A 57,671-nucleotide genomic window follows, 5' to 3' on the forward strand; every position below is an offset into this window, starting at 1 on the left:
TCTAACCAAACCCTCAAAGCATTGGCCAGGTCTTTTTTACTGAAGGAGCAACTTTCTTCAGTAAAAAGCGATGATGACTCTACTCTGGATAAAACATTTTCAAGAGCTGTGCCATATTTATCCGGCAACTCGCTGTCTTTATAAAAGGTTCGAAATGCCTCAATCAAGTCAGCGGAATGACCTGTACCGTCTAACCAAGCCTGCAATAAATGTTGAACATGCTGGGGATTATGAATACTCATGATCACTTCCCCGCCGATTGGTATTCATTTGACAAGGTTGTCATCAAATCTGATACTGACATGGCACGAGCTCTCGCATATTCAGTTCCAGCCCAAAGGTTTTGATAATCCCCCTCATCATGCTTTGCAGCCCATTGCCTCATCGCAGCGGTCATGTTGTTTTGTAAAGGAAATGGTAAATAAGTTTTACCTTCCATCAATGACATGTATTTATTTTTAACACCTTGTGCAGGACGACCTGAGAAAGCCCTGGTAAAAGCGGTACCTAGTTCATGCTTGGTCAATACAAAGCGACGATGAGCAGGACTAGAGCCTGCCTCAGCAGTCACCAAGAATGCTGTGCCCAGCTGAGCAGCAGACGCACCGACCCGAATAATTCCATGAATATCAGCGCCGTTCATGATGCCACCAGCTGCTACGATGGGTATTTGAAGATGCTGAGCCAACTCTTGAACCAAATCTTTTAAGGTCAACTGTTGATCAACACCTTGTGGATCAAAGATGCCACGATGACCGCCGGCTTCAATGCCTTGGGCCACGATGAAATCAACATCCGCCGATTGAATCATCAAGGCTTCTTCTAAAGAAGTGGCTGTGACACCTACACTAATACCTAAGGAATGAGCCTTTTCAATGACCTGCTGTGGCGGCAAACCAAAATGAAAGGTCAGCACTTCTGGTTGATGAACCCAAATCGGTTCAAGCATGCTTTGTAGATCTGGAATATAAGGTGGCTTTGGAATAGCCACTGTCACACCCAATGAATCCAGTACATCTTTTAGATCACTCAATGCTTTCTGCTGTTCTGACACTGCTGGCATGACTGGTTCTTTGAACACAAAAAAATTGGCATTGATTCTGGTGTTCGGTACTTTTTTGATGAGTGCTTTGGTGTCTTTTAAATCAGCATCAATTTTTTCTGGAGTCGAATAGGCAAAACCAAAACTGCCCAAGCCACCTGCATCGGAGACAGCTGATACCAATGCAGGCGTATTAACCCCACCTGCCATCGGCGCCTGTATCACTGGAATTGTTAAGTCAGAAAACTTGAACATGTCATGCATCAATTAGTAAAGTATCACTAGCATACCTCTTCATGATGATTTTTTCAGCCAAGATGAAAAAAGGGGCTTTCCGAAGAAAGCCCCTTTTAATGTTGCTCTTAAGATAAATGTTTAAGCATCGACTGTTTTTGCCACATCACTGAAACCTTTGATTTGATCAAAGTTCATATATTTGTAGATTTCAGCTCCGCTTGCATTGAGAACACCCATGTCAGCCATGTATTCCTCTTTGGTCGGGATGCGACCCAATTTAGAGCAAATAGATGCCAACTCAGCTGAGCCCAAGTAAACAAATGTGTTTTTACCTAAACGGTTCGGGAAGTTACGTGTTGATGTTGACATCACAGTAGCACCTTCACGAACTTGTGCTTGGTTACCCATACACAATGAACAACCGGGCATTTCCATGCGCGCACCGGCACCACCTAAAACACCGTAGTGACCTTCTTCTGTTAATTGCTGTGCATCCATCTTGGTTGGAGGAGCAACCCATAATTTCACAGGAATATCACGCTTGCCTTCAAGCAACTTAGATGCCGCACGGAAGTGACCAATATTGGTCATGCAAGAACCGATGAACACTTCATCAATTTTTGCGCCAGATACTTCAGACAATGTCTTCACATCATCAGGGTCGTTCGGGCAGGCCACGATTGGCTCATGAACATCAGCCAAATCAATTTCAATCACTGCTGCGTATTCAGCATCAGCATCACCTTTGAGTAATTCTGGTTTTGCCAACCATGCTTCCATCGCCTTGATACGACGACCCAATGTGCGTGCATCAGAGTAACCATTCGCAATCATCCACTTCATCAAGGTGATGTTGCTGGTCATGTATTCAATGATCGGGTCTTTGTTCAAATGAACAGTACAACCCGCAGCTGAACGCTCAGCAGATGCGTCTGACAATTCAAATGCTTGCTCAACTTTAAGATCAGGCAAACCTTCGATTTCTAAAATACGGCCAGAGAAAATATTTTTCTTACCCTTCTTCTCAACGGTCAACAAACCTTGCTTGATCGCATACAAAGGAATTGCGTTCACCAAGTCACGCAATGTGACGCCTGGCTGCATCTTGCCTTTGAAGCGAACCAACACAGACTCAGGCATATCCAAAGGCATCACACCAGTGGCTGCAGCAAACGCTACCAAACCTGAACCCGCTGGGAATGAAATACCAATTGGGAAACGAGTGTGAGAGTCACCACCTGTCCCAACTGTGTCAGGCAATAACAAACGGTTTAACCAAGAGTGGATCACACCATCACCTGGACGCAAAGCAACACCACCACGGGTGCTGATGAAGTCAGGCAACTCATGATGCATCTTCACATCCACTGGTTTTGGATAAGCGGCTGTGTGGCAGAAAGATTGCATCACCATGTCTGATGAGAAACCTAAACATGCCAAATCTTTCAATTCGTCACGAGTCATTGGACCTGTGGTGTCTTGCGAACCCACAGTTGTCATCTTAGGCTCACAGTAAGTGCCTGGGCGAACGCCCTTGCCCTCTGGCAAACCGCAAGCGCGACCAACCATCTTCTGTGCCAATGAGAATCCTTTGCCAGAATCAGTTGGATTAGTTGGCAAGCGGAACAATGTTGAAACTGGCAAGCCCAAAGCTTCACGAGCTTTGGTCGTTAAACCACGACCAATGATCAATGGAATACGGCCACCGGCACGCACTTCATCAAATAGAACATCTGACTTGACTTTGAACTCAGCGATTACTTTGCCATCCTTGAGTGCTTTACCTTCATAAGGACGCAACTCAATCACATCGCCCATGTTCATGCTGTTAACGTCTAGCTCAATCGGCAAAGCGCCAGCATCTTCCATGGTGTTGTAGAAAATCGGAGCAATTTTAGTGCCCAAACAAACACCGCCAAAACGCTTGTTAGGCACATAAGGAATGTCTTCACCTGTGAACCACAACACTGAGTTTGTGGCTGACTTACGTGATGAGCCTGTACCAACGACGTCACCAACGTAGGCAACTAAATGACCTTTTGCTTGCAAAGCAGCCAATTGCTTGATTGGACCAATCTTGCCTGACTCTTGAGGCTCAATGCCTTCACGTGGGTTTTTCAACATCGCCAATGCATGCAATGGAATGTCTGGGCGGCTCCAAGCATCTGGTGCTGGAGACAAATCGTCTGTGTTTGTTTCGCCTGTTACTTTGAACACCGTCAAAGTCATGCTTTGTGGAACTTCAGGACGACTTGTGAACCATTCAGCATCTGCCCAGCTTTGTAAAACAGCCTTAGCATTGGCGTTGCCTTTATCAGCCTTTTCTTTGACGTCATGGAATTGATCAAACATCAATAGAGTTTTCTTCAATCCTTCAGCAGCGATGCCACCAACTGTGGCGTCATCCAACAAATCAATCAATGGAGAAATGTTGTAACCACCAAGCATCGTGCCCAACAACTTAGTCGCTGTTTCACGCGTGATCAATGGTGTTTTTTCTTTACCAAAAGCAACCGCCGCCAAGTAAGAGGCCTTGACCTTTGCTGCATCATCTACACCAGCTGGAACGCGGTGAGTGATCAACTCGACCAAAGTTGCATCCTCACCTTTTGGTGGATTCTTGAGCAACTCAATCAACTCGCCAGTCTGCTGAGCTGACAATGGCAATGGTGGAATACCTAGAGCTGCACGCTCGGCAACATGATCACGATAGGCTTTCAACATGGTGTTTCCCTCTCTTTTTAGGCAAATAACAAGCAATCTTTAAGACTTATATCTTATATAAGACTTGGGTTTCTGGCAAGAGATTGCAGTTCATATAATGACAAATTACCTGAAATTGATTGCCATGGGTGGCCTGCCCCGTTTAAAATAAAAATTATATATAAATCAATGATTTAATTAAATACCCCATGAAGAAAACAGACCTTTACAAGAACGCGGGATTGGCCGTGGCCAACCAAATCAAGAATTCAGCCCCCAAGCCCAAAGGTGGGAATAAAAAGAACTCTGAGAAAAAGCTCAACCCTCTTTTGGCCTCTTTGTTGAAAAAGCCAAAGTAAGCAATCTTGGATTGTTGGTTTATTGCTACTTTTTTTGACTTACTGAATTTTTAGTTTTTTTTAGAGGACCAGCTTGGCCTTTATTTGATCTGGCCAAGAAGCCGCTTTTTGGGTCTTAAAGTCCACCCAAACAATCGTTGCCCCAGATGTTGCTCGAACCGTTTCTGGGTCACTCGCCAAAGACATCTCGTTGAAGGTATCCAAACCTACTCGCGTGGGATTAGTGATGTAAGTTTTGATGATGAGATCTGCTGGGTACTCAACCGGTTTCATGAAGTTACAAAAGGCATTCACCACCACAACGCCCTGCTCATCTTGGGCAAAGTTCAACCCTAGACTGTCCAACCAATTGATACGAGCTTGTTCGATATAACGAAAGTACACCGCATTGTTCACATGACCAAAGGCATCCATGTCACCCCAACGAACCGTGATGATGGATTCATGAACAAATGTTTTTTCTTCAGGAATTGGAATGCGCATGTGAATAAGTCTTTAAATCAAAAATGTATTTCAAGCCGTATTTTTATCAATTTTGAACCAAGCAGCATACATTGCTGGCAAGGCTAATAAAGTCAAAGCAGTCGCCACCATCAAGCCACCCATGATCGCAATTGCCATCGGACCCCAGAACACACTGCGCGACAAAGGAATCATCGCCAAGACTGCTGCTGCCGCTGTCAAGATGATTGGTCTGTACCTAGTGACGCAGGCATGAATGATCGCTTCTCTTGCTGGCATGCCCGATGCGCGACCTTGTTCAATTTGATCAATCAAAATCACTGAGTTACGCATGATCATGCCGAGCAAAGCAATGAAACCTAGCAATGCAACGAAGCCAAATGGCTTATTGAACAAAAGCAAGGTCAATGCCACACCAGAGATGCCCAAGGGAGCCGTCAAAATAACCAAGAAGGCTCGAGAGCTGCTGCGCAACTGAATCACCAATAATGTGAAGGTGATGAATAGCATCACTGGTATACCAGCATTGATGGAATCTTGACCGCGGGAACTTTCCTCCACAGAGCCACCGATATCCACCTTGTATCCAGGGGGTAATTTAGCCATCAATGGTTTGAATTCTTTTAACAACTCTGCAGTGGCAGTCGGTCCTTGTACACCTTGAATAACGTCCGCTTGAAGCGTGATGGCGTACTCACGATTCTCACGCCAAATCGTGGCTGGCTCCCAGACCACGATCACGTTTGCAATACGGCCCAAGGGAATTGATTGACCACCGACAGTGGTCAACATGGTTTCATTGAGATCACTGATTTGATTACGCTCAGCGCGAGGTAAGCGTAAAACAATTGGCGCCAACAAATCACCCTCACGATATTGACCAATCGTGACGCCGCCAAAATGACTGGCCAATGTTTGTGCAATCACTTGAGGTGGAACACCTAACTCACGCGCCTTGGCGGCATCCACATCAATTTTGGCCACTGCTTGGTTTTCATTCCAGTTATCTTTAACACCGTAAACAAGTGGTGACTGGCGCATCACATCGATGAAGCTATTAGCCTCTGCCCTGAGCTTGATCGGATCATCACCTGTGACCCTGAATTCAACTGGGTAAGTTACCGGCGGGCCATTGGGTAAAAGTTTGACACGCAGCCTTGCTTCAGGCGCAGCATCCTCTAAGATACGAGGCAAGGCTTTATTCAATCGATCACGATGAGCAAGTTCAGCAACGATGACTGCTTGAGCCGCATTCGATCTTGGAAAAATAATATCTAAAGGTAAAAAGAAACGAGGTGCTCCATTGCCCACCCATATCGTGACAGATTGCACTCCTTGCTGCTCCAAAATTTTTGCTTCAATTTTTTTCGCAGCAGCTTCAGTGGCTTCAAAACTAGAGCCTTCTGCTAGAAATATATCGACCAATATTTCAGGTCGAGATGAATCTGGGAAAAATTGTTGCTGCACTTGACTCATACCAACAATACCGAGCACAAAGGTTGCAATCGTTGCCATGATGGCTTTTTTACGATGATCAATGCACCATGCAACGACCACTCTGAAACGTTCATAGAACGGTGTATCAAAATGCTCATGCTGCGCCCCCTCAGGGGTGGCATGAGCAGGTTTCTTTAGTAGCAAGAAGCCCAAATACGGTACAAATAAAACTGATACAAACCAAGAAATGATCAGGGCGGCTGCAGTAACCGCAAAAATGGCAAAGGTGTATTCACCCACGGCCGACTTAGCAATACCAATCGGTAAAAAACCAACCGCTGTGATCAAGGTGCCGGTCAACATCGGCATGGCAGTCAGCTCATAGGCTGCAGTCACAGCCTTCATCCGATCGTAGCCCTCTTCCATCTTACGCACCATCATTTCTACAACGATGATGGCATCATCAACTAAAAGGCCCAAAGCAATGATCAATGAGCCCAAAGAAATCTTGTGCAAACCCACACCAGCCAAATGCATCACCAAAAAGGTCACAGCCATCACCAAAGGAATACTGATTGCCACCACCAAACCAGGTCTTGGATCAATTCTCCAAGGATGTCGATGCAAACCAAGGGCCAACAAACTCACAGCCAACACAATGATCAATGCCTCAAACAAAGTCACCAAAAATTCTTTGACTGAGCCAGCCACCACATTTGGCTGATCCTGAATCAAAGACAAAGTCACACCCGCTGGCAAGTCTTTTTCAATTAGCTTGCTGGCTTTGGTCAAAGTTTTGCCTAGCTCAACAATGTCTCCGCCTTTGGCCATTGATATACCCAAAGCCACCAGCTCTTCACCCTGGAAGCGAACCTTGCTTTGAGATGGATTGATCACATCACGACGAACCTCGGCAATGTCCCCCAAACGAATCGATGCACCAGATGGAGCGCGCAAGGGCATCGCCTTGATATCTGCAACGTTCTCAAAGGGTCCACCCACACGAATCGGCATTGAAAAAGAATTAGATTCAATATTTCCACCACTTTCAATGGTGTTCTGTTGATTCAATTGCTGCGCCACCACTGCTGGTGATAATCCATACTGAGCCATCTTTTTACGAGATAACTCAACGTATACCATTTCGTCTTGCAAGCCATAGACGTTCACCTTGCCAACGTCTTTAACCTGCAATAAACGTTGTCTGATTTGAGTTGTAAAGTCTCTCACTTCACGGGTGGTGTAGCCCTTCGCAGACATGGCGTAGATAACACCGTAAGTGTCGCCAAAATCATCATCAAAATATGGGCCTTGTACGCCCATTGGCAAATATGATTTTGAATCATTCACCTTTTTACGGACGGTGTAAAAAAGATTCGGGATCTCTTTAGCCGGCGTACTGTCTTTGGCAAAAAAGATGACCATTGATTCGCCAGGATGAGAAAAACTGCGAATCTTGTCGATACTTGGCACTTCTTGCAAAGTTCGTTCAATCTTATTAGTGACTTGATCAGAGACTTGGATCGCTGTTGCACCAGGCCAAAAGGTACGGATCACCATAGCCCTGAAAGCAAACGGCGGGTCCTCATCTTGGCCTAACTGGAAATAAGCGCTAATGCCCAGCAAAACCAAGGCAATCATCAAGTAACGCGTTAGCGCACTATTCTGAATCGCCCAGCGCGATAAATTGAAACGATCAGGACTCATCACTGAGCCTTTTCAGCGATGGCGATTCTGACTTGTTGGCCTTCACTCAAGGCATGCCACCCGGTAGCAATCACAATATCACCAGCCACCAAGCCACTCACCAACTCAGCAGATTGATCATCAATCTTACCCAATACAAGTTTTACAGCGCTGATCTTGCCAGTTGATTGAGATCCTTGATCAAGCGTTAGCTTGAAGACACTCACACCATCACTGTGAATGGCGGTTGTTGGAATCTTGAGTGAAGACTTGGAAGAAGTCTTGCCACTGCTATTGTTATCATTTTTTTCAATCTTCTTACTGGCTTTATCTGCGCTGATTTTTCCGATCACATCTTGATTGCTGACCACTTGTCCAACAGTGATGTTCATCTGAGAAACTTTACCAACTTCTAAGGCTCTTAAAGTAACAAAGCCGATATTCTCAATAGATTGTTCATATTTGGCACGGGCTGATTCAATGGTTGCAACACGACGATCAAATTCAGAGGCTGAGATGAAGTTTTTGTTTTTTAAATCGGTATATCTTTTAAAGTCAGCTTCCGCTGATTGCAACTCTGCTTTTGCGGCGCGATAGCTGATCATCACGGAGGATTCAGAGGAGACACTGTTAGGGATGATGCGAGCCAATGATTGGCCTGGTAAAACTGAGTCACCTGATTTGGCAAGAACTTCCATCACTTTGCCACTGGCATCAAAGCGCAAAACACCAGGATCTTTGATGACCCCCATTTCAGTCACTGCCTCACTCGCCTGACCTAAGACCACCACCTTCACCAACCGCGGCAGAGGTTCCTGATCAGGACCTTTACCACAAGCTGAAAAAATGACAATTGATGTGATCAGAGCAAGTAATTTAAATGACTGTTGGTTCATCTTGCCATTTTAATGCAAGCACAGCCTCAGTGCCTGCCTAATTTCTTTGGCTAAATCATGTCTTTTTTCAGCCAAAATGAATTGACCAATTGATATCGTTTGAGTCCCACTCTCCAAAATCACCAAATCTTTTTTTCGGTCATACAAAGACTCAGGATCTTTGACTCTGACCCATGAGGCATTCCATTGCGTCAGGGATTTCTTGTACCCCAAATTCAACTCAATGATTAATTCAGAGTCTTGCAATGTGATTTTTTCGTAATCCCTGGCATGCCTGGCATAAATCAGCAATGCAATGCCTAAGACCGATAACTCAATCAGAGTGAAAGGCACTACCATCCATGCACCAATCCACCAAAAATAAGTGGTGATCAGGCCTGAAAAACACACCATGGATAAATAAAATATACCCACTTGCTTGGGTGTAAAAGAACAGTTACGCCTCATCAACCAAACGGTTTGAGCTTGAGGAAGTTCAGTGTTCATTTAGAGGCTTAATTTGATCAGCATCGTCATAGCAATCAAGATAGCAAAGATTGCAAAAGCTTGCTGAACCCTAGGCCCAGAGATACTCTTGACCAGCTGTCGACCAATCAGTAGTCCCAATATGGATCCCACAGAAAATGGCCAAGCCAAAGACCAGTTCATTGCACCATAAAAATTAGAAAACAGCACGCCACCCGTTGAGATGATTGTGAGAACACCTAAAGAAGTGGCCACGATTGATTTAATAGGCAGATCCGTGAATTTCCTCAAGGCAGGAACAATGATGAAACCCCCGCCCACCCCTAGCAAACCAGAGAAAAAGCCAGCAAGAGCTCCAGAGCCAAAGAGTGCTCTGGCACAAGGCAATGTCCAAGTGAGCTTCCCGATGGTTTGATCAAGTTGGCATGGTGGACCAAGCGCCTCCTCTATACCAGCCAATTCTCTTTTAGCCTGAGTCCACATATTCTTAGCGACTAACAGCAGAATCATGGCAAAAATCAAAACCAAGGGCCAGTTAGGTAATTGGTGTGCCAACCAAATTCCAATGGGTGACAAAATCAAGCCCGCACAAGCAATTAAAAGCGCGGCTTTGTACCTGAGTATTTTTGCGGAAAATCCCAGGTAAGCACCCAAGCCTGAAGACAAGGCCACCGCCATTAATCCGATGGGGGCAGCCTGAGCAACCTCTAAATGCAGGAAGAATCCTAAGAGGGGTACAGACAAAATAGCACCGCCCGCACCCGTCAAACCTAAGACCACTCCTACAAAAATGCCAAGAGCAATCCCGATGAGAGTTAACTCCAACTAATCAACCGACCTGCTGAGCCAACATGTACAAATTAGTTGATCTGGCACCTGAGCGACAAAATGCCAAAACAGGGCCAGGCATTGTCTCAAGCAAGCGAGACATTTCTTGCGCTTGCTCTAGAGTGATTTGACCACTGACCACTGGTAAGTATGCGTAATTGAGGCCAAGAGCTTTTGCAGCCATTTCAATTTCTGCATTCAAGGGTTGCTGTGGGCCAGCCTCGCCATCAGGGCGATTGTTGATGATAGATTTGTAACCTTGGCGAGCAATTTCAGAAACATCATGTGCAGTGATTTGCCCCAAAGTACCAAATTGATCCGTATGACAAGCGATTTGTAGTGGCATGCCACATCCTCCAGTGTTTGAATGTTGATTTGTGTGATTACTTCCTAAAACTGGTTCGCAAGGTGGTGGCAGCATTCTCCATTGCAAATATCTCATGGCTAAAAGAGCGCCAACAATGAAGCCTGCTAAAGCTATGAATGAACTGATGGCCAAAGTTGAAATACCGGTCAAGCCCTGACCGATTGTGCAACCAAAAGCAGTCACACCACCCACGCCCATCAAAATGCCGCCAAGCAAATGATTGCCAGTATCTTCAGCATCTCTAAAAGTTTCCCAATGGAATGTCTTGGTCACGATTGAGTAGATGAATGAGCCAACAACCAAACCAAAGACTGAAGTAATACCTAAAGTTATTTTTCTGCTTGCATCGCTGAAGAATGTCAGCCACTCAATCACGTAGGCGTAAGGCGCTACATACGTCAAGCTTTCCATGCGACCACTGTTGGTTGCCACAAAAACTTCCTCTAGGGTATTTGGATCTTCAGCCACATAACCCAAGACCCCTGAAATCCACCAAACCAACAGGACGGCAGCTCCAACGCCAAAGCCAGCCAAGAGATTATTGAAGCTCCAGAATTCTTTTTTGATCAGTGCAAACACAATCAAGGCCCCACCAATGATGAGCGCCAAACTGATCTGCAAAGTATCTTTGGCTATGCCCATCGAAGCAGCAAGCACACTTGGCAAATCCTGTTGTGTTGATAAGGTGATAAACACAGTATCAGTGGTATTGACCCTGAAAACGCCAAACACGCCTCTTAAAGTCATATAAGACGATAGTGCCAAAGTTAAAAAGACCACCAAAGACTTTAGATTGCCTGAACCAATGCGCAACAACGTTTTGCTTCCGCAGCCTGAAGCTAGGACCATGCCAAAGCCAAACATCAAAGAACCCACGATGGTGGATAACCAGGTCAAGCGTGAACCGGTATAGATCGATTTACTGGTGTCAATCATGCCCACTGCAGTCATAACACCCACACCAATGATGGCCACACCAATGGCTAAAAGCCATTGACGCATGCGAGTCCACTCACCCATGATCGCAATATCAGTGATGGCACCCATGGTGCAAAACCGTGTTTTCTGTAAAACGATGCCCAAAAGGACAGTCACCACAAACGTGGCCCAAAGAACGGTGCTAGCAATGGAATTTAAGTTAATTTCAGGCATAAATAGAGGTTTTACCTTTTAGCCTGACATTTTATGGCATTTTTGGCGATTAGCCCTTGGCTTGATCTTTTTGTCGAGACTTTTAAGTACTTTTGAAATTACTTCTAATAATGAAGCAAGACAGCACACCACAAAGGTATGCTGTCTTGCTTGTGATTAGTTATGCAGCGAAACCAGGGTTACCTTTGGCGCCCTCAATGATTGGCATATTGAGTTGCTTGGCTTTAACTGTCTTAATATCGCGGAGGTATTTAGCCACCACATCCCAAATTGGCTCACCACCAGCAGCTTTTGCTTCTTCTGCTACTGGAGCCCAACCCGCGACTTTGTAAGTCTTATTAGGATCAATTAATTTGCCATTGAGCGTCATGTTGCTGATGCGCTTATTGGCCTCGCCCATTGGATTGATGGTGTACTGCAAGCCGCCCACACGCACCATGTCACCACCTTGTTGGTAGTAAGGATCTGGATTGAACAAGTTGTCCGCAATATCTTCAAGAATAGTCTTGATCATGTCGCCCTTCATCATGGTCACAGTGGTCCATGGATAAGTGATCGCGGTTTGATCAAGCACGTGTTCCATGGTGATTGCTTGACCTGGTAACAATGATGTGCCCCAGCGGAAACCTGGTGAGAATGCAATCTCAGCATTTTTCACGGCCATCAAACCATCCAGAATCAATTGATCGAAACTACCGTTAAAGTTACCACGGCGGTACAAAGTACCTTCAGTCACCGCAAGCTTCTCACCCAACTTGGTTTCGTAAGGGGTGCGAATCTTATCAATCAATTTGTTCATCGCTGTATCAGCAGGAATCATGTCTGAAAATACTGGCAATAATTTGTAACGGAAATCAGCAATCTTGCCACCGTTCACTTTGAAATCTAGAACGCCCAAGTATTTACCGTTTGAACCAGCATTCGTCACCAACGTAACACCGCCTGAGTTTTTCACCTTAACAGGTGTTGGTACGCCATCATGCGTGTGACCACCCATGATTGCATCGATACCAGTCACACGGCTGGCCATCTTCAAATCCACGTCCATACCGTTGTGAGACAAAACGATCACAACTTTTGCACCCTTGGCACGAACTTCATTGACCATCTTCTGCATGTTGTCGTCTTGAATACCAAAGGTCCAGTTGGCTACCATATAACGTGGATTGGCAATTGGGGTGTATGGGAAAGCCTGACCGATCACGGCCACTTTCACACCATTCATTTCGCGAATCACATACGGATCAAATACCTGGTCACCGAAGTCATTGGTTTTGATGTTTTGAGCCAAGAATGAAATCTTGCCCTTGAAATCTTTTTCAACAATCTCTTTCACGCGCTCTTCACCAAGAGTCATCTCCCAGTGTGGTGTCATGATGTCTACACCCAAGGCCAAACATGCATCCACCATGTCTTGTCCATTGGTCCACAAAGCAGTACCTGAACCCTGCCATGTATCACCACCGTCCAATAGCAAAGCACCCGGACGATTGCCCTTCATTTTCTTGACCAATGTGGCCAAGTGAGCAAAACCACCGACTTTGCCGTATGTCGCCGCTGCTTTTTCAAAGTTCAAATAAGTGAAAGCATGAGCTTCTAAGGTATTTGGTTTGATGTTGTGAGCCTTCAATAGATGCTCGCCTACCAAGTGAGGTGTTTTACCAAACTGATCACCGAAGCCTAAGTTCACACCGGGTTCGCGGAAGTAGATTGGCTTTAATTGTGCGTGACAGTCAGTGAAATGTAGAAAGTGCACATTACCAAAACGAGGCAAATCATAAAACTTATTGGCCGCTGTTTGTGCTTGCGCGTAATCAGTATTGAGGGCCATACCACCCGCTGAGGCAACTGCAAGTACTTGTAAAAACTCTCTACGATTCATTGACATAAAAAAACCTTATTAAAAAATAAAAAGGCCGCTAGACGCGATGGCATAGCGGCCTGATTTGATACAAATTACTGATTAACTGGTGATGCTGGATCCAACAAAAGAGCCATCACGTGACGCATTTGATCTTCAGTTAACAACTTGTAGTGACCCATGCGAGGCATATTGCTGCATGCGTTGTAAGCTTTAGAGTTATAAATCTTGCCCCATGTGTACTGAACAACTGCTTCAGAGTTACCGCGAACTTTGCCGTAGTTCCATAGTGAAGGACCAATGTTGCCGTGAGAAATTTCTTTCTTATTGATCTGATGACAGTTGTAACATCCGCCACCGTTTGGCGTGCCTGCTTTATCTGTCCAAGTAGCACCACGACCGCTTTGAGCAATTTTTTCGCCCTCTTTCCAATCGCCTAGATACTTACCATCAGAAGGTTGCTTGATAGTGGCCATATTGGCTTTTTCAATTGCTTCACGTTTTTTAGGATCACCCTTACCAGCCAGGGCAGCAGGATCAGAGCAAAACTTTTGCGTGTCATCACGCTCCAAACGATCCATGCCAGCTTGACCATTGGCCTTGAAACTGGCTGTATGATCTTTTTCAAATTTACTTTGAGCCATCACGGATGTTGAGGCTGCCACCACTAGTGCAGCTGAAATCATTAAATGTAATTTTTTCATTATTTATCTCCCGCGACTTAGCGCTTCAATCCTGGTGTATTAATCACGCCATCTTTGGCTTTTGCGCCCATATAAACCGACAAGGCAATGGTCACGTCTGATGTGTAAATTGGCTCAGGGAAACGCTGTTGACGGTAGCAGTCATTCAAACGACGCTGCATGGTCCAAAAGTTTCCGCTTGATACGCGATAAGCGGGCCAGTAACCAAAACCTAAGGCAGCGCCTTTTTGATCAGTGATGTTAGGCAAGTCTTGCAAACGAATGCGCTTACCATCTTCAGCATGGCAAGATGCGCATGAGAAGTCCATTGGACCACCTTGGAAGAAGAAAGCCTTTTCACCCATGGCGTACATTTCTTTTTCTTTTGGATGCTTCACAGGCACATTGATTTTCATACCTTTAGATGCAGTCACAACATAAGCAACAACTGCTTCAACATCTTTGCGCTTACCTTTTTCAAAGCCAGCATTGATGATTTCTTTTGCATCATAGCCTTGTAACTTTTCCATACAGGTGATGATCCGCGACTCTAAGTCTTGCACTTTATTAGTATCTTTAAAGTAACGTGGTAATTCAGCTGAGGCACCTTTTACAACGCCAGGACCTTTTCCAAGATCACACTTTTCAAGCGATGCATTTTTTGGTCCCATAGGCTTTGACCAAATGTCTTCACCAGCGGCTTCATATAACTCAGCTGGATTGCCATCAGCGATCATTTCACGGTATTTCGCAATATCATCAGTCGCACTTTGAGCCATGGCAAGACCTGCCATCATGCTTAAAGAGACTAATAAAGCACTGTTCATAGCTTTTTTCATTACTTGCTCCTCATATTGACAAAAACCCGTCAATCTTTCAATTGACGGGTTTCTTATTTTTCTTATTAGCTTACTTTTGCTTTATCTGTGCGAGTGTCGTTCTTGTTATCAACCCAAGTTACGCTAACCTCATCACCTTTAGCGCCGCCCTTGAACTTGAAGTTCAAGAATGGATCTTTTGATACAGCTGGACCAAACTCACCTTGGAACACTTGCTTACCTTTGCAAGTTGCAGTGATAGTCGTGATGTGGTGTGCTGGAATAGTTTTTCCAGATGAATCTTTACGTTGACCAGTTTCCATGTCGTGTTTCATCAACACTTTAACGTCAACAATACCGCCAGTCTCTTGGGCGCGTACGCGCATTGGATCTGCCATTTTTATTTCCTTTCAGTACAAATATGATTAGTTAAATGAATTGTGTGAGGGGGAATTAACCGCCGCAACCACCCAAAGTCACCTTAACTTCTTTAGTCGATACAAACCATTTGCCATCAGCCTTCACCAAAGCGTGAACGTTGGATGTTTGACCCATCTTCACACGTGAAGCCACGAACGGCTCTGTGTCAGCAGTCATGATGAATTGAGCAGCCAATGCACTTGGGTTCTTCTCAACCAAAATAGCGATTTGTTGTGTTTTTGCCATTGTTGTTGTTACGCCCACAGGCACAACCGCACCGTTTTCAGCAATATCAGGAGCGTTAATTGTGATCGCGCCAGATTTGTCAGCTGAAGAACCACCTAGTGCTTTTAGCACTTCATCCAATGTTTTGCCTTCAAAAGCAGCTTTGTTCCATGCTGCAGCTTCTGCTTGAGAAATGAGGCCTGTTGCAGCCATCAAACCGATTACCGCTGTCAATCGCAGTGCTTCACGACGTTTATGGTTCATACGAACTCCTTCATAAAAAACTAACTATCAAAAATTTCAATTTCTAACTAGACAATATTACCTGTTTATTTACCAGTAAGCATCCATTTTACGAGTACCTCAATATCACCATCAGAGACGTGGGCATGGGGTGGCATGGGAATTGCACCCCAAACACCAGCACCACCCACCTTCACTTTTGCATGCATTTTCTTGATGGCATCAGCTTGGCCTTTGTATTTGGCAGCCACTTCAGAAATAGCAGGACCGATGGCACGGCTGGCTGGGGCATGGCAAGTGGCACAGTTGTGCTTCTTGAACAAGCCTTCAGGCGTGATTGATTCAGCCGCAGTCATACTCACCGCCATCAAACCTTTGCCTGGCAGATTGCTGACTGGAGGTTTGGTTGTATCAACGCCACGATATGGGCCGTATGGCCTATTTTGCAGCGCAAGATTTTCATGGGCATTGCGGGCATAGTCAGGCAATGACGATCCAATCGTGACGTGCTTTGTGCAATTGGTCATACAAGCAGTTGCTTTAACATCTGGCTTACCGCCTTCATTCCACATGCCGTGAGCTTGAGTCATGCCATTTCGGTTAGGCATTAATTTTTGAACATCAGCAATGTTTTTATCACTCAATGTGAAATCGTCCGGAACAATCTCAGCCATGGCCAAGATGTAACCTAAAACAGCATAGGTATCATCCGGCGTCAAAGTCCTTGGGGCATTCCAGGGCATGGCACGGTAAATGTAATCCCAAAGTGTTGAAACAGTCGCAACCTTCATCAAGGTTGTCCGCTGTGGTTGTTTGTCACTCAACAATGAAGCCACACGACCAGTTTTCATGTCTTCTTTGGTTGTTCCACCAACAATTGGTGTGAACACTTCATTAGATTCACCAAAAGTACCGTGACAAGATGCACAACGACCTTCCCAAACTTCCTGACCACGCAAAGTATTACCAGATCCTGCTGGCAAGCCTTTGAAGTCTGGACGAACGTCGATATCCCATGCAGCAACTTCAGCCTTGGTCGCTTCACGACCAATACCAGTGTACTTAGACTGAGCAACACCTTCAGCAGTAAAGCTAAATGCCAAACCTGCTAAAACCAAAGTTTTAGTTAAATTAGCCAACTTGAACATTGCTCAACTCCCCGTTCGTATCAAGCTTCCATGCTTGGATTGCATTGTTGTGATAGATGGAACGTGTACCACGCACTTCTCTTAATTGTTTGATCATTGGCTGAACATAGCCAGTTTCATCCGTTGCACGTGACATCAAGATGCCTGGTGAACCATCCCAAACCCAGTCAAGGTTAAAGCGCGTGACGGCTTTAGAAAGCACTGGAGTCTCAAGACGAGCTCTGCGCCAGTTGTTACCGCCATCAACAGATACATCCACATGTTTGACCTTACCGCGACCAGACCATGCCATACCGCTGATATTGTAGAAACCTTTGTCTAGCAATTGCTGGCCACCAGATGGTGTGGTGATCACAGACTTACATTCTTGAATGGTGGTGTACTGACGGTGTAAACCACTTGGCATCAAATCGATGTAGTGAACTGCTTCATCTTTTGTAGCGTAAGGCATATCGCCTACTTCAATACGACGTAACCACTTCACCGAGCTAACACCTTGAACACCAGGAACCAACAAGCGCAATGGGTAGCCATTTTCAGGGCGCAACATTTCGCCATTCATACCCCATACAACCAATACGTCTTTAAGTGCTGCATCCATTGGAATGGTTCTGGTCATACCTGAGCCATCACCACCTTCAGCCAAGATGTATTTACCATTCTTAAGGTCAGCACCGCACATATCGAGCAATACTGAAAGAGGGACACCTGTGAATTCGCAACAAGACAACATGCCGTGGGTGTACTGCACGCTTGGTACAGCGACATTACCCCACTCTAAACCTGTATTAGCACCGCACTCAATGAAGTGAATGCGTGAAACGCTTGGCAAACGCATCAAATCGTCCATCGTGAACACTTTTTGCTGCTTAACCATTCCGTTCACCATCAAACGATGTTGTGCTGGATCGATGTCATACCAACCTTGGTGGTGACGCTCGAAGTGCAAACCGTTTGGCGTGATGATGCCGAAAAAACCTTGTAATGGTGCAAATGCCACAGACGCTGCGGAGACTCGTGTCAAACCTGGAGACTCGCGACGCTGTAAAGCAGCTTCCCATTGTGATGGCATGCCATAAGGACGAGCCGCTACTGGCTGCCCCAAAGTTGTTTGCCATGGCTGCTTTTCTAAAATAGCTTTATCACCATCAGCGGCAATTGCAGAACCTGCTGCAGTAGCACCCAATGCTGTTACAAAACTTTTGCGCAGGAAACCACGACGAGTTTCATTCAGACCATGCTCATAAACTTCATCAGCAAATTGCTGAGTCACGAAGTTTTCTGGCGCACGACGAAGCCTACCAATTGGCGTTGATTTACTCTTAAATGTCACTAGGACCCCCAAAGATTCATGCTAAACAAAATACTGACTTATTGATGTTGAATATCTTTTCAACTGAGATGTGTCATTATTCACTTTTATAGATTGTTTTGGAATATGCAAATAATGAAAGTGTTGTTATTTTTTTGCTAACAAGGGTATTTACTGAGCAAAAAATGTGAATACTTATTGCATCTACCTAACTGTTATTCACTTCTAGCAAACACTTATTTTTTATACCTAACTATGACGATTGATACGCAAGCACTGATACTGACTCTGAAGCTTGCATTATTTACCTTGCTCTTTTTAATTCCATTTGGAGTATGGGTTGCTTATCGTTTGGCGAGCATGCAAAAAGGCAAATCATTTTTAGAGGCCGCCCTCGCCTTACCTTTGGTTTTACCTCCTACAGTTTTAGGTTATTACTTGCTGGTGAGCTTTAGCAATGTCACTCTTTTCAATCAGCCACTGACTTTTACTTTCACTGGCTTGGTGATTGCTTCAATTATTTTCAATTTGCCATTTGCAATTCAACCGATTCAACGCGCGTTCGAAGCGATTCCACAAGACATACGTGAAGCCGCGCAATGCAGTGGCTTGAGCCCCTGGAAAGCCTTCAAGTTAATTGAGCTACCACTGGCTTGGCGCGGCATCGTGAGTGCTGCAGTGATTACTTTTGCGCATACCTTGGGCGAGTTTGGTGTGATCTTGATGATTGGTGGCTCGATCCCAGGAGAAACTAAAACGATTGCCATCTCAATTTATGACAGCGTGCAGAACATGGATCATGCCAGTGCCAGTGGCATGTCATTAATGCTGTTAATCATTTCATTGTTAGCCATTACTTGGAGCTATCAATTGACTGCCAAGAAGCGAGCTGCGTGATGTTAAAAGTTCAATTACAACGCAGGACCGGCTTTCCAATGCACATTGACTTTGAATGCGCCCCTGGAGAACTTCACATCTTGGTTGGCCCCTCAGGCAGCGGCAAAACAACGATCCTGCGTAGCATTGCTGGACTGTCCGATGTATCAGGTTTGATTCAATGCAAAGATCAGGTGTGGCTTGATAGCGCCAATAAAGTGTTTGTGCCAACCCATCGTCGCTCGATCGGATTTTTATTTCAGAACTACGCCCTCTTTCCCCATCTCACTGTTTTAGAGAATGTTTCAATTCCGTTGATAGGTCGCAAGCAATCTACTCGTGATGAAGCGCTTCGTTGGCTAGAGCGATTGCGCATTGCTGATTTAGCCAATCGCTTACCGCATCAAATCTCTGGTGGACAACAACAACGTGTGGCCTTGGCACGAGCATTGGCCAGAGATCCTCAAGCACTTCTTTTAGATGAGCCATTCTCGGCAGTTGATGCTCCCACACGACAAAATCTTTATGAGGCCCTATCTGAGCTTCGCCAAGCAGTTTCATTGCCGATCATTCTCGTGACACATGATTTGAATGAAGCGATTCGTTTGGGCGATCAAATCACGGTGATTGATCACGGCAAGAGCTTACAAACTTCAGATCCTCACCACTTGATCGATAAACCTCGTAATGCGCGGGTGGCTGAACTGGTTGGCAGCCCAAATCTATTTGAAGGCTTATATGACCAAGGACGTTTATCGTGGGGAAATCGTGGCTTAAGCTTATCAGTCAAAGATAAGGGCAAGATCAAAAAGCCAACCGAAGTGGCTTGGGTGATTCCAAGTCACAGCATCGAAATTGTTAACTCTAAAGAACAAGTCAATAGTTACAAAATTAATCTAATTGACTGCACGGTTGCAAGAGTCAGACAATTGGGACAGATTGCGGTGGTGTATTGGCAGGTCAATGGTTGTGATGATCAAATTATTTGGCAAGCATCATCGAGCGAATTAAGAAGATTGGGCATTGAAGTGGGCGCACAGGAAAAGATTTATTTAGATCCTGAGCAAATCCACATCATGCCCATCAAGTTTCACCTAAAAAATACATAAGCGAGGTTGTATGACAAGTTATGACCGCAGAAGTGCTCTAAAACTTTCTTTAGGCGCTGTGGGGCTCTTAACTTTGCCTCAACTCACTCAATTTGCCAGAGCTGCTGAAGACTTTATTCGTGGACCTCGCATCAAAGATCATCCCATCAAACAGCTCAGCAAACATGTTTGGATGATTTACTCTCCGGACGGTTTCCCAACTCCTGAAAACCAAGGCATGATGGCCAATATCACCTTTGTTGAAACCGCCAAGGGCATTGTGGTGATTGACACAGGTGCTTCTGTGCAGATTGGTGAAATGGCCATCAGGATGATGAAAACCTTCACCAAGAAACCTGTGATCGCTCTTTTCAATTCTCACTATCATGGCGATCACTTCTTGGGTAACCAAGCTTTCGTTGAGGCCTATGGACCAATGCCCATTTATGCACACCCGTTCAGCATGAAAGAAATCAAAGGCGTTGAAGGCAATGCTTGGAAGAATTTGATGGAGCGCTGGACCAATCAAGCAACCGCAGGCACCAAAGTGATTCCACCGACTCACATTGCGAATCATGGGGATGTATTCAAGTACGGCGATGTCACCATCAAGATTCATCACTATGGTGTTGCGCACACCCCTGGTGATATTTGCATGGAAATTGTTGAGGACAAGGTCACGCATGTTGGCGATGTGGCAATGGATGATCGAATTGCTAACATGGATGACGGTTCATATGTTGGCACCTTCAAAACATATAAAGCATTGACTCAAGCTGCAGGCCCTCAACTCTGGATTCCAGGACATGGCAATGCTAAAAAAGAATTGCTCGCAGAATATGGTGAGTTCATGTCAGGGATTTATGAAACTTGCGTTAAAGCAGTTCAAGATGGTCTTGACCCAAGCTCTGCCAAAAATCTGGTACTCAAAGACCCTCGTGTAGTGAAGTATGCAAAACGCACCAAAGGATTTGATGGGAACATCGGTAAGTACACAAGTCTTGCCTACCTAGAAGCAGAAAAGGAAGCTTTTTAAGCTTCCTTTTCTGTTCTGATTCTCTTGATGACTTATTTGCCTAGACCAGGCAGTAAGTCATTTTTAATATCTTCAATATTTTCCAAGCCAACAGCAATCCTCACCAAGCTATCGGTGATGCCCGCTGCCGCTCGTGCTTCTGGTGTGACACGCACATGCGTGGTGGTTGCAGGATGAGTGATGGTGGTTCTTGTATCACCCAAATTGGCTGTGATCGATAAAAGCTTGGTGCCATCGATGACTTTCCAAGCGGCCTCTTTACCGCCCTTCAGTACAAATGACAAAATTGGGCCGCCCATTCTTTGCTGCTTCTTGGCTAATTCATACTGTGGGTGTGAAGATAAGCCTGGGTGATACACACGCTCAACCGCAGGATGCTTCTCCAACCAAGTCGCCAATTCAAGCGCTGACTGACTTTGCTTTTCCAATCTCAAGTTCAGTGTTTCTAAGCCCTTCAACAAAACCCAGGCGTTGAAGGCAGACAGTGTTGGTCCAGCAGTTCTGACATAAGGGAACACTTTACCCAAAACAAATTCTTCAGTGCCGACAATGGCGCCGCCTAGAACACGACCCTGGCCATCTAGATACTTGGTAGCCGAATGAATGATCACATCAGCACCCAGCTCTAATGGCTTTTGCAGGGCTGGGGTGCAAAAGCAGTTATCTACCACGTAAAGCGCATTGGCTGCTTTTGCGATTTTTGCAATAGCAGCAATATCACCCACCTCAGTCAAAGGATTGGATGGCGTCTCTAAATAAAATAGTTTGGTGTTGGGTTTAACAGCGGCTTTCCAAGAATCAAGGTTGGCCATGTCCACGTAAGTTGTTTCAATCCCAAACTTACTCAAAATACTGTTGAACAGTTGAATGGTGGCACCAAACACCGAGCGAGAACAAACCACGTGGTCGCCAGCTTGTAAATGTGACATCGCTACCGTCATGATCGCTGACATACCAGAAGATGTCGCAATACATGCCTCACCACCCTCTAGCGCTGCCAAGCGATCTTGGAACATCGCAACAGTTGGGTTGGTGAAACGAGAGTAAATAAAACCTTTTTCCGCGTTCGCAAAACCATGGGCAGCATCTGCCGCACTGTCAAAGCAAAAACTGGAGGTTAAAAACATCGCCTCAGAGTGTTCATTGAACTCAGTACGACGCACGCCTGCACGCACACCAAGAGTGTCGGTGTGCAGGTTTTTGATATCTAAAGGTGGTCGTTTTTTATCGCTCATGACTCAATACTACTCTTGAGAGGCTAAATGTAAATGTAATTGTGAACGGGCCAAGTCTGTTCCATCGCCCTGCTGACGATCCGCCAAGGCTTTAGGTGTGTTTCTAGAAGCCTCTAAAGCGTCTAAATAAGACTCAGTGATATCGCCTGTGATGTACTTGCCATCAAAGCAAGAGGCATCAAAATTAGTGATCGCAGGGTTGATGTCTCTGACCGCTTTTTTAAGATCTTCAACGTCTTGGTAAATAAGTTCATCCGCACCAATCAACTTGGTGATCTCCTCATGGGTTCGGCCATAGGCGACTAATTCACTGCGAGTTGGCATGTCGATGCCATACACGTTTGGAAAACGCACAGGAGGTGCAGCGGAAGCAAAGATCACTTTCTTGGCACCAGCATCACGTGCCATTTGCACGATCTCATAAGAAGTTGTGCCACGCACGATGGAGTCATCCACAATCAATACGTTTTTATCTTTGAACTCTAAGCGCATCGCATTGAGCTTTTGACGCACTGATTTTTTGCGCATCGCTTGACCAGGCATGATGAAGGTGCGCCCCACGTAGCGATTTTTAAAGAAACCTTCACGGTATGGCACACCCAATAATTTGGCCACTTGCATCGCTGCTGGGCGGCTTGAATCAGGGATCGGCATCACCACATCAATTTGCGAGACATCGGTTTCTCGGGCAATTTTTTCTGCCAAGTAATTACCCATTAATAAGCGCACGTCATAAACAGTCACGCCATCAATGCATGAATCAGGTCTTGCCAAATAAACGTATTCAAAGATACATGGATTGAGCGTGGCATTTTCTGAGCACAACTTGCTTTGGAACTGACCATCAAGACCTATAAAGATCGCTTCACCGGGAGCCACGTCTCTGACGAACTTGAAACCCAAACCTTCTAAAGTCACAGACTCAGAAGCAATCAACCACTCAGGGCCATTAGGTGTGTCCATGCGACCAATGCACAAAGGGCGAATGCCGAATGGGTCACGGAATGCCAATAAACCATAACCAGCGATCAAGGCGACCACTGCGTAGGAACCTTTTAAACGCTTTTGCACTTTGGTCACTGCGGTGAATGCTGATGCAGCATCCAAGGCAATGCTGTCTGTGGCGCGCTGCAACTCATCAGCCAACACGTTCAATAAAACTTCAGTATCTGAATTAGTGTTGATATGACGGCGATCACGGTAGAACATCTCATCGCGCAAAGCAGGAGCATTGGTTAGATTGCCGTTGTGAGCCAAGATCAAACCAAATGGGGCGTTCACATAAAACGGCTGGGCCTCTTCTTCACTGCTTGCTGATCCAGCGGTGGGATAACGAACCTGACCAATACCAGCATTACCTGGCAAGCTGCGCATATTGCGTGTTCTAAAAACATCACGGACCATGCCGTTAGCTTTATGCATACTGAATGAACTGCCATTCATGGTAGCTATACCAGCGGCATCCTGACCACGATGTTGCAAAAGCAACAATGCGTCATAGAGCAACTGATTCACTGGACTATTGCCAACCGCCCCGACAATTCCACACATAAAGACCTCTATCTTTTTAAAACTACTTCTTTAACTGCCCAGACACCTGAGCAGCCCATTCATCTGGTAACCAAGCTTGAGTCATGCCAGTGAGCAATTCAATTGCTGGCAAAGTCCAAGCTTTACGCCATTCGCTTGTTTGCGTTGCTCCAGTCAATGACAATAGACTGCTCAACACAACGATGACTAACAAACCTCTGAGGAGACCAAAAGCAAAACCTAAAAAACGATCCATCGGACTCAATCCAGCTTGCTGCATGAGCTTGGCCAAAAAACGTCCAATCAATGCGCAAATGATCATCGTCACAATGAATAAAATCACAAAGCCAAGGGCCAACTGAGTCATCTCACCACCCGGCACGCCACTCAACCACTCTTTGGCCAACCAAGTGGCATAGTGATAAGAAATCCAAGCAGCAGCAACCCAAGCAATCAGAGCAAAAACTTCTCTGATCAAGCCACGCCAAATACCCAAGAGTGCTGAGATTGCGAGTACTGCAAAAAATGCTATATCAACGACAGTGAAGTGAAGGTTCATGGCTGTTCAGATCCTGTTATCACTGTGGCTTTTGCTCAATAATCTTCGGACTTAAACCAACGTACTTGATTTTTTTCTCAGCAGCTTCAGCACTGGCTTTATCTTGATATGGGCCAGATCTCAAATGATGAAGCTTGACGCCTTCTTTATTCGTTTTGATTTCAATGTAGCTGCTGACTTTTTGTTCTGTTAATTTTTTCTGCCAATTCTTGACGCGCTCTTCTGATGAGAAAGCGCCGATTTGAACAATGAACTTGCCATTGGAACTAACGCCTGAATTTGGAGCAGCAGGAGTTGCTGGCGTGCGACTTTCAAGAATCGACAAAACCTCTTCACCTTTATCCAATGATTTGGCAACCGGTGTGGTCTTGTCAGTCTTAATGTCTTCTTTTTTGGCGTCTTTAGATTCTTTGGAATCTTTGGTGTCTTTGGTGTCTTTGTTTTCTACTGATGTCACAGGCGCCGATGGTGTGGCTGAATCAGTGGCCTTTGTCTCTTTAGGCTCTTCAACTTTTTTCTCTTCTTTTGATCCAGGCTGAATGATCTGAATCGCAATATCGTTGTTATATTGTTTTGGCTTAGAGTCAAAAATGATGGGAAGACCAGCCACCGCAACAGTCACCAAAAAAACTGCGCCAATCAAACGGTGTCTGGCTTTTTGACGCTCTGGATCTTCTGTTAGACCATCCTCAACAGGTGTGTTGTTTTTACTACTTGGGCGGTTAAAGAAAGGTAGTCGCATCAGCTAAGTTTTAGGTTCAAAGTTGTGTCATGGTTAATGAGCTTTTGCATTTCGATAGGCCAGAACACCAGCAACGGTATAAAAGGACCCGAATACCGATATTCTATCACCCTCACCCGCCTTTTTTAAGGCTGATTCATAGGCCAAAGCAGGACTTGAGAAAACCTCGATCCCAGAGTCGGCACCCTCTTTAAAGCCTAAAGATCTCAAGCGTGTCGCCAGAGATTCTGCAGAGGCTGCACGAGCGGTCGGCAAATCACAAAAATACCAAAAATCAATCTTATCCATCATGGGTTTCAAGACACCATCAATGTCTTTGTCCGCCATCGCACCAAAAACTGCAATTGTGTAGGGGTGGTAGGCCATGTTCTCAAGGTTTTGCGCAAGAGCAGCGCTGGCATGAGGATTGTGAGCCACATCCAAAATGATGGTTGGCTGCCCAGGTAGAACCTGAAAACGCCCTGGTAACTCAACCCAAGCCATGCCATTCCTGATTTCTTGAGCCCCAACCGGCAATCTGTCTCTGACAGCGATCAAGGCCGCAATCACAGCGCTGGCATTGAGCAATTGATTGGCGCCCCGCAGCGCTGGATAACCCAGACCTGAAAAACGTTTACCTCGTCCTGCCCAGCCCCACTGCTGTTTATCACCCTGAAAGTTATAGTCTTTGCCGAGCAACCATAAATCAGCACCAATCGATGCTGCATGATCAATCAAGGATTGTGGTGGCACAGGATCTGCGCAAATGGCAGGTTTATCGGAACGGAAGATACCCGCTTTTTCAAAAGCAATTTTTTCTCGGGTATCCCCAAGGTACTCCATGTGATCCAAATCAATGCTGGTGACAATCGCACAATCTGTGTCAATCATGTTCACCGCATCCAAACGACCACCCAACCCAACTTCCAGAATGACCGCATCCAAATCAGCTGTTGCAAATAAATGCATGATGGCCAAGGTGGTGAACTCAAAGTAAGTCAGCGTTGGTGGATTAGGCAAAGATGCTCTGGCCAACTCAACTGCCTTGAAATGCTCAAGCAAAAGTTCATCACTCACGTTTTCTCCGTTCACACGGGCACGTTCATTGAATGACAGTAAATGTGGAGATGTATGGCAACCGACTTTGTAGGATGCTGCTAACAAGACGCTTTCTAATAAAGCGCAGGTAGAACCTTTGCCATTGGTGCCGCCAACAGTAAAAACCACTGCTTGGAAATTTAGTTGAAGAGCTTCTTTAACGCGCGTGATGCGCTCCAAGCCCATATCGATCCCAACGGGGTGGGCTGTCTCTAGGTGCTGGAGCCAATCATCTAAATTGTCAAACGTGGCAGGCAAGTGAGGCTGGGGGCTTAAACAACAGAATCTGTTGGCAACTTCAACAACAGCGCCAATAGATCAGCAATCTCTTTGCGCATTTGGCGACGATCGACAATCATGTCAATGCCACCCTTTTGCATCAAGAACTCTGAACGCTGGAAGCCCTCAGGAAGTTTTTCGCGAACGGTTTGCTCGATCACGCGTGGACCAGCAAAACCAATCAATGCTTTTGGCTCAGCCATCACCACATCACCCATGAAAGCGAAACTAGCAGAGATACCACCCATGGTTGGATCAGTTAGAACACTGATGTAAGGAAGTTTGGCATGCGCCAACTTCACCAACATCGCATTGGTTTTAGCCATCTGCATCAATGACAACAAACTCTCTTGCATACGAGCACCGCCGGTGGCGCTGACACAAATGAACGGCACTTTTTGCTCCAAGGCCATTTGCGCACCGCGCACAAAACGCTCGCCCACCACGGAACCCATGGAACCGCCCATGAATTCAAATTCAAAACAGGCTACCACCACTGGAATGGTGTGAATCGATCCAGCCATGACGACCATGGCATCAGTTTCACCCGTTGAATCAATGGCATCTTTTAGACGATCTGGGTATTTTTTAGTGTCCTTGAATTTCAGGGCATCAATTGGCAATACTTCTTGACCAATCTCATGACGACCTTCTAAATCCAATAATTTATCTAAACGCTCACGCGCATTGATGCGCATGTGATGATCACATTTAGGGCACACGTGCATGTTTGACTCTAAGTCATTGCGGTAAAGAACGGCTTCACATGACGGGCATTTGATCCATAAACCTTCAGGAACGCTTTTGCGCTGCGCAGGGTCAGTGTGTTGAATACTTGGGGGGAGAAGTTTATCAATCCAGCTCATATTTATTGATCCAAAGCCTTACGGATATCCTTTAGAAAGTCTTCCAGCAATTGTACTCTCTGTGCCGGGGCTGCTTCTTCTAAAAGTTGAACGATTCGGCTGCCAATCACAACCGCATCAGCAGCCTTGCCAATGGCCACGGCTGATTGGGCATCTCTGATGCCAAAACCAACCGCAATCGGTACTGAAGAAGCTGCTCTGATTTGGGGAATAATGCCTGCCACTGCCTGGGTATCCAAATTAGCAGCTCCCGTGACGCCCTTGAGAGACACATAGTAGATGTAGCCAGCGGCCACTTTGCCAACCTGGTCAATGCGCGCTTGCGATGAAGTCGGTGCCAATAAGAAAATAGGATCGATACCGGCTGCTTTACTTTGCTTGGCAAAGTCTTCGCATTCTTCTGGTGGATAGTCCACCACCAAAATTCCATCAACCCCTGCATCTTTGGCAGTTCTAACAAAGGTTTCAGTGCCCATGTGCTCAATCGGGTTGGCATACCCCATTAAGACCACTGGGGTGTGATCATTGGTTTGGCGAAATTGTTTGACCAATTTGATACAGTGCTTGAGTGTGGTGCCATGAGACAAAGCTCTTTCTGAAGCTCTTTGAATCACAGGGCCATCAGCCATTGGGTCCGAGAAAGGCACTCCTAACTCAATGACATCAGCGCCGCCACGCACCAAGGCGTGCATTAAATCAAGGGTGATACCTGGCTCAGGATCACCTGCAGTGATAAACGGCACAAGACCTTTGCGGCCCTGTGCTTTTAAATCAGCAAATACTTTTGCAATCTTTGACATCTATATTCCTAAAACTTCAAACCTGATTCTTGAGCAACGGTGTGCATGTCTTTGTCCCCTCTTCCCGATAGATTGATCAAGATTGATTTATCTTTCGGCAAGGTTGGGGCCAATTTACAAGCGTATGCGATGGCATGGCTGCTTTCTAAAGCAGGAATGATGCCTTCAATTTGACAGCAATCATGGAAGGCCTTGAGTGCTTCGTCATCCGTTACAGCGACATATTCCGCACGCTTAGAGTCTTTTAACCAAGCATGCTCAGGGCCAACGCCTGGATAGTCCATGCCGGCTGATACTGAATGCGTCTCAGCAATTTGGCCGTTTTCATCTTGCAACAAATAAGTGCGGTTGCCGTGCAAGACGCCTGGAGTTCCTGCCACCAATGCAGCTGAATGCTCTTTGGTATTCAAACCATGACCGGCTGCTTCAACACCAACCAACTTCACATTTGGCACATCGATGTACGGATAGAAAATACCCATAGCGTTTGATCCACCACCCACGCAAGCCATCACGTAATCTGGTTGACGACCAATCATTTCTGGCATTTGTACTTTGCACTCTTCACCAATCACGCTTTGGAAATCCCTCACCATCATTGGGTATGGATGAGGACCTGCCACCGTACCGATGATGTAGAACGTACTTTCCACATTGGTCACCCAATCGCGCATCGCTTCGTTCAAAGCATCTTTAAGAGTTTTGGTACCTGACTCTACTGGCACAACCGTCGCACCCAAGAGTTTCATGCGATAAACGTTTTGAGCTTGGCGCGCCACGTCGACAGAACCCTGGTAAACGATGCACTCTAATCCCATACGGGCACAGATCGTGGCTGTTGCCACACCGTGCTGACCAGCACCTGTTTCAGCAATGATGCGTTTTTTACCCATGCGTTTGGCCAACATCGCTTGACCAATCACGTTGTTAATTTTATGCGCGCCTGTGTGGTTCAAATCTTCACGCTTGAGATAGATTTGAGCTCCACCCAACATCTCGCTCCAGCGTTTGGCGTGATACACGGGTGAAGGACGACCCACAAAGTGTTTTAACTCTGAATGGAATTCAGCTAAAAATTCTGGGTCATGTTGATACTTGGCGTACGTCTCTTTGAGCTCAGTCAAGGCATACATCAAAGTTTCAGAAACGAAGACACCGCCATAGGGGCCGAAATGACCTCTGACGTCTGGAAAATCATACATAGTGTTACCTCTACACGAATGAGATGCCTTGATCGGCATCCCGGACTGCTTGAATAAACGCCTTCATTAATTCAGGGCTTTTTTGACCTTTTGCCACTTCAATGCCACTCGACACATCCACAGCGCAAGGTTTAAGGTGTGTAATACCCTCGCCCACGTTGTGCGTGTTCAATCCACCACTCAAAACGACCCGATGCGCGTTTTCTTTTGTCCATGTGTCCGGTATCAATGACCAATCAAATACATGCCCACCGCCACCATAGCCCTCAACGAAGGCATCCAGTAAAAAGCCGGCTGCATCTGCGTATTGTAGAGAAAATTCAGATAAGTTGAAGCCCGCCTTGATTCTGGCGGCTTTCAGCCATGGCATGCCCTGAGCGATCTCTTGACAGCGTTCCGGGGTCTCATCTCCATGAAACTGCCACAAAGTCGTGGGAACACGCTCCTGGATCCTCAAAACCTCTTCATCTGTTGGGTTTACCACCAAAGCCACAGCATCCATCCCACCAGGCATGCGGGCAATCAAGGCAGCGGCCATTTCAGGGCTGACATACCGGGGGCTGGGCTCATAAAAGACGAATCCCAGGGCATCAACTCCCATGGAAACAGCCGCATCCACATCGCTTGAACGAGTAAAACCACAGAACTTAATTCTGGTTTTATCAGCGGTTTGCTTGAGTAAGCCCATCAGTGCCTGACTGCCCTAAAAGATTGATTGGTAAAAAGCTATTGGCCAAATTCGGCTCAGGAATATCGAATTGTTCTGGGTATCCTACCCTAAGAAGATAAAGTCCATCGGCCATGAAGGTGGCGCCCGCCAATTGGCGATTTTTTGCTGCCAACAAACTGCTCATCCAAGTGACCGGTTCTTTTCCAGCCCCAATCAAGAGCAAACTGCCCACCAAATTACGAACCATGTGATGAAGGAAGGCATTGCCCCTGAAAACAAAGTACACCCATGGTCCATTCTCAATCACTGATACTTGGTACAAAGTCTTGATCGGGGTTTTACTTTGGCATTCAGAGGAACGAAATGAACTGAAGTCATGCTCACCCACCAATACCTGGGCTGCTTCATGCATGGCCAGTGTATCCAAGGTTTTACCCTTGGGTAAATTCAGAAAGCCTGCTTTGCCGTGCAACAAAGGGGATGGCGTTGAACCAGTGAGCAAGGCATAGCAATAGCTTCGCTCAAAAGCCATGTAACGGGCATCAAAATGATCAGGCACTGGCTTGACCCACTGAACTGTGACACTTGGTGGCAAAAAGGCATTAACGCCTTTTACCCAAGAAAGATCTGGTCTCACCACTTCAGTATCAAAATGAACCACCTGACCCAAAGCATGAACTCCTGTGTCGGTTCTTCCTGCTGTGATGGTTTTAACTGGCTCATTGTTTTCACCAATGAAGCGACTCAAGGCTAACTCTAGGTGATCTTGAACTGTTTGGCCGTTACTTTGGGTTTGCCAGCCAGAGAAAGCAGACCCGTCATACTGCAAACCCAAGGCAATGCGCATGCTATTTGGATGAGAGTTGATTAACTTCAGCCATCAATGATTTGGCTTGAATGGTTAACGCAGGATCAATCTGATTGCTCACTGCCAATACTTCCTGGATGGCCACTCTAGCGGCGGCGAAATCTTCAATGGTGATGTAGGCTCTGATCAGATTCAGTTTCACACGAAGACTTTCAGGACTCGGCAAAGATACGCCAGAGTTTTGAGAAGCAACTGGTGCAGGTCCAAGATTTAAATCAAGCGATGCGAACAACTTGGCGGCTTGTTCAGGAACTGTATTTAACGGAGCATTTGGCTTAGCAGCAGAACTATCAGACTGACGAACCTTCTTTGCCTCACTCTTTGATAGCTTTAATAAAACCAAAATTGCTAGGAAAACAAAAACGGCAATAGCCAAAGGACCAGTTTGATTTCTCCAATCAAATGTCTCGGTATTTGCTTGCCCTGCCCCTTGGTTTTGCATCAACTTCTTGAGATCAGCAATGTTTTTTTCTAATTCAACAATTCTTTGCTTGGCTTCTGATAAAGCTTTCTCTTGAACCAGCAATTCTTCCATGCGGCGCTTGGCTTCACCCTCTAAGCCAGCAGCAGGACCCACCTTTAATCGATCACCCACAACGTTTGTTGGTGGAATCTCTTTATCTTGACTTGCAGTCAATCCACTCAATGGCATGTCAGCCTTGCCTGAGCGATAAGCTACGTCCGCAGACTGTGCAATTTCTTTGGCCTCTTGCTTTGGCACACTCTTGACCATTGCTTGGCTAGGCATCTTTAACTCAGCACCAGCCATCAAGCGATGGATACTACCGCCAGCGAATGCTTGAGGATTGACCCTGTACAAAGAAATCAAAGCCTGATCAAGACTGGCCTCATCAAAATTAGCCGCCAGCTTGCTGGCAATTTCAGTCAGCGTATCTCCAGCTTTTACCTCTACACGCGCTTGATCTGCCACCATCAATGTGTAAACACGGCGCACCAAACCAGTTGACCAGCGAAGCTCTACCAAAGCATCCAAGAATATTTCATTGGCAGCTAATTTTAAGACTTCATCTGAAGTGATCTTGATCGCTACCGGCTCTTCTTTTGAGCCCTTCAGTAACTCGACTTTTAATTGCGCTTGGACATTAGAAGATGTGATGCCCAATCGTTGATACATCTCAGGACCGGCCAAAGCCGCCTGCACATCTTTGATTGAGGCAAGTTCTGCAGGATCAATTTGAATCGAGATTTGAGCAAGCAGCGGCTCACCCACTTTTGACTGAATGCTCAAGTTGCCTAAATTCAAGGCAAGCGCTTGTCCGGCAAAAATTGCCGAGATCAACCCAAGTGCTAAACGATGAAAACTTGGCAAGAGCGCAATCAAGAAATTAACGCTCCAACAAAATGCGCAACATACGGCGCAATGGCTCAGCAGCGCCCCATAACAACTGGTCGCCTACTGTGAATGCGCCTAAATAATCAGGGCCCATGGCTAATTTATGCAAACGTCCCACAGGCACAGTCAAAGTACCAGTCACAGCAGCAGGTGTTAGATCTCTTTCGGTCGTTTCGCGATCGTTTGGCACTACCTTGACCCAATCATTTGCGCTCGCCAAGATGCCCTCAATATCGCTCAAAGGAATGTCTTTTTTGAGCTTGATGGTCAAGCCCTGTGAATGGCAACGCATCGCGCCGATACGCACACATAAGCCATCAATTGGAATACTGCCCGCTGATCTGAATGGAGGGTTACCTAGAATCTTGTTGCACTCTGAACCGCCCTTCCACTCTTCCTTGGTTTGACCATGCTCAACCGGCACATCAATCCATGGAATCAAGCTACCAGCCAAGGCTGTGTTGCGGAAATTCTTTTTCGGGAAATTAGCCGAGCGCATCGTTTCAGCAACTTTGCGATCAATGTCCAAAATAGCAGATGCAGGATCAGCCAATTCTACTTTAACGGCATCGTGCAAAGCACCCATTTGAGACAATAACTCACGCATGTTCTGAGCACCCGCCCCAGAAGCTGCTTGGTAAGTCATGGCACTCACCCACTCAATGGCACCTTCACGGAACAAGCCGCCCATCGCCATCAACATCAAACTCACGGTGCAGTTACCGCCCACCCACAGATTGCCACCTTTGCTGATAGCAGAATCGATCACTGGGCGGTTCACTGGATCCAAAATGATCACAGACTCATCAACCATGCGCAATGAACTGGCTGCATCAATCCAATGACCTTTCCAACCAGCGGCACGAATCTTTGGGTAAATCTCTTTGGTGTAATCGCCACCTTGGCAAGTGATGATGATCTCGCAACGCTTCAAGGCATCAATATCATCAGCTGAGTAAAGTTTTTTCTCATTCTTAGCCATCGCCGGCGCTGGCCCACCAGCATTGCTCGTGCTAAAAAAGACTGGCTCAATGAATGCGAAATCGCCTTCATCTTGCATGCGCTGCATCAAGACACTGCCAACCATACCGCGCCAACCTACTAAACCTACCAATGGAGTTGCCATCACCACACCTATATTTTTAAAAAGTTTTTGTTAATTTTATTAATGAACCTGGGACATCTATCTTACAGAGCTTTTAGAACCGCTTCGCCCATTTCTTTTGTGCCTACCAATTGGCAGCCCGCCGTCTTGATATCACCCGTGCGATAACCCTGAGCCAACACTTTTTGCACAGCAGCTTCAATGCGGTTGGCTTGCTCAGCTTTACCCAATGAATAACGCAACATCATGGCTGCAGACAAAATGGTTGCCAAAGGATTAGCAATACCTTTACCTGCAATGTCAGGTGCTGAACCATGGCTTGGCTCATACAGCCCTTTGTTATTTTTATCCAATGAAGCAGATGGCAACATACCGATTGAACCAGTCAACATGGATGCTTCATCAGACAAGATATCGCCGAATAAGTTACCAGTCACCACCACATCAAATGCTTTTGGTGCTTTGACAAGTTGCATGGCTGCGTTATCAACATACATGTGGCTGAGTTCAACATCAGGATATTCTTGTCCGATGCGCGTCATGACTTCTCTCCACAATTGTGAAGTCTCAAGCACATTGGATTTATCAACACTGCACAATCGTTTATGGCGTTTTTGAGCCGCCTGAAATGCCACGTGAGCAATGCGCTCCACTTCAGGCTCTGAATAACGCATGGTGTCAAAACCTTCACGCGCTCCAGGAAATAAACCATCTGTGGCAGTGCGAATACCCTTTGGTGAACCAAAGTAAATATCGCCGTTCAACTCACGCACGATCAAGATGTTCAAACCAGCAATGATTTCTGGTTTTAAGCTAGATGCTTCAGTCAACTCTGGATAACAAATCGCCGGTCTTAAGTTAGCAAATAAACTGAGGTGTTTGCGCAAACCAAGAATCGCTTGCTCAGGTCGCAATTCACGGGCCAAAGTGTCGTACTTCCAATCACCTACAGCCCCAAACAAAATGGCATCAGCTTCTTTAGCTAACTTCAGAGTGTCTTCTGGCAATGGATGGCCTTTAGCTTCATAGCCAGCACCACCCACTGGGGCAGTTTCCATTTCAAAAGATTCACCCAAGGCATTCAAGACCTTCACTGCTTCTGCAATGATTTCAGGGCCAATGCCATCACCTGGCAATACTGCAATCTTCATGTCAAACCTTTAAACAGGAAAAAATTAAGGGAGCTTTGTCGCTAACCAAGGCATGCGCAAAACTCTTTCAGACTCATAAGTCTTGATTTTGTCTGCGTGTCGCAAGGTCAAACCAATATCGTCCAAACCATTGACCATGCAATATTTTCTAAATGCCGCGATATCAAAATCATACGTGCGACCATCAGGCGCAATCACCTGTTGTTTTTCTAGATCAATGGTTAATTGGTAACCATTGAATGCGGCTGTTTCATTGAACAAGTGATCAACTTGCTGAGCAGATAGAACGATTGGTAATAAACCATTTTTATAACAGTTATTAAAGAAGATATCTGCAAAGCTTGGAGCAATCACCGCTCTGAAACCATACTGCTCCAAAGCCCAAGGAGCATGCTCACGAGAACTGCCACAACCAAAGTTTTGGCGAGCTAAAAGAATGCTTGCGCCTTTGTAACGAGATTGGTTTAAAACAAAGTCAGGATTTAATGGGCGGTTAGAACAATCTTGGCCAGGTTCACCATGATCTAAATAACGCCATTCATCAAACAAGTTTTGTCCAAAGCCAGTTCTTTTGATTGATTTCAAAAACTGTTTTGGAATGATGGCATCGGTGTCCACATTCTCGCGATCAAGTGGAGCAACCAAGCCTTGGTGTATTGTGAACTTATTCATTATTTAACCGGTGTAACTACCACGCCAGAATTTGAAGCCTCATTACCAGAGTCAGATTTCTTAGAAGTGTTTTTATCAACCACGCTTCCTAGGTTTTGAAGATCTTGACCAATACCAGAAATCGTATTGCAGGCCATCAATGAAGTTGCCATCAAACAAGCAAATACTAATTTTAAAGTTCTCATATTTATCGTCTCCGGGATTTAGGCTATTTTACGAACATCAACAAAGTGACCTTCTAAAGCTGCAGCTGCCGCCATCGCAGGACTCACCAAATGTGTTCTCCCGCCATTACCTTGGCGTCCCTCAAAATTACGGTTTGATGTAGAAGCGCAACGCTCACCTGGCTCAAGACGATCAGCGTTCATGGCCAAGCACATGGAGCAACCAGGTTCACGCCACTCAAAGCCAGCAGCCTTGAACACGCGATCCAAACCTTCGCGCTCTGCTTGCTCTTTTACTAAACCAGAACCAGGAACGACCATGGCCAACTTCACAGTGGGCGATACTTTCTTGGCGATACGCTCAACAACCCTTGCAGCAGCCCGGATGTCTTCAATACGACTATTGGTGCAAGAACCAATGAAGACTTTATCTACCATGATGGCTTCAATCGCTGTATTGGGCGTGAGTGCCATATAGCTCAAAGCTCTTTCCATGGCTTCGCGCTTGACCGGATCTTTTTCTTTTTCAGGATCAGGTACTTTGTCTTCAATCGATAAAACCATTTCTGGTGAGGTTCCCCAAGTCACTTGAGGCTTGATCTCTTCTGCGCGCAACTCAACCACTCGATCAAATACCGCGCCCTCATCGGTGTGTAACTTTCTCCAATACTGCAAAGCTTGACGCCAAGCTTCACCTTCTGCTGGAGCATAAGGACGACCTTTGACGTAGTTGATGGTTGTTTCATCTACACCCACAATGCCTGCACGAGCACCCGCTTCAATTGCCATATTGCAGATGGTCATACGACCTTCCATCGATAAAGCACGAATCGCTTGACCTGCAAATTCAATCGTGTAACCAGTACCGCCAGCAGTACCAATCTTGCCAATAATGGCTAAAACAATGTCTTTAGCGGAGCAACCCAAAGGTAATTGACCTTCGACGCGCACCAACATATTTTTACTTTTCTTCATCAGCAACGTTTGCGTGGCCAAAACATGCTCCACTTCTGATGTGCCGATACCAAACGCCAATGCGCCAAAAGCACCGTGCGTACTTGTATGAGAGTCACCACAAACCACTGTCATGCCAGGCAATGTAGCGCCCTGCTCTGGTCCAATCACGTGCACGATGCCTTGACGCTTATCGTGCATCTTGTATTGAGTGATGCCAAATGCATCGCAGTTTTGATCCAAGGTATCAATTTGTAAACGTGATACTGGATCTTTGATGCCTTCTGAACGATCGGTTGTAGGAACGTTGTGATCTGACACCGCCAAATTGGCTGAATTTCTCCAAACTGGGCGCTGCGCTAAAGACAAACCCTCAAAGGCTTGAGGACTGGTTACTTCATGCAATAACTGTCGATCAATGTAGAGGACGGTGGTACCGTCCTCTTCCATGTGAACAACATGGTCATCCCATAACTTGTCATACAAAGTACGAGCCATGAATCTTCCTAATTAACGCTTGGCGATTGGCTGAACAGTGCGTGTTGGACTACCAACAAACAACTGACGCGGACGACCAATCTTATATTCTGAATCAGTGATCATTTCTTCCCACTGTGAAATCCAACCCACTGTGCGTGCAAGAGCAAAAATACAAGTGAACATTTCTGTTGGAATACCCAATGCACGCTGAACAATGCCTGAGTAGAAGTCAACGTTTGGATAGAGTTTACGACTCACGAAGTATTCGTCTTCCAAAGCAATCTTCTCAAGTGTCATCGCTAACTTGAACAATGGATCATTCTCAAGACCCAACTCTTTGAGAACTTCATAACATGTTTCACGCATCAATTTAGCGCGTGGGTCAAAGTTTTTGTAAACGCGGTGACCAAAGCCCATCAAACGAACACCAGAGTTTTTGTCTTTAACTTTAGCAATGAAGTCGTCGATCTTCTCAACACCACCATTGGCTTGAATCTCTTCCAACATCTGTAAGCAAGCTTCGTTAGCACCGCCGTGAGCAGGACCCCACAAGCAAGCCACACCAGCAGCAATCGCAGCAAATGGGTTGGTACCTGAAGAACCAGCCAAACGAACTGTTGAAGTTGAAGCATTTTGTTCGTGGTCAGCATGCAAAATGAAGATGCGATCCAACGCTCTGACCAATACTTCATTCACCTTGTATTCTTCACAAGGAGTTGCAAACATCATTTGCATGAAATTAGCTGTGTATGAAAGATTGTTCTTTGGGTAAATCATTGGCTGGCCAACTGAATACTTGTAAGCCATCGCTACCAATGTTGGCATTTTTGCGATCAAACGAATTTGTGACACTTCACGTTGATGAGCATCATTGATGTCTAAACCATCGTGATAGAAAGCCGCCATACCGCCTACCAAGCCAGTCAATACAGCCATTGGGTGTGCATCACGGCGGAAGCCACGCAAGAAGAATTGCATCTGCTCGTGCACCATGGTGTGGTGCATGACCAAGTCATCAAATTCTTTCTTTTGAGTTGCATTTGGCAACTCACCTTTTAATAATAAATAGCAAGACTCTAAGAAATCGCAGTTAGTGGCCAAATCCTGAATTTGGTAACCGCGATAAAGCAACTCACCTTTGTCACCATCGATATAAGTGATCTTTGAGTTACATGAAGCAGTAGACATAAAACCTGGGTCATATGTGAATTTACCTGTCTGACCATAAAGTTTGCGAATATCAATCACGTCAGGACCAACTACACCCTTGTAGATAGGTAACTCAATGGCTGGTGTGCCATCAGAGAACGATAACGTGGCTTTTTCATTTGTTGCGTTCATATTTCAATCCCTTATACGCGTTTTTGTTTTTTAGCAAACTAACAAGTTTTATTCCTAGCTACTTCTTTAATAGAAATGATTAATTTCTAACTGGGCGCAACATGGCTAGAACACGATGCACACCTTCAGTCGCAAGTTCCCCCTCCGGTTCCTTGCGACGCAGCAACAAATCCATCAAGTCATTGTCACTTAAATCCAACAAAGTATTGAGAGGCTCTAAGTCAGCCTCTTCAATCCGATCATGAAAGCGCTCAAAGAAACGCTCCATCATCAAATCATTTTCAAGCAAACCTCGTCGCGCACGCCAACGCAAGAGCGACAAGGTTTCAGATGGTATCGGCATTAAACAGCTCGTCGAACCATTAACTCTTTGATCTTACCAATCGCTTTTGTTGGGTTCAATCCTTTAGGACAAACATCCACACAGTTCATGATGGTGTGGCAACGGAACAAACGGTATGGATCTTCTAAGTTATCCAAACGCTCTGATGTCACTTGATCACGACTGTCTGCGATGAAGCGGTATGCCTGTAACAAACCAGCTGGGCCCACGAACTTATCTGGATTCCACCAGAATGATGGGCAAGCGGTTGAGCATGAGGCGCACAAAATGCACTCATACAAACCATCCAACTCTTCACGCTCTTCTGGGCTTTGCAAACGCTCTTTCTCAGGAGGCGGAACATCGTTCACCAAATAAGGACGAATCGAGTGGTATTGCTTGAAGAACTGAGTCATGTCAACGATCAAGTCACGCACCACTGGCAAACCAGGTAGTGGACGCAAAGAAATCTTCTTTGGCAAAGTCAACATATTGGTCAAGCAAGCTAGGCCATTTTTACCGTTGATGTTCATGGCATCAGATCCACAAACACCTTCGCGGCAAGAACGACGGAAAGACAAAGTCTCATCCATCTTCTTTAGCTTCATCAACGCATCTAACAACATGCGCTCAGAACCATCCAACTCCACTTCATAACTTTGCATGCGTGGCGCTGCATCGACTTCTGGATCGTAACGGTAGACTTCAAATATACGTGTATCGCTCATGTTTCTTCCTTAATACTTTTAGAAAGTACGAACTTTTGGTGGAATAGATTCGACTGTTAGCGGAGTTAACTTCACAGGCTTGTAATCAAGCTTGTTACCTTCGCTGTACCAGAGTGTGTGCTTCATCCATTGCTGATCGTTGCGCTCAGGGTGATCATCGTGAGCGTGTGCGCCACGACTTTCTTTACGAGCAGCAGCTGAAACCATTGTGGCGTTAGCAGCTTCAACCAAGTTCTCTAATTCAAGAGCTTCGATACGAGCTGTGTTGAACACTTTTGACTTGTCTTTCAAGTGAATGCTCTTCGCGCGCTCAGTGATCGCTGCCATTTTGGTGACGCCGCCATCCATGATTTCTTGAGTACGGAACACACCACAATGCTTTTGCATTGTGCTGCGAATGTCATTGGCCACATCTTGTGTGTATTCACCAGATGTTGAATTGTCCAATTTAGCCAAACGTGCCAATGAGCTATCAGCAGCATCTGCTGGTAGTGGCTTGTGCTCTTTTTGTTTCAACGCTGTTTCCACAACGTGGTTACCAGCAGCACGGCCAAACACTAACAAGTCTAACAATGAGTTAGTACCTAAACGATTGGCACCGTGCACTGATACGCAAGAGCACTCACCCATCGCGTAGAAGCCATTGATGATTTCGTTAGGATTGCCATTCTTAGGAGCCACCACTTGACCATGAATGTTGGTTGGAATACCGCCCATCTGGTAGTGAATCGTTGGCACAACTGGAATTGGATTCTTTGTAACATCAACGTTAGCAAAGTTGATACCAATCTCATAAACAGATGGCAAACGCTTGTGAATGGTATCGGCGCCCAAATGAGTTAAGTCGAGTTCGATGTAGTCTTTGTTTGGACCACAACCACGACCTTCTTTGATCTCTTGGTCCATACAACGAGAAATAAAGTCTCTTGGTGCAAGATCTTTTAGAGTTGGCGCATAACGCTCCATGAATCGCTCACCAGAGCTGTTCAAAAGAATCGCACCTTCACCACGACAACCTTCGGTCAACAACACACCCGCACCAGCAACGCCAGTTGGGTGGAATTGCCAGAATTCCATGTCTTCTAGGGGTACACCAGCGCGAGCTGCCATACCCATACCATCACCTGTGTTGATGAAGGCATTGGTTGAAGCTTGCCAAATACGGCCAGCACCACCAGTTGCAAACATCACGCACTTGGCCTGAAGAATATGCACTTCTCCAGTTTCCATTTCTAAAGCAGTCACACCAACCACATCACCTTCAGAGTCACGAATAATGTCTAGCGCCATCCATTCAACGAAGAAGTGTGTCTTGGCGCGCACGTTGCGCTGATAGAGGGTGTGCAATAAAGCGTGACCCGTACGATCCGCTGCAGCACATGCACGTTGCACAGCTTTTTCACCGTAGTTGGCAGTGTGACCACCGAATGGACGTTGATAAATAGTGCCATCTGGGTTGCGGTCAAAAGGCATACCGTAATGCTCTAACTCATAAACTACTTTTGGAGCTTCACGACACATGAACTCGATCGCATCTTGGTCACCTAACCAATCAGATCCTTTGACTGTGTCAAAGAAGTGGTAGTGCCAATTGTCGTCACTCATGTTGCCCAATGAAGCACCGATACCACCCTGCGCTGCCACTGTGTGTGAACGTGTTGGGAAAACCTTTGATAAAACTGCAACGTTTAAGCCAGCTTCAGCCAATTGCAATGAAGCTCGCATACCGGCACCGCCGGCGCCAACGATAACAACGTCAAAACGACGTGTAGGTAATGCTGTCTTGATGGCAGCCATGCGTTACACCCTCCAAAGGATTTGAGCGGTATAGCCAAAACAAGCAATCAGCCATAACGCGGTTAATACGTGCAGTGTCAAACGAATGCTCACTGGTTTGATGTAATCCATCCAAATGTCGCGAACACCAATCCATGCGTGAAACAACAAACTCATGATGGCCAACAATGTGATCAACTTCATGATCTGGTTGGCAAACAAACCAGACCAAGCTTCATAAGTTGCATCACCTAGCAAAAATGACACCAATAAAATTAATGTAAAGACAATCAAAATGACCGCAGTCACGCGTTGCAACAACCAGTCTTTAAGGCCGTAATGAGCACCTACTACGATGCGCTTAGGTCCGATATTGTTATTAGCCATGTGGATTCCTTAAAACAAACCAAATAGCTTGGCAGCACAAACTGCTGTCAAACTCAAACTAACCACCAGAACACCAACCGCTGATTTAGCTGCTGAGTACTTATCAATACCTTTGTGAAGATCTAGCATCAAGAAACGAATGCCAGCACAGAAGTGATGGAGGTATGACCAAATCAAAGCCAAAACGATCAATTTGATGATCGGATGCGCCATCACTGCTTTGAAAGTTTCAAAACTGATCTCTGAAGTGATGCTTTTATCTAAAAGATAAAGCACAAATGGGATCAAAATAAACATCAACAAGCCGCTCACGCGATGCAAGATTGACACTTTGCCAGCCCATGGCAAACGATATTTCATCAAGTCAAAAACATGAATATTTCTAAATTCTGGCATTTCAAACCCCTAATAATTTTTTGCTGTGCTGCAAAACAAATGATTTTATCGCTTAATTAACTTTCTTAAGTCTGACTTTTCAAAAAAAACTGCTGCTAAATCCAAAAAATATTAAAAACTGCCTACATCGTTAATTTAATTCATTTAAATAATGATGGCTTGCCGTCAAATAAACAGCCTTACGAACCTCGACTGGGCGCTCTCCGTAGGTGTATGAGACACGCTCCACGGCTAATAGTGGAGTATTTTGCTCAACTCCTAAGTGCTTAGCAGACAACTCATCTGCCGCAACTGCTCTCAAGCGTTCAGTTGCTCGCACCATGTGGGTGCCAAATTCAGTTTCAAACAAGGCGTACATCGGACCACGCCACTCAACCAAGCGCTCGACACTCAAACCCTTGAAAGTTGTTCCTGGCAGCCAAATTTCTTCGTAAACCGTTGCCTCACTCGAGAAGTACAGAATACGCTCAATTTGAATCACGGCATCGCCAGACTTCAAATCCAATAAACGGGCAATCTCAGCAGGCGCCCTCAAGCGCTTGCAGTCCAAAATAGTGCTTTTGGGGTAATGGGGCTCACCGTTATCTGGAACCAGTCTCAAAAATCTGAAATGAACCCGATCCTCGTGGTGGGTCGCAACAAAAGTCCCCTTGCCTTGCCTTCTAACCAAGAGATTTTCACTGGCCAACTCATCAATCGCCTTGCGAACAGTGCCCTGACTGACCTTGAACCTGGTGGCCAAGTCATTTTCACTGGGAATGGCCTCTCCAGGCTTCCATTCTCCAGCCTGCAAGCTTCCCAGTATCAGAGCCTTAATTTGCTGATAAAGCGGGCTAAAAGTTGCAATTGTTTCGGTCATGACCGTTATTTCATCACAACCAAGGGGTTTTAGTCTATAGACTTATGTCTTATATAAGAGTATTTGACAGAAATAGTCATAAAGTCCTAAACTTTGTACGTTTAGCGTCAGAACCAAGGCGCAATATCACTTTTTTAATTCAAGTTCGGAGCAAACTCATGGCAAAAGCACCTTTGCGCGTCGCAGTTACTGGCGCAGCCGGCCAAATTGGCTATTCATTACTATTCCGCATCGCCAATGGCGACATGTTGGGTAAAGACCAACCGGTGATTTTGCAGTTATTAGAAATCCCTGATGAAAAAGCTCAAAAAGCCCTTTCAGGCGTGATGATGGAAATCGATGACTGCGCATTTCCATTGTTGGCAGGTATGACAGCTCACAGCGACCCAATGACAGCATTCAAAGACATTGACTACGCAGTTCTAGTGGGTGCTCGTCCTCGCGGTCCTGGCATGGAGCGTAAAGATCTTTTGTCAGCCAACGCTCAAATTTTCACAGCTCAAGGTAAAGCCTTGAACGCAGTTGCTAAGCGCACTGTTAAGACATTGGTGGTTGGTAACCCAGCAAACACCAATGCTTATATCGCCATGAAATCAGCACCAGATCTACCAGCTAAGAATTTCACAGCCATGTTACGTTTGGACCACAACCGTGCTTTGTCACAATTGGCAGCTAAGACTGGTAAAGCAGTGGCTGATATCGAGAAATTGATTGTGTGGGGTAACCACAGCCCAACGATGTACCCTGACTATCGTTTCGCAATGATTGGCGGTCAATCAGTGAAGCAAATGATCAATGATGAAGAGTGGAACAAGAACACATTCTTGCCTACAGTTGGTAAGCGTGGCGCAGCGATCATTGATGCACGTGGTTTGTCTTCAGCAGCTTCTGCTGCCAATGCAGCAATCGATCACATCCATGATTGGCATTGCGGCACAAATGGCAAGTGGGTCACGATGGGTATTCCATCAGATGGCTCATACGACATCCCTAAAGATGTGATGTATGGCTTCCCAGTGACTTGCGAGAATGGCGAGTACAAGATTGTTCAAGGTTTAGAAGTTGATGCGTTCTCACGTGAGCGCATGAATTTCACATTGAATGAATTGACTGAAGAGCAAGAAGGCGTGAAGCATTTGCTCTAAGCAAACGCTCAACTCATGCAACCTAGTCAAGTGTTGTTCCAAGGTGAGGCCCTTCCGAGGGCCTTACCTGTTTGTGATCACTACGCAGGCACTGAAGTGCGCATGCGCAAAGCATTGGCTTTGCAAGCAGAATTAGGTCCCGTCTTTGATATCACGTTTGATTGTGAAGATGGCGCACCTGTTGGCAAAGAAGCAGAACATGCTCAACTGGTTGCCGACATTCTTTTAAGTTCAGATAATCGTTTCAATCGTGTGGGGGTCAGAATCCATGATCCGAGTCATTCTTGCTGGAAAGCGGATGTCGCAACTCTGATCAAGCAAGCTGGCAAAAAAATCGCCTTCGTGATGATTCCGAAAGTGGTTTCAGCCACACAAACACAAAGCATCATTGATGAAATCAATCATGTCGCTAAAACTGCCAATATTGGCCGAGTGATTCCAATTCAAGTTCTGATTGAAACTCATGGCGCACTTCAAGATGTTCAAGCCATTGCAGCGCTAGAACAAGTCGAGTCTTTGAGTTTTGGTTTGATGGATTTTGTTTCAGCTCATCATGGGGCCATCCCTGGTAGTGCAATGGACCGCGGTCAGTTTGATCATCCTTTGGTAGCACGCGCCATGTTAGAGATTTCAGCGGCCTGTCATGCACATGGCAAAGTAGCTTCTCATAATGTTTGCACCAATATCAATGATGTCGCCATCATTGAATCTGACACTTTGAGAGCCAAGAATGAATTTGGCTTCACACGCAAATGGAGCATTCATCCAAATCAAATTCCTGTGATTGTGAAGACTTTATCGCCTTCCCCGAGTGAGATTGAAGAAGCCTGTTCTATTTTATTAGCAGCCCAAGTAGCACAATGGGGACCGATACAGCATGAAGGCAAACTTCATGATCGAGCCAGTTACAGGTATTTCTGGACTATTTTGCAAAAAGCTCATTTAACTGGTCATGCCATTCCAGCCAAAGCTGAAAAGTTACTTTAAGCCTTAGATAAAAAAATATAGTTGCAAGCTTTGAACCACAGGGTCTTGTTTTGCTTAGAATGTGTTTATGTCTAGTTACCGCCCTAAAAATTCCTCACGCATATCTCCTGAAGCAGAACGCTTGGTTTCTGATGCGCTGTCATTGGCAGCTTCGGGCAGTCGCGTAGAAGATATTTTTTGGGAAACCAAATTACTCGATCGTTTGTTGCGCTTATTGCATGCGCAAAATCAAAATGCGATTGAAAGCGCATTGGATCAAACACTCAAAATCAATCCGATTGCTTTTGACTCATTGGCAGAAAACGCTGAAACTTTGGCAGAGTCTTTGACATTAGAACAAGACGGCAAGAGCTGGGATGTGGTGTTGATTGCTATCCCAATCATCGCAAGAACTCGTTACAGCATTCCTTCAGGCAAGCTCAGCTCTGAATCAATCGCAGCGACAGGCAACTTGTTACATGACCAGATCGTTGCGCAAGATGCTTTGATTGCATTGGTACCTTGGCTTTACAGCATCGATCAAATGCCTCACTCACATTGTCAAACTCGTTTGTTGCTTGAAAAGTTAGCATCTGCGGCGGTGAATGCCGGAGAGATTAAATTAGAGTTGCGCGACATGCCTGAAACGATTCCTGTTTTAGCAGATCCACGTTACATCGTTGGCGCAGTAGCAGCTCCTTCTGGTGGCCCAATTTTTAGATGGCAAGAGGATACGCCTAGACGCCAAGAGCGAAGTGTTTGTTTGCAGAATTGGCAAACAGGGATGCAAGATACGGTTGCAGCGATCATGCCAGGCTGCGAATTTGAACTATCTTTACCAGAGGCTTATTTCACCAACTGCCGTGAAGCAGATCGCAAGATCAGACCTTTGAGCATTTTGGCAGCCGTCAATTATCTTGAATCAATGTTGAACGTTGAACCTGCTGGCTTATCTTGCATCATTGCAGGATTTGGTGATGAGCAATGTGATGAATACAGAATATCTTTTGCGCTCAAAGGTTCCAAAGAAATCCTCTATGGCGTGGTTTGGCCTTTGTACGATAGAGAAACCGTTGCCAATGATTCAATCAACGATATTTCAATTGAAGACAGTCCTATTCGGGAAATTTATGACACGATCAAAAACTCAGGCGTTGAAGATCAGCTCAGGCACGCTGAGTTATTTAGCCTAGAGATGTGTGAAGATTGTGGCGTGCCGATGTTCGTTGATCGTGCCGGTGAAATCGTTCATGCTGAAATGCCTGATGACACACCAAGTCAGCAACCATTATTTCATTAAACGCATCCATGAAGTATTCAAAAATCAGTATTTCAAATTTACGCAAGAATCTTAATGACATCATTGAAGAGTTAAGGTCTTCGCCAATTGCCGTTTACAGCTCTAAAAAGCCTATTGCGTATATTTTGTCGGCAAAATGTTATGAGGCACTTTTGGAGAAACTGGACGATGTCCATCTAACGGAGCTAGCTAAAAGCCGATTGCAAGGCAAAAGAGTTCAGGTTGATTTAAGCACTCTTTAAGCGCACGCAAATCTAGATTAATTAATCCAGCTTCATCCAAACTTCATTGCGGCGCCAGAATGGCAGAGTCCAAGGCGGGTTGTAACGCGACAACTGTGCTGAGCCAGAAGTCTTTAAACCATTCTTAGCCATCCATTCGTTCAAACGAGTCGTTTGTGCGGACAACTTCTCTTCATCCACCCAACCACTGAATGTCACAACTGCTACTTGCTGGGCGGGCATCTGTTTGATGATGACATTCGAGTTCTTAGGTTTGGGCAAAGTATCCATGGTGAACTTACTTGGCATCACAAAGGCCATTTTCCATGCACCACCACTGCCTTCCATGGTGACAGGTGCTGTCATAGCAATCTTTGAAGATGTGTCTGCTTCCATGGTCACGGGTGCCGTCATGGCAATTTTTTCTGACTGCTTCTTAACTGGATCTTCATTGTTACCAAAGATAAAGTCAGCTATCTGACGAAACCCCTTGTTAGAAGCCTCGCTCAAAGTGCCAGTGACCAACACTTCAGCAATGATCATGGGCTGATAGCGGCGAACCTCGAAGTCACCCTCTTTTTTGACAACCTCATAACGCGGTTCTTCATTGGCCATCGCACCACCCATGAACACAGATAGAGCTGCAAAGCTCAAAAGAAATTTCGACACTTGCTTTGTCATCATTCAGTTCACTGTTCTTTTCTTCGGAACACAGGTTTTGCATCAGTGCTTTCTTTAGGGGCAAACTTATAACCTTCATAGTCAAAGTCTTTTAAGTCAGCTGCTTTATCAATCTTGTTATCAATGATGAAACGAGTCATCAAACCTCTTGCACGTTTGGCGTAGAAAGAAACAATTTTGTATTTGCCAGCTTTTTCATCCTGAAAGACAGGAGCAACAATTGGAAAACCTAATGTATCAGCTTTAACCGATTTAAAGTACTCATCTGAAGCTAGGTTGATCAAAGTTTTAGATTTTTGTTGTTCCAATTCTTCTTTTAAAGCCAGGGTGATTTTGTCACCCCAAAAAGCATAGAGATCTTTGCCAACGGTGTTTTTGAATGAAGTGCCCATCTCCAAACGGTATGGCTGCATCAAATCCAAAGGCTTTAAAACACCATAAAGGCCAGAAAGTACTCTGACGTGCTCTTGGGTGTAATCCAGAGCCTTAGCGTTCAAAGAACCTGCATCAAGCCCCTCATACACATCTCCATTGAAGGCCAAAATAGCTTGTTTGCTATTTTTAGCTGTGAACTTCTTAGACCACTCGCCAAAGCGAGCCACGTTCAAAGCGGCTAATTTGTCCGATAAATCCATCAATTCAGCGACTTCTTGTAAAGACAGTTTCTTTAAATCTGTCACCAACTTGGCTGATTCATTGATAAAAATAGGCAAGGTATGCTTGTCCGTGGAAGGCGGAGTGTCATAGTCCAAACTTTTTGCAGGCGAAAGTACGATCAACATGGCAGAATATTCAAATTAAATGAATCTAAATAATACTGCTTTGAGACAAATACCGCTCCCTTCTCGCTTACCCAAAGTTGGCACCACCATTTTTACCGTGATGTCTGCCCTTGCCAATGAGCACAAAGCCATTAACTTAGGTCAAGGTTTTCCAGACTTTGATTGCGATCCAGCTTTACCAGAGGCTGTTTATAAAGCCATGCGTGATGGCCACAATCAATACCCGCCTATGACGGGTATTGCACCCTTGCGCGAGGCTGTCAGTCAAAAGATAAGTGCCTTGTATGGTCATCACTACGATCCAGCCACAGAGATCACAATCACTGCTGGCGGTACTCAAGGAATTTTCACGGTGATTGCATGTGCGATCAATCCTGGCGATGAAGTGATTGTGATTGAGCCCGTCTACGACTCTTACATCCCTTCGATTGATACGGTTGGAGGCACCGCTGTGCCAGTTCAGTTGATAGTGAAGAGAAATGATGATGGGGATATCAGTGGTTATGAAATCCCATGGGATGCCATGGCAAAAGCCATCACTTCCCGTACCAAAATGATCATGATCAATTCCCCACACAATCCAACGGGAATGGTGTGGCAGTCTGCTGATATTGATCGTCTGGCTGATTTAGTTCGAGACACGGATATCTTGATTTGTAGTGATGAGGTCTATGAGCACATGGTCTTTGATGGCAAAGACCATCAAAGCGTGGCCCGCCATCCTGAATTAGCACAACGCAGTTTTGTTATTTCTAGCTTTGGTAAAACGTATCACGTCACTGGCTGGAAAGTCGGCTATGTGGCTGCCCCCGCTCATTTGAGTGCTGAATTTAGAAAAGTTCATCAGTTCAATGTCTTCACCATCAACACTCCAGTGCAATATGGCTTGGCTGATTATTTAAAAAATCCTGACCCTTATTTGAATTTGGCAGGGTTCTATCAGCAGAAACGAAATTACATGCGCCAAGGTTTGGAGCAAACCAAGTTCAAGCTATTGCCTGCTCCTGGAACTTATTTTCAGTGCGTTGATTACACGCAACTAGGCATTCCACAAGCTAAGTTGAATAGCTCTGATTTTTGTCAGTGGCTAACAAAAGAAGTGGGAGTGGCAGCGATTCCGGTATCTGCTTTTTACAGTGACCCTGTTGAATCAGGCGTGATCAGATTCTGTTTCGCCAAAAAAGAAAGTACTTTGGCTGAAGCACTGAAGAGACTTCAAAGTATTTAATGGTTGGTTGATTACTTGCTTGGCTGTTTGATGATTTGAACACCCAAGTTTGTTAGAAAAGGAAAAATGATGACAAAGAAACAAGGCATGATTGATATTTACAGCTGGGCAACGCCCAACGGTCACAAGGTTCACATCATGATGGAGGAATGTGGCTATCGCTTAGGTAAAGATTGGCTAGCTCATCCGATTGATATTGGTGCTGGCGATCAGTTCACCAAAGAGTTTTTAGCCATCAGCCCAAACAACAAGATTCCAGCCATGGTCGACCCTAATGGCCCAGATGGCAAACCAATCGCCTTGTTTGAATCCGGCGCAATCCTTTTGTACCTTGCAAGCAAAACTGGTCGCTTTCTACCAAAAACAGATCGTGCCAAGTTTGAGGTGTTGCAGTGGTTAATGTTTCAAATGGGTGGCGTTGGTCCAATGCTGGGCCAAACTCATCACTTCAGAATCTACGCACCAGAAAAAGTCGAATACGCCATCAACCGTTACACGAATGAAACTCGCAGACTATATGGCGTGATGGACAAAGAGCTTTCTAAGAAACATTTCATTGCTGGCAAAGACTACAGCATTGCAGACATCGCTATTTTTCCGTGGACACGCTCATGGAAAAATCAAGGCATCACTCTTGAGGAGTTTCCGAACGTTTTGCGTTGGCATGAAGAAATTGCAGAGCGCCCCGCCGTCAAACGAGGTGTTGAAGTTTTAACATCACTCAGAAAACCTCTGAATGACGATAAAGCCAAAGAGATTTTGTACGGAAAGACGCAATATCAAAAAAGATAATCAGCGCTTTAGCTTTTGCACCATGGCCTGTAGGAACACCCACAGTGCTGGTAATCCTGGGATGATGATCATCGCCAAAGCCACCATTGAGAAGTTGGCTTTGACCCATGGGTGTTCGCCAATCATGTAACCCAAGGTCGTCAAACTTCCAACCCAAAGAATGCCGCCACCCACGTTGTAAGTAGCGAATTTTGGATAAGACATCTGCGCTGCTCCCGCAATGAATGGGGCAAAGGTTCTGATGAACGGCATGAAGCGGCCAACGACAATGGTAATAGGCCCATGCTTTTCATAAAAAGCATGGGTTTTATCAAAAGCGTCTTTATTGAACCAACGAGAGTTTTCCCAACCAAATACTTTTGGTCCAAACCAGCGACCAATTGAATAATTAACTGCATCACCAGCAATTGCAGCAATGATCAACAAAATCAATAAAAGAGGCAGGCTCATACCACCCACCGCCGCTATGGCACCAGCCACAAACAACAAAGAGTCACCCGGCAAGAAAGGCATCACTACAACGCCTGTTTCAATGAAGATGATGGCAAACAACAAGACATACACCCAAGGACCCCATTGATCAACAATGGTGACCAAGTGTTTGTCTAAGTGCAAAAAGATATCTAATAAAAGTGAAAAATCCATTACTGAAAGACCACGGTACTTTTTCCATTCAACAAGATACGGTGCTCAGCATGCCAACGAACGGCGCGTGATAAAGCCATACATTCCACATCTCTTCCTACGGCAGCTAATTGATCCGGATTCATGGCATGATCAACGCGCTCAACACCCTGCTCAATGATTGGGCCTTCATCCAAATCAGTGGTCACGTAATGAGCCGTTGCCCCAATTAGCTTGACTCCGCGCTGATGAGCTTGCCAATAAGGCTTCGCACCTTTAAAGCTTGGTAAGAAAGAGTGGTGGATGTTGATGGCTTTACCAGATAACTTTTCACAGACCTTAGGAGATAAAATCTGCATGTACCTGGCTAACACCACCAAATCGATTTTCTCCTGATCAATCAATTTCAATAATTGTTCTTCTTGTTCATTTTTTCGCTCATCATTCGCACTGCTGAGTGGCATGAAATGAAACGGTATTTTGTAACCTGCGGCTAGATTCTGAAAATCTTGATGGTTTGAGACGATGCCAGCAATCTCAATCGGCAAATATCCACTGTGAGTTCTGAATAACAAATCATTCAAACAATGGCCCAATTTAGAAACCATGATCAATACTTTGGGTTTGCTGGCCGCATCAAATAGCTCCCAATCCATTTGAAAGCTATCGCCAATTCCTTTGAATAACTCTTGTAGATTTTGTAGATTCAATTCTTGCGAGGTCTTGGCAAAATGCACACGCATGAAAAAGCGACTGGTGAACGTATCACTGAATTGAGCGGAATCTAGAATATTGGCCGTTTGATTGAACAAAAACTGACTGACAGCATGGACGATGCCTGGTCGGTCTGGGCAGGAGATTTTGAGGATGAAACCTTGTGTAGACATACCGACATTATCCATAAAGCCTGAGAAATATTGAAAAATTTCTACTATTTTCCAGATGAAGCTTAAACTTAGGCTTTTAGTACTTAATTACAAGGTCAAGCGATGGGTATTCAGTCTGTGGGCATTATTGGCGCTGGCACGATGGGCAATGGCATTGCTCAAGCCTGTGCAGTTTCTGGCTTAAATGTGGTCATGGTCGATATCAATGAGGCCGCCGTAGCAAAAGGCCTAACAACCATTGCCAGCAGCCTTGATCGCTTGATCAAAAAAGAGAAGATGACTGAAGCTGAAAAAGCATCTGCCTTGGCTCGCATCAAAACAAGCACCAATTACCAAGATTTCACAGGTTCACAAATGGTGATTGAAGCCGCGACTGAAAACTACGACCTCAAGATCAAGATTTTGAAACAATTGGATGGCATTGTTAGCAAAGACACCATCATTGCTTCAAATACCTCATCGATTTCAATCACACAAATGGCGGCTGAAGTCAGCAATCCTCAGCGCTTTATCGGCATGCATTTTTTCAACCCTGTGCCGATGATGACCTTGGTTGAAATTATCCGCGGCCTACAAACGGATGACCAGACACACGGTTTGGTTGAAGAGATGTCAAAGGTGTTGGGCAAAGAACCAATCACCGTTAAAAATGCCCCTGGCTTTGTTGTGAACCGTATCTTGGTACCGATGATCAATGAAGCATTCTTTGTGTTGGCTGAAGGTTTGGCCACACCAGAAGACATTGATGCAGGCATGAAGCTTGGTTGCAACCACCCTATTGGTCCATTGGCCTTGGCTGACATGATTGGCTTAGATACTTGCTTGGCCATCATGGAGGTTTACTTCAAGAACTTTAATGACTCTAAATATCGTCCTTGCCCATTGCTTCGCGAGATGGTGGCAGCTGGTTACCTTGGCAGAAAATCAGGCAAAGGCGTTTACAGCTATAACTGATCATGTTGACACCGATTGCTAAATTTCTTGGTTACGCAGGACTGATTCCCTTCATCCTGCTGTCTGGATTGGTTCAATTTACAGAGCCACCGCTGGATTTTTGGGCCGCTAACTCATTACTCCTTTATGGAGCAACAATCGCTTCATTTGTAGGAGCCTTGCATTGGGGTCCTTTATTGAGCCCTCTGTCAAATCAAGAAGGTTATGGCTTTTGGAGATCTAAAGGCGCTTGGATTTGGGGCGTCACCCCATCATTACTAGCCTGGGTCGCTCTTCACCTACCCTTTTCTTCTGGTTACTTTTTGATTGCTGCAACACTTCTTCTTGCATTGCTCGTTGATCGCAAACAGTTTCGACATTTGATTCATGACGAAACGTATTTGGCAGAATTCTTAAAAATGAGAACCGTCTTGACAGCAGTTGCAACTGCCAGCCTTGTTTTGGCTGGCATTGCTATCAGACAGTTTTGATTTGAATTAAATCTTTTTAGTGAGATTTGGCCTTAGCCAAAAGTGTTTCCGTGTAGGCAATCGCCAAAGCTGAAATCACAAACGTCAAGTGGATTAAGGTTTGCCACAACAGAGTTTTATCATCCAAGTGTTCTGCATTGATGAAAGTCTTCAATAAGTGAATTGAAGAAATGCCGATGATGGCTGTTGCTAACTTGACCTTCAAAACACCTGCATTCACATGCGACAACCATTCAGGTTGATCAGGATGATTCTTGAGTTCTAGGCGAGATACAAATGTCTCCCAACCACCCACGATGACCATCACCAAGAGATTTGAAATCATCACCACGTCAATCAAACCTAAAACAATCAACATGATTTCTGTTTCAGTCGTGCCACCCTTGGTCATCATCATGCCAATGAGATGAACCAATTCGCGCCAGAACTGAATCACATAAACAATTTGAGCAACAATCAGCCCCATGTACAAGGGAGCTTGCAGCCAGCGGCTCATAAAAATCCAGCGTGGCAAAGGGCGTAATTTATCTTTTAATTGAGTTGATGTATCTTGGTTCATGAGTTACTTTTTAATAATGATGAATTAGTTTTAAAAAACGATTTGGCATTCAGACAACATGCGACAATTTGCGTATTAAACCATGTCTTTATTACCAAACAACGAAAATTTTACCCCCCTAGCGGAAATACTTCGCCCTCAACAAAAAGAGGACCTGGTTGGGCAAACTCACCTTTTCGGACCAGGCAAACCACTTGACCTAGCATTCCGCTCCGGAAAACCCCACTCGATGCTTTTATGGGGTCCGCCAGGCGTTGGTAAAACCACCATTGCGCGCCTAACTGCCAATACTTTTGACTGCGAATTCATTGCCATTTCAGCAGTTTTGGCTGGGGTAAAAGAAATAAGACAAGCCATTGAGCAGGCAGAAAACAATCTACAACAGTTCAATAAAAAAACGATTTTATTTGTTGATGAAATTCATCGATTCAATAAGTCTCAGCAAGACGCTCTACTCCCCTTTGTTGAATCGGGCTTAGTGACCTTTATTGGGGCCACCACTGAAAACCCCTCTTTTGAAGTCAATTCAGCATTACTTTCAAGAGCACAGGTCTATGTTCTTAAGTCTTTGACTCATGAAGAACTTTTACAGTTACTGAATCGGGCCTTGGCAGCTTTACCAAGCTCACTTGAGTTTAATGAAGAAGCCAAAGCAGTTTTACTTCACCTGGCCGATGGCGATGCCAGACGTTTCCTTAATTTGATTGAGCAAACCTTCAACGCTGCAAAAATCAGTCAAATCACCAATATCACTGCGGAATTCCTAGAGCAGTCTTTAGGACACTTATCGAAACGATTTGATAAATCTGGCGATCATTTTTATGACCAGATTTCAGCCTTGCATAAATCTGTCAGGGGATCTAATTCAGACGGTGCTTTGTATTGGTTCTGCCGCATGATTGATGGTGGAGTTGACGTTAAGTATTTGTCACGTCGAATTGTTCGCATGGCTTGGGAAGATATTGGATTGGCAGATCCGCGCGCCATGCAACTAGCCAATGATGCTGCATTGACTTATGAGCGCTTGGGTAGCCCTGAGGGCGAACTAGCTCTTGCTGAAGCCCTGATTTACTTGTGCGCAGCCCCCAAAAGCAACTCGGCCTATAAAGCATTCAATCAAGCCAGAGACTTTGTGGCAAAAGACACCAGTCGTGACGTGCCAATGCATTTGCGCAATGCCCCAACCAAGCTGATGGATGAATTGGGACATGGCAAGGCTTATCGTTATGCGCACGATGAAGCTCACGCCTATGCAGCCGGAGAAAACTATCTTCCTGACGGCGTTAAAGAGGCTAATTGGTATCAACCAACTGATCGGGGTTTGGAAGCCAAAATCAAAGAGAAGCTGGCTTTCTTAAAATCTTTGGATGAGGCGGTTAAGAATAAAAAGTAAATTAAGAATTAAATAAAAATTGAATAAATGAGTCAAATAAAAAAGTCTGCTGAAGCAGACTTTTTTATTTGGTGCAACTGAAAGTAATTCAGTGGCTTAAACCAACATGTCAGCCCAAATGTTTCTGGCCCATGCATTCGCATACTCACCCTCAAGAGGATTAGCAGCAGCAGACACACCACCAGAACCTGGTACTGTGACCATGGTTTTCTTAGCAGCATCATAAGTATGAACGCTGGCAACGTGAACCACCTCTTCAGCAGATACGAAGCTATAGCAAGTGTTGTTATAAACCGGCAATTGGTTTATTTCCGCACCACTCAAGATAGCAACTACGGCTGCAGCACATGTCTTGCCGTGTTGATTGGCCATGTGACCAGATTTTGGCATACCTGGAGCGATTTGAATTGAGTCGCCCAATACGTGAACGTTTGGTGCAACCTTAGATTCAAAGGTCAAGAAATCAACTTCGCACCAACGTGCGTTCATGTTAGCCAAACCTGTTTTCACAGCTATTGAACCAGCACGCATTGGAGGCAACACATTCAGTACATCAGCCTTGATGTCATCATTGAATTCAAACTTCAAAGTCTTACCTTTGACATCCACATCAGTTAGATTGTGTTTACCGCGATACTCAACCATGCCAGCATAACGGCGTGACCAAGCCAACTTAAACAATCCTGGCTTAGATGTCACATCATCATTCGCATCCAAAATAAGTACTTTGCTCTTTGGCTTGTTCTTTTGGAAATAATCAGCCACTTGGCAAGCACGCTCGTATGGTCCTGGAGGGCAACGGTACGGAGCCAAAGGAATTGAAATGGCAAATACACCACCGTTCTTCATGCTTTCCAATTGCTTTCTTAGGCCCACAGTTTGCTCGCCAGCTTTCCATGCGTGCAGAACTTCGTTCTGAGCATTTGGCTTGAGCATGCCTGGTAATTTGTCGTAAGTTAAATCAATACCTGGGGAAACGATCAAGCGATCGTAGAACAATGTTGAGCCGCCAGCAAGTTTCACTTGCTTCTTGGCAACGTCTACTGACACCACGTAGTCTTTCACCAATTTCACGCCGTGGTTCTTGCTCAAACCTGCGTATGAAACTGTGATGTCTTCCATCTTCTTACTACCACCAATCACTAGATTGGACATTGGGCAAGAAATGAAATTCTGATTTGGTTCGATCAGTGTGACATCTGCTGTGTAATTTGAAAACTTGCGCACGTATTTGGCAGCTGTTGCACCACCATAACCGCCACCAATTACCAATACTTTGGCATTTTTGGCATCAATTTGTGTTGAAGCACAACCAACCAAAGTTGTCGCCGCAGCACCCGCACCCACTAATTGTATAAATTCGCGTCTTTGCATGATCAACTCCCGATTATTTTGTTTTAGCTACTGGTTTTTCAGCAGGCAAAGAGGCAAAGTAAGCAGAAATTTGTTCAATCTGCTCATCCGTATAACCTTTACTCAACTGATGCATGATGGTGGCTACGCGCTTACCAGTTTTATATTCATTCATCTTTTTGATCATTTCGGCTTTATTTTGTCCCGCTAGGCTGGCCATGCCACCTTCGGAATAACCATCGGTACCGTGACAGGCTGCACATGAAGCAGCCCATTGTTTGATTTGTAGGCTTTGGGCATTTGCCAAAGAAGTTGCGCCTAATAGACTCACGAATAAGCCCGCCATCAATATTGATGGTTTACGAATGAATGATTGCATCATTTCCCCCCTTTAGTATCAGCTTGATTTTAATTGGATAAAACCTTTTTATATCTTGGGGTTTCACCTTACAGTTAATTGATTTAACTAACTAAAAGATTATTCAACAGAGTGGCATTTAAAACAACTTCATTCTTCTTATATGGGTATGCCCAAAGTGCATGATGAAAGTCCTGGTGATGATTTTTATCCTGAATTTTCTTATTTTGAGAGCTGTTGACTACTTATCTGGTGGGCTTTTCTGATTTTGCGGCATATCTGGCCAAGTCAAAGAAATCCAGATCAACCATCAAACCGAAATCTTTCTGAATCACCCGCCCCTGGGGGTTGATCACATAAAGTTCAGGAACACCTCTTCTCTTACCAATGGCCTTTGATAGCTCTGGGGTCATCATCACTACAGGAAAGCTGTATTGATTCTTTCCCATGTAGTCTTTGACTGACTCAGCCCGTCGATCAATTGAAATTGTGACAATGTTCAACTGCTCAGCAGGCACTTTTTGCCTTAGCTGTTGCATGTATTTATTTTGAGTTCGGCAATAAGAACACCAAGTGGCCCAAACTTGAACAATGGTGTTTCTTTTTGCCCAATCTTCAGATATGAATGTTTCCCCCTGAATCGACTGAATTTGTCCCAAGGGCAAATGATCTCCAACTTCAATCGCATTTGCTTGCGATGAAAGAAAAGTAAAGAGCATGCCTAAAAGCATGATCAGCTTCACCTTGTTAGAAGAGGATTTAAGAAGTCCTTGCATAGAATCAAGAATAAACGATATAAAGAAAAAGGCCATTCAAGTGAATGGCCTGTGTTGCACATTACTTTTAATGTTTTTAAAAGAATGCTTGGATATTGGTTTGAGCACGACCCAAAATCAAAGCATGAATATCGTGTGTTCCCTCGTAAGTGTTGACCACTTCTAAATTCACCATGTGTCTTGCCACTCCATATTCATCAGAAATACCATTGCCACCCATCATGTCTCTGGCCATTCTGGCAATAGCCAATGATTTGCCACAAGAATTACGCTTTAAAATGGATGTGATTTCAACAGCATCCGTGCCCTCATCTTTCATGC

The 57,671-nt window shown here is 45.2% G+C and carries 61 protein-coding genes and 1 pseudogene (2 of these 62 running past the window's edge); 13 read left to right on the forward strand and 49 right to left on the reverse strand.

The genetic code is table 11. The annotated features are described in order from the left end of the window. The 3 genes from AOC33_RS06030 to acnB form a co-directional block, all read right to left on the reverse strand. Positions 1-242, reverse strand: partial view of a hypothetical protein gene (locus AOC33_RS06030; RefSeq protein ID WP_089515805.1) — the 5' portion only. Its footprint begins 37 nt before the window's first position; the window shows 242 of its 279 coding nt (coding positions 1-242); its start codon is at positions 240-242; its stop codon lies beyond the left edge, outside the window. 2 nt (positions 243-244) lie between these two features. Beyond that, a complete protein-coding gene (locus AOC33_RS06035; protein WP_180738111.1) occupies positions 245-1,297 on the reverse strand; it encodes an NAD(P)H-dependent flavin oxidoreductase in 1,053 nt (350 codons plus the stop codon). 120 nt (positions 1,298-1,417) lie between these two features. Beyond that, the gene (gene acnB / locus AOC33_RS06040) at positions 1,418-4,003 is read right to left on the reverse strand and encodes a bifunctional aconitate hydratase 2/2-methylisocitrate dehydratase (protein ID WP_089515808.1); all 2,586 of its coding nucleotides are present in this window, start codon (positions 4,001-4,003) and stop codon (positions 1,418-1,420) included. 188 nt (positions 4,004-4,191) lie between these two features. On the opposite strand from acnB, the gene AOC33_RS09120 reads away from it, so the two are divergent. Then, positions 4,192-4,341, forward strand: coding sequence for a hypothetical protein (locus AOC33_RS09120; protein WP_180738112.1), 150 nt, complete (start codon positions 4,192-4,194; stop codon positions 4,339-4,341). A gap of 60 nt (positions 4,342-4,401) precedes the next feature. Here the strand turns inward: AOC33_RS09120 and AOC33_RS06045 are convergent, their stop codons facing one another. From AOC33_RS06045 to soxC, 14 genes and pseudogenes are all read right to left on the reverse strand, one after another. Continuing rightward, on the reverse strand, positions 4,402-4,824 hold the full coding sequence (locus AOC33_RS06045) for an acyl-CoA thioesterase (protein WP_089515810.1): 423 nt from the start codon (positions 4,822-4,824) through the stop codon (positions 4,402-4,404). A 30-nt stretch (positions 4,825-4,854) separates the two neighbouring features. Continuing rightward, positions 4,855-7,947 carry an efflux RND transporter permease subunit gene (locus AOC33_RS06050; RefSeq protein WP_089515812.1) on the reverse strand — a complete coding sequence of 1,031 codons (3,093 nt, stop codon included), beginning with the start codon at positions 7,945-7,947 and terminating at the stop codon, positions 4,855-4,857. After that, positions 7,947-8,822 carry an efflux RND transporter periplasmic adaptor subunit gene (locus AOC33_RS06055; protein WP_089515813.1) on the reverse strand — a complete coding sequence of 292 codons (876 nt, stop codon included), beginning with the start codon at positions 8,820-8,822 and terminating at the stop codon, positions 7,947-7,949. Before AOC33_RS06055 ends, AOC33_RS06050 begins: the two co-directional genes overlap by 1 nt. Positions 8,823-8,831: 9 nt before the next feature. Then, positions 8,832-9,308 carry a DUF2244 domain-containing protein gene (locus AOC33_RS06060; protein ID WP_089515815.1) on the reverse strand — a complete coding sequence of 159 codons (477 nt, stop codon included), beginning with the start codon at positions 9,306-9,308 and terminating at the stop codon, positions 8,832-8,834. Beyond that, on the reverse strand, positions 9,309-10,112 hold the full coding sequence (locus tag AOC33_RS06065; protein WP_089515816.1) for a sulfite exporter TauE/SafE family protein: 804 nt from the start codon (positions 10,110-10,112) through the stop codon (positions 9,309-9,311). 4 nt (positions 10,113-10,116) lie between these two features. Beyond that, the gene (locus tag AOC33_RS09155; protein ID WP_342744463.1) at positions 10,117-10,557 is read right to left on the reverse strand and encodes a protein tyrosine phosphatase family protein; all 441 of its coding nucleotides are present in this window, start codon (positions 10,555-10,557) and stop codon (positions 10,117-10,119) included. After that, positions 10,534-11,634, reverse strand: a pseudogene (locus AOC33_RS06070) (YeeE/YedE family protein); the annotation flags it as partial. The gene AOC33_RS09155 and the pseudogene AOC33_RS06070, both read right to left, overlap by 24 nt. Positions 11,635-11,794: 160 nt before the next feature. Then, complete coding sequence (gene soxB, locus AOC33_RS06075; RefSeq protein ID WP_180738124.1) at positions 11,795-13,516, reverse strand: thiosulfohydrolase SoxB; 1,722 nt, start codon at positions 13,514-13,516, stop codon at positions 11,795-11,797. A gap of 74 nt (positions 13,517-13,590) precedes the next feature. Then, a complete protein-coding gene (soxX, locus tag AOC33_RS06080; RefSeq protein ID WP_089515821.1) occupies positions 13,591-14,199 on the reverse strand; it encodes a sulfur oxidation c-type cytochrome SoxX in 609 nt (202 codons plus the stop codon). Positions 14,200-14,216: 17 nt separating this feature from the next. Continuing rightward, positions 14,217-15,017 (reverse strand): sulfur oxidation c-type cytochrome SoxA, encoded by an 801-nt coding sequence (gene soxA / locus AOC33_RS06085; protein ID WP_089515822.1) that lies wholly within the window; start codon positions 15,015-15,017, stop codon positions 14,217-14,219. Positions 15,018-15,082: 65 nt separating this feature from the next. Next, positions 15,083-15,394 (reverse strand): thiosulfate oxidation carrier complex protein SoxZ, encoded by a 312-nt coding sequence (gene soxZ, locus AOC33_RS06090; RefSeq protein ID WP_089515824.1) that lies wholly within the window; start codon positions 15,392-15,394, stop codon positions 15,083-15,085. 55 nt (positions 15,395-15,449) lie between these two features. Next, positions 15,450-15,905, reverse strand: a complete 456-nt coding sequence (soxY, locus tag AOC33_RS06095; protein ID WP_089515825.1) for a thiosulfate oxidation carrier protein SoxY — start codon at positions 15,903-15,905, stop codon at positions 15,450-15,452. Between the two features lie 65 nt (positions 15,906-15,970). Then, a complete protein-coding gene (locus AOC33_RS06100) occupies positions 15,971-17,032 on the reverse strand; it encodes a c-type cytochrome (protein WP_219349910.1) in 1,062 nt (353 codons plus the stop codon). Further along, a complete protein-coding gene (soxC, locus tag AOC33_RS06105; protein WP_089515827.1) occupies positions 17,016-18,365 on the reverse strand; it encodes a sulfite dehydrogenase in 1,350 nt (449 codons plus the stop codon). Before soxC ends, AOC33_RS06100 begins: the two co-directional genes overlap by 17 nt. Positions 18,366-18,599: 234 nt before the next feature. On the opposite strand from soxC, the gene modB reads away from it, so the two are divergent. Genes modB through AOC33_RS06120 form a run of 3 tightly spaced genes read left to right on the forward strand, consistent with a single transcriptional unit; the run spans position 18,600 to position 21,344 of the window. Beyond that, positions 18,600-19,241 (forward strand): molybdate ABC transporter permease subunit, encoded by a 642-nt coding sequence (modB, locus tag AOC33_RS06110; RefSeq protein WP_342744455.1) that lies wholly within the window; start codon positions 18,600-18,602, stop codon positions 19,239-19,241. Next, on the forward strand, positions 19,241-20,329 hold the full coding sequence (locus tag AOC33_RS06115; protein ID WP_089515828.1) for an ABC transporter ATP-binding protein: 1,089 nt from the start codon (positions 19,241-19,243) through the stop codon (positions 20,327-20,329). Before modB ends, AOC33_RS06115 begins: the two co-directional genes overlap by 1 nt. Positions 20,330-20,339: 10 nt before the next feature. Beyond that, positions 20,340-21,344: an MBL fold metallo-hydrolase gene (locus AOC33_RS06120; protein WP_089515830.1), complete on the forward strand. Its 1,005-nt coding sequence runs from the start codon at positions 20,340-20,342 to the stop codon at positions 21,342-21,344. A gap of 32 nt (positions 21,345-21,376) precedes the next feature. On the opposite strand, the gene AOC33_RS06125 is transcribed toward AOC33_RS06120, so the two are convergent. The 23 genes from AOC33_RS06125 to AOC33_RS06235 all read right to left on the reverse strand — a co-directional run bounded on the left by AOC33_RS06125 (position 21,377) and on the right by AOC33_RS06235 (position 42,861). Further along, on the reverse strand, positions 21,377-22,579 hold the full coding sequence (locus AOC33_RS06125; RefSeq protein WP_089515832.1) for an O-succinylhomoserine sulfhydrylase: 1,203 nt from the start codon (positions 22,577-22,579) through the stop codon (positions 21,377-21,379). A 9-nt stretch (positions 22,580-22,588) separates the two neighbouring features. Further along, the gene (gene purF / locus AOC33_RS06130) at positions 22,589-24,130 is read right to left on the reverse strand and encodes an amidophosphoribosyltransferase (protein ID WP_089515835.1); all 1,542 of its coding nucleotides are present in this window, start codon (positions 24,128-24,130) and stop codon (positions 22,589-22,591) included. 22 nt (positions 24,131-24,152) lie between these two features. Continuing rightward, entirely contained in the window at positions 24,153-24,668 is a 516-nt protein-coding gene (locus AOC33_RS06135; RefSeq protein ID WP_089515837.1) for a CvpA family protein, read from the reverse strand. Between the two features lie 19 nt (positions 24,669-24,687). After that, positions 24,688-25,410 carry an SPOR domain-containing protein gene (locus AOC33_RS06140; protein ID WP_089515838.1) on the reverse strand — a complete coding sequence of 241 codons (723 nt, stop codon included), beginning with the start codon at positions 25,408-25,410 and terminating at the stop codon, positions 24,688-24,690. A gap of 33 nt (positions 25,411-25,443) precedes the next feature. After that, positions 25,444-26,745 carry a bifunctional tetrahydrofolate synthase/dihydrofolate synthase gene (gene folC, locus AOC33_RS06145; protein ID WP_089515840.1) on the reverse strand — a complete coding sequence of 434 codons (1,302 nt, stop codon included), beginning with the start codon at positions 26,743-26,745 and terminating at the stop codon, positions 25,444-25,446. A 14-nt stretch (positions 26,746-26,759) separates the two neighbouring features. Next, the gene (gene accD / locus AOC33_RS06150) at positions 26,760-27,632 is read right to left on the reverse strand and encodes an acetyl-CoA carboxylase, carboxyltransferase subunit beta (protein ID WP_089515842.1); all 873 of its coding nucleotides are present in this window, start codon (positions 27,630-27,632) and stop codon (positions 26,760-26,762) included. Positions 27,633-27,634: 2 nt separating this feature from the next. After that, the gene (trpA, locus tag AOC33_RS06155) at positions 27,635-28,432 is read right to left on the reverse strand and encodes a tryptophan synthase subunit alpha (RefSeq protein WP_089515843.1); all 798 of its coding nucleotides are present in this window, start codon (positions 28,430-28,432) and stop codon (positions 27,635-27,637) included. Positions 28,433-28,440: 8 nt separating this feature from the next. Next, positions 28,441-29,634 (reverse strand): tryptophan synthase subunit beta, encoded by a 1,194-nt coding sequence (gene trpB, locus AOC33_RS06160; protein ID WP_089515845.1) that lies wholly within the window; start codon positions 29,632-29,634, stop codon positions 28,441-28,443. 10 nt (positions 29,635-29,644) lie between these two features. Beyond that, positions 29,645-30,322, reverse strand: coding sequence for a phosphoribosylanthranilate isomerase (locus AOC33_RS06165; RefSeq protein ID WP_089515847.1), 678 nt, complete (start codon positions 30,320-30,322; stop codon positions 29,645-29,647). Beyond that, complete coding sequence (gene truA / locus AOC33_RS06170; RefSeq protein WP_089515849.1) at positions 30,297-31,151, reverse strand: tRNA pseudouridine(38-40) synthase TruA; 855 nt, start codon at positions 31,149-31,151, stop codon at positions 30,297-30,299. The genes AOC33_RS06165 and truA overlap by 26 nt, the downstream gene beginning before the upstream one ends. Position 31,152: 1 nt before the next feature. Then, positions 31,153-32,502: a FimV/HubP family polar landmark protein gene (locus AOC33_RS06175; protein ID WP_143744024.1), complete on the reverse strand. Its 1,350-nt coding sequence runs from the start codon at positions 32,500-32,502 to the stop codon at positions 31,153-31,155. A gap of 16 nt (positions 32,503-32,518) precedes the next feature. After that, positions 32,519-33,652 carry an aspartate-semialdehyde dehydrogenase gene (gene asd / locus AOC33_RS06180; protein ID WP_089515853.1) on the reverse strand — a complete coding sequence of 378 codons (1,134 nt, stop codon included), beginning with the start codon at positions 33,650-33,652 and terminating at the stop codon, positions 32,519-32,521. A 62-nt stretch (positions 33,653-33,714) separates the two neighbouring features. Next, positions 33,715-34,782: a 3-isopropylmalate dehydrogenase gene (gene leuB, locus AOC33_RS06185; RefSeq protein ID WP_089515855.1), complete on the reverse strand. Its 1,068-nt coding sequence runs from the start codon at positions 34,780-34,782 to the stop codon at positions 33,715-33,717. A gap of 24 nt (positions 34,783-34,806) precedes the next feature. Next, entirely contained in the window at positions 34,807-35,454 is a 648-nt protein-coding gene (gene leuD, locus AOC33_RS06190) for a 3-isopropylmalate dehydratase small subunit (RefSeq protein ID WP_089515857.1), read from the reverse strand. Continuing rightward, a complete protein-coding gene (locus AOC33_RS06195) occupies positions 35,454-35,639 on the reverse strand; it encodes a hypothetical protein (protein WP_089515859.1) in 186 nt (61 codons plus the stop codon). Before AOC33_RS06195 ends, leuD begins: the two co-directional genes overlap by 1 nt. 18 nt (positions 35,640-35,657) lie before the next feature. Beyond that, on the reverse strand, positions 35,658-37,070 hold the full coding sequence (gene leuC, locus AOC33_RS06200; RefSeq protein WP_089515861.1) for a 3-isopropylmalate dehydratase large subunit: 1,413 nt from the start codon (positions 37,068-37,070) through the stop codon (positions 35,658-35,660). A gap of 12 nt (positions 37,071-37,082) precedes the next feature. Beyond that, positions 37,083-38,393: a citrate synthase gene (gene gltA / locus AOC33_RS06205; RefSeq protein ID WP_089515863.1), complete on the reverse strand. Its 1,311-nt coding sequence runs from the start codon at positions 38,391-38,393 to the stop codon at positions 37,083-37,085. Positions 38,394-38,472: 79 nt separating this feature from the next. Further along, positions 38,473-38,736: an FAD assembly factor SdhE gene (locus tag AOC33_RS06210; RefSeq protein WP_089515866.1), complete on the reverse strand. Its 264-nt coding sequence runs from the start codon at positions 38,734-38,736 to the stop codon at positions 38,473-38,475. After that, the gene (locus AOC33_RS06215) at positions 38,736-39,443 is read right to left on the reverse strand and encodes a succinate dehydrogenase iron-sulfur subunit (protein WP_089515868.1); all 708 of its coding nucleotides are present in this window, start codon (positions 39,441-39,443) and stop codon (positions 38,736-38,738) included. Before AOC33_RS06215 ends, AOC33_RS06210 begins: the two co-directional genes overlap by 1 nt. Before the next feature lie 18 nt (positions 39,444-39,461). Beyond that, positions 39,462-41,240 carry a succinate dehydrogenase flavoprotein subunit gene (gene sdhA / locus AOC33_RS06220; RefSeq protein WP_089515870.1) on the reverse strand — a complete coding sequence of 593 codons (1,779 nt, stop codon included), beginning with the start codon at positions 41,238-41,240 and terminating at the stop codon, positions 39,462-39,464. A gap of 3 nt (positions 41,241-41,243) precedes the next feature. Further along, positions 41,244-41,606 carry a succinate dehydrogenase, hydrophobic membrane anchor protein gene (gene sdhD / locus AOC33_RS06225; RefSeq protein WP_089515872.1) on the reverse strand — a complete coding sequence of 121 codons (363 nt, stop codon included), beginning with the start codon at positions 41,604-41,606 and terminating at the stop codon, positions 41,244-41,246. A gap of 9 nt (positions 41,607-41,615) precedes the next feature. Next, on the reverse strand, positions 41,616-42,002 hold the full coding sequence (sdhC, locus tag AOC33_RS06230; RefSeq protein WP_089515874.1) for a succinate dehydrogenase, cytochrome b556 subunit: 387 nt from the start codon (positions 42,000-42,002) through the stop codon (positions 41,616-41,618). A gap of 130 nt (positions 42,003-42,132) precedes the next feature. Next, complete coding sequence (locus AOC33_RS06235) at positions 42,133-42,861, reverse strand: GntR family transcriptional regulator (protein ID WP_089515876.1); 729 nt, start codon at positions 42,859-42,861, stop codon at positions 42,133-42,135. A gap of 158 nt (positions 42,862-43,019) precedes the next feature. Between AOC33_RS06235 and AOC33_RS06240 the strand changes: the two genes are divergently transcribed. The 4 genes from AOC33_RS06240 to AOC33_RS06255 all read left to right on the forward strand — a co-directional run bounded on the left by AOC33_RS06240 (position 43,020) and on the right by AOC33_RS06255 (position 46,514). Beyond that, positions 43,020-44,006, forward strand: coding sequence for a malate dehydrogenase (locus tag AOC33_RS06240; protein WP_089515878.1), 987 nt, complete (start codon positions 43,020-43,022; stop codon positions 44,004-44,006). 15 nt (positions 44,007-44,021) lie between these two features. Then, positions 44,022-44,993 carry an HpcH/HpaI aldolase/citrate lyase family protein gene (locus AOC33_RS06245; protein WP_089515880.1) on the forward strand — a complete coding sequence of 324 codons (972 nt, stop codon included), beginning with the start codon at positions 44,022-44,024 and terminating at the stop codon, positions 44,991-44,993. A 67-nt stretch (positions 44,994-45,060) separates the two neighbouring features. After that, a complete protein-coding gene (locus AOC33_RS06250; protein WP_089515882.1) occupies positions 45,061-46,272 on the forward strand; it encodes a DUF2863 family protein in 1,212 nt (403 codons plus the stop codon). An 8-nt stretch (positions 46,273-46,280) separates the two neighbouring features. Next, entirely contained in the window at positions 46,281-46,514 is a 234-nt protein-coding gene (locus AOC33_RS06255; protein ID WP_089515884.1) for a type II toxin-antitoxin system Phd/YefM family antitoxin, read from the forward strand. 21 nt (positions 46,515-46,535) lie between these two features. On the opposite strand, the gene AOC33_RS06260 is transcribed toward AOC33_RS06255, so the two are convergent. Further along, positions 46,536-47,177 (reverse strand): SOUL family heme-binding protein, encoded by a 642-nt coding sequence (locus AOC33_RS06260; RefSeq protein WP_245835625.1) that lies wholly within the window; start codon positions 47,175-47,177, stop codon positions 46,536-46,538. Positions 47,178-47,182: 5 nt separating this feature from the next. Further along, positions 47,183-47,956: a peroxide stress protein YaaA gene (yaaA, locus tag AOC33_RS06265; protein ID WP_089515885.1), complete on the reverse strand. Its 774-nt coding sequence runs from the start codon at positions 47,954-47,956 to the stop codon at positions 47,183-47,185. Positions 47,957-47,975: 19 nt separating this feature from the next. Here yaaA and AOC33_RS06270 point away from each other — a divergent pair, with 19 nt between their 5' ends. Next, the gene (locus tag AOC33_RS06270) at positions 47,976-49,184 is read left to right on the forward strand and encodes a pyridoxal phosphate-dependent aminotransferase (RefSeq protein ID WP_089515887.1); all 1,209 of its coding nucleotides are present in this window, start codon (positions 47,976-47,978) and stop codon (positions 49,182-49,184) included. Between the two features lie 87 nt (positions 49,185-49,271). Further along, positions 49,272-49,976, forward strand: coding sequence for a glutathione binding-like protein (locus AOC33_RS06275; RefSeq protein ID WP_089516442.1), 705 nt, complete (start codon positions 49,272-49,274; stop codon positions 49,974-49,976). On the opposite strand, the gene AOC33_RS06280 is transcribed toward AOC33_RS06275, so the two are convergent. Together AOC33_RS06280 and purU are read right to left on the reverse strand one after the other, a co-directional pair. Continuing rightward, a complete protein-coding gene (locus tag AOC33_RS06280) occupies positions 49,977-50,621 on the reverse strand; it encodes a VTT domain-containing protein (protein ID WP_089515889.1) in 645 nt (214 codons plus the stop codon). It abuts the gene before it with no gap. Beyond that, on the reverse strand, positions 50,621-51,487 hold the full coding sequence (purU, locus tag AOC33_RS06285) for a formyltetrahydrofolate deformylase (RefSeq protein ID WP_089515891.1): 867 nt from the start codon (positions 51,485-51,487) through the stop codon (positions 50,621-50,623). The genes AOC33_RS06280 and purU overlap by 1 nt, the downstream gene beginning before the upstream one ends. Before the next feature lie 102 nt (positions 51,488-51,589). Between purU and AOC33_RS06290 the strand changes: the two genes are divergently transcribed. Both AOC33_RS06290 and AOC33_RS06295 read left to right on the forward strand, forming a co-directional pair. Beyond that, positions 51,590-52,441 (forward strand): 3-hydroxybutyryl-CoA dehydrogenase, encoded by an 852-nt coding sequence (locus AOC33_RS06290; protein ID WP_089515893.1) that lies wholly within the window; start codon positions 51,590-51,592, stop codon positions 52,439-52,441. A gap of 2 nt (positions 52,442-52,443) precedes the next feature. Continuing rightward, positions 52,444-52,911, forward strand: coding sequence for a DUF3429 domain-containing protein (locus tag AOC33_RS06295; RefSeq protein ID WP_089515895.1), 468 nt, complete (start codon positions 52,444-52,446; stop codon positions 52,909-52,911). A 16-nt stretch (positions 52,912-52,927) separates the two neighbouring features. Here the strand turns inward: AOC33_RS06295 and AOC33_RS06300 are convergent, their stop codons facing one another. Next, positions 52,928-53,470, reverse strand: coding sequence for a TIGR00645 family protein (locus AOC33_RS06300; RefSeq protein WP_089515896.1), 543 nt, complete (start codon positions 53,468-53,470; stop codon positions 52,928-52,930). Between the two features lie 82 nt (positions 53,471-53,552). On the opposite strand from AOC33_RS06300, the gene AOC33_RS06305 reads away from it, so the two are divergent. After that, the gene (locus AOC33_RS06305) at positions 53,553-54,863 is read left to right on the forward strand and encodes a replication-associated recombination protein A (RefSeq protein WP_089515898.1); all 1,311 of its coding nucleotides are present in this window, start codon (positions 53,553-53,555) and stop codon (positions 54,861-54,863) included. A 96-nt stretch (positions 54,864-54,959) separates the two neighbouring features. Here the strand turns inward: AOC33_RS06305 and AOC33_RS06310 are convergent, their stop codons facing one another. From AOC33_RS06310 to AOC33_RS06325, 4 genes are all read right to left on the reverse strand, one after another. Further along, entirely contained in the window at positions 54,960-56,237 is a 1,278-nt protein-coding gene (locus AOC33_RS06310; protein WP_089515900.1) for an NAD(P)/FAD-dependent oxidoreductase, read from the reverse strand. A 13-nt stretch (positions 56,238-56,250) separates the two neighbouring features. Next, positions 56,251-56,598, reverse strand: coding sequence for a c-type cytochrome (locus AOC33_RS06315; protein WP_245835626.1), 348 nt, complete (start codon positions 56,596-56,598; stop codon positions 56,251-56,253). Between the two features lie 221 nt (positions 56,599-56,819). Further along, the gene (locus AOC33_RS06320) at positions 56,820-57,350 is read right to left on the reverse strand and encodes a TlpA family protein disulfide reductase (protein ID WP_180738113.1); all 531 of its coding nucleotides are present in this window, start codon (positions 57,348-57,350) and stop codon (positions 56,820-56,822) included. Positions 57,351-57,426: 76 nt separating this feature from the next. Next, positions 57,427-57,671 carry the end of an acyl-CoA dehydrogenase gene (locus AOC33_RS06325; protein WP_089515903.1) on the reverse strand. It continues 946 nt past the right edge of the window, so only the last 245 of its 1,191 coding nucleotides appear in the window; its start codon lies beyond the right edge, outside the window; the stop codon is at positions 57,427-57,429.

Origin of the sequence: Polynucleobacter cosmopolitanus, from assembly GCF_002224225.1 — a bacterium.
Lineage (GTDB): Bacteria > Pseudomonadota > Gammaproteobacteria > Burkholderiales > Burkholderiaceae > Polynucleobacter > Polynucleobacter cosmopolitanus.

Coding starts and splice junctions, on each gene's coding strand:
- AOC33_RS06035 (WP_180738111.1), bottom strand. CDS start 1,297: ATGTTCAAGTTTTCTGACTTAACAATTCCAGTGATACAGGCGCCGATG.
- acnB (WP_089515808.1), bottom strand. CDS start 4,003: ATGTTGAAAGCCTATCGTGATCATGTTGCCGAGCGTGCAGCTCTAGGT.
- AOC33_RS09120 (WP_180738112.1), top strand. CDS start 4,192: ATGAAGAAAACAGACCTTTACAAGAACGCGGGATTGGCCGTGGCCAAC.
- AOC33_RS06045 (WP_089515810.1), bottom strand. CDS start 4,824: ATGCGCATTCCAATTCCTGAAGAAAAAACATTTGTTCATGAATCCATC.
- AOC33_RS06050 (WP_089515812.1), bottom strand. CDS start 7,947: ATGAGTCCTGATCGTTTCAATTTATCGCGCTGGGCGATTCAGAATAGT.
- AOC33_RS06055 (WP_089515813.1), bottom strand. CDS start 8,822: ATGAACCAACAGTCATTTAAATTACTTGCTCTGATCACATCAATTGTC.
- AOC33_RS06060 (WP_089515815.1), bottom strand. CDS start 9,308: ATGAACACTGAACTTCCTCAAGCTCAAACCGTTTGGTTGATGAGGCGT.
- AOC33_RS09155 (WP_342744463.1), bottom strand. CDS start 10,557: ATGAGATATTTGCAATGGAGAATGCTGCCACCACCTTGCGAACCAGTT.
- soxB (WP_180738124.1), bottom strand. CDS start 13,516: ATGAATCGTAGAGAGTTTTTACAAGTACTTGCAGTTGCCTCAGCGGGT.
- soxX (WP_089515821.1), bottom strand. CDS start 14,199: ATGAAAAAATTACATTTAATGATTTCAGCTGCACTAGTGGTGGCAGCC.
- soxA (WP_089515822.1), bottom strand. CDS start 15,017: ATGAAAAAAGCTATGAACAGTGCTTTATTAGTCTCTTTAAGCATGATG.
- soxZ (WP_089515824.1), bottom strand. CDS start 15,394: ATGGCAGATCCAATGCGCGTACGCGCCCAAGAGACTGGCGGTATTGTT.
- soxY (WP_089515825.1), bottom strand. CDS start 15,905: ATGAACCATAAACGTCGTGAAGCACTGCGATTGACAGCGGTAATCGGT.
- AOC33_RS06100 (WP_219349910.1), bottom strand. CDS start 17,032: ATGTTCAAGTTGGCTAATTTAACTAAAACTTTGGTTTTAGCAGGTTTG.
- modB (WP_342744455.1), top strand. CDS start 18,600: ATGACGATTGATACGCAAGCACTGATACTGACTCTGAAGCTTGCATTA.
- AOC33_RS06115 (WP_089515828.1), top strand. CDS start 19,241: ATGTTAAAAGTTCAATTACAACGCAGGACCGGCTTTCCAATGCACATT.
- AOC33_RS06120 (WP_089515830.1), top strand. CDS start 20,340: ATGACAAGTTATGACCGCAGAAGTGCTCTAAAACTTTCTTTAGGCGCT.
- AOC33_RS06125 (WP_089515832.1), bottom strand. CDS start 22,579: ATGAGCGATAAAAAACGACCACCTTTAGATATCAAAAACCTGCACACC.
- purF (WP_089515835.1), bottom strand. CDS start 24,130: ATGTGTGGAATTGTCGGGGCGGTTGGCAATAGTCCAGTGAATCAGTTG.
- AOC33_RS06135 (WP_089515837.1), bottom strand. CDS start 24,668: ATGAACCTTCACTTCACTGTCGTTGATATAGCATTTTTTGCAGTACTC.
- AOC33_RS06140 (WP_089515838.1), bottom strand. CDS start 25,410: ATGCGACTACCTTTCTTTAACCGCCCAAGTAGTAAAAACAACACACCT.
- accD (WP_089515842.1), bottom strand. CDS start 27,632: ATGAGCTGGATTGATAAACTTCTCCCCCCAAGTATTCAACACACTGAC.
- trpA (WP_089515843.1), bottom strand. CDS start 28,432: ATGTCAAAGATTGCAAAAGTATTTGCTGATTTAAAAGCACAGGGCCGC.
- trpB (WP_089515845.1), bottom strand. CDS start 29,634: ATGTATGATTTTCCAGACGTCAGAGGTCATTTCGGCCCCTATGGCGGT.
- AOC33_RS06165 (WP_089515847.1), bottom strand. CDS start 30,322: ATGGGCTTACTCAAGCAAACCGCTGATAAAACCAGAATTAAGTTCTGT.
- truA (WP_089515849.1), bottom strand. CDS start 31,151: ATGCGCATTGCCTTGGGTTTGCAGTATGACGGGTCTGCTTTCTCTGGC.
- asd (WP_089515853.1), bottom strand. CDS start 33,652: ATGGCAACTCCATTGGTAGGTTTAGTAGGTTGGCGCGGTATGGTTGGC.
- leuB (WP_089515855.1), bottom strand. CDS start 34,782: ATGAAGATTGCAGTATTGCCAGGTGATGGCATTGGCCCTGAAATCATT.
- leuD (WP_089515857.1), bottom strand. CDS start 35,454: ATGAATAAGTTCACAATACACCAAGGCTTGGTTGCTCCACTTGATCGC.
- AOC33_RS06195 (WP_089515859.1), bottom strand. CDS start 35,639: ATGAGAACTTTAAAATTAGTATTTGCTTGTTTGATGGCAACTTCATTG.
- leuC (WP_089515861.1), bottom strand. CDS start 37,070: ATGGCTCGTACTTTGTATGACAAGTTATGGGATGACCATGTTGTTCAC.
- gltA (WP_089515863.1), bottom strand. CDS start 38,393: ATGAACGCAACAAATGAAAAAGCCACGTTATCGTTCTCTGATGGCACA.
- AOC33_RS06210 (WP_089515866.1), bottom strand. CDS start 38,736: ATGCCGATACCATCTGAAACCTTGTCGCTCTTGCGTTGGCGTGCGCGA.
- AOC33_RS06215 (WP_089515868.1), bottom strand. CDS start 39,443: ATGAGCGATACACGTATATTTGAAGTCTACCGTTACGATCCAGAAGTC.
- sdhA (WP_089515870.1), bottom strand. CDS start 41,240: ATGGCTGCCATCAAGACAGCATTACCTACACGTCGTTTTGACGTTGTT.
- sdhD (WP_089515872.1), bottom strand. CDS start 41,606: ATGGCTAATAACAATATCGGACCTAAGCGCATCGTAGTAGGTGCTCAT.
- sdhC (WP_089515874.1), bottom strand. CDS start 42,002: ATGCCAGAATTTAGAAATATTCATGTTTTTGACTTGATGAAATATCGT.
- AOC33_RS06235 (WP_089515876.1), bottom strand. CDS start 42,861: ATGACCGAAACAATTGCAACTTTTAGCCCGCTTTATCAGCAAATTAAG.
- AOC33_RS06240 (WP_089515878.1), top strand. CDS start 43,020: ATGGCAAAAGCACCTTTGCGCGTCGCAGTTACTGGCGCAGCCGGCCAA.
- AOC33_RS06245 (WP_089515880.1), top strand. CDS start 44,022: ATGCAACCTAGTCAAGTGTTGTTCCAAGGTGAGGCCCTTCCGAGGGCC.
- AOC33_RS06250 (WP_089515882.1), top strand. CDS start 45,061: ATGTCTAGTTACCGCCCTAAAAATTCCTCACGCATATCTCCTGAAGCA.
- AOC33_RS06255 (WP_089515884.1), top strand. CDS start 46,281: ATGAAGTATTCAAAAATCAGTATTTCAAATTTACGCAAGAATCTTAAT.
- AOC33_RS06260 (WP_245835625.1), bottom strand. CDS start 47,177: ATGATGACAAAGCAAGTGTCGAAATTTCTTTTGAGCTTTGCAGCTCTA.
- yaaA (WP_089515885.1), bottom strand. CDS start 47,956: ATGTTGATCGTACTTTCGCCTGCAAAAAGTTTGGACTATGACACTCCG.
- AOC33_RS06270 (WP_089515887.1), top strand. CDS start 47,976: ATGAATCTAAATAATACTGCTTTGAGACAAATACCGCTCCCTTCTCGC.
- AOC33_RS06275 (WP_089516442.1), top strand. CDS start 49,272: ATGATTGATATTTACAGCTGGGCAACGCCCAACGGTCACAAGGTTCAC.
- AOC33_RS06280 (WP_089515889.1), bottom strand. CDS start 50,621: ATGGATTTTTCACTTTTATTAGATATCTTTTTGCACTTAGACAAACAC.
- purU (WP_089515891.1), bottom strand. CDS start 51,487: ATGTCTACACAAGGTTTCATCCTCAAAATCTCCTGCCCAGACCGACCA.
- AOC33_RS06290 (WP_089515893.1), top strand. CDS start 51,590: ATGGGTATTCAGTCTGTGGGCATTATTGGCGCTGGCACGATGGGCAAT.
- AOC33_RS06295 (WP_089515895.1), top strand. CDS start 52,444: ATGTTGACACCGATTGCTAAATTTCTTGGTTACGCAGGACTGATTCCC.
- AOC33_RS06300 (WP_089515896.1), bottom strand. CDS start 53,470: ATGAACCAAGATACATCAACTCAATTAAAAGATAAATTACGCCCTTTG.
- AOC33_RS06305 (WP_089515898.1), top strand. CDS start 53,553: ATGTCTTTATTACCAAACAACGAAAATTTTACCCCCCTAGCGGAAATA.
- AOC33_RS06310 (WP_089515900.1), bottom strand. CDS start 56,237: ATGCAAAGACGCGAATTTATACAATTAGTGGGTGCGGGTGCTGCGGCG.
- AOC33_RS06315 (WP_245835626.1), bottom strand. CDS start 56,598: ATGATGCAATCATTCATTCGTAAACCATCAATATTGATGGCGGGCTTA.
- AOC33_RS06320 (WP_180738113.1), bottom strand. CDS start 57,350: ATGCAAGGACTTCTTAAATCCTCTTCTAACAAGGTGAAGCTGATCATG.